The organism is Aquisphaera insulae, from assembly GCF_011064615.1.
GTDB classification, from domain to species: Bacteria; Planctomycetota; Planctomycetia; order Isosphaerales; family Isosphaeraceae; genus Aquisphaera; species Aquisphaera insulae.
Map to the genome: position 1 here is coordinate 114855 of NZ_JAALJH010000011.1, position 41796 is coordinate 156650.

A 41796-nucleotide genomic window follows, 5' to 3' on the forward strand; every position below is an offset into this window, starting at 1 on the left:
ACCCCCACATCCACATGGTCTCCCGCACGACGGACGACTACAAGCGCATGGCGCTGGCCGGGTGCGTGATGGTCAGCGAGCCGGCCTTCTGGGCGGGTTTCGACCGCTCCGGCGTGGAGGGGTTCCGGGACTACTTCCGGCAGCTCACCCAGTTCGAGCCGAAGCGGGCGGCGGACCACGGGATCGAGCATCGCTGCTGGCTGTGCATCAACGCCAAGGAGGCGGAGAACGTCTCGCTCTCGCGCGAGGTGATCGCCATGATCCCGGAGTTCCTGGACGCGCCCGGCGTGCTCGGCATCGGCGAGATCGGGCTCAACAAGAACACCCGCAACGAGGCGATCGTCTTCCGCGACCACCTGGACCTGGCCGCGCGTACGGGCGAGCTCGTGCTGGTCCATACGCCCCACCTGGTCGACAAGCACATGGGGACCCGGATGATCCTGGACATGATCCGCGACGACGGCCGGATCCCGCCGGAACGGGTCTGCATCGATCACGTGGAGGAGCACACGATCCGGCCGGCCCTGGAGGCCGGGCACTGGGTGGGGATGACCCTCTACCCGATCACCAAGTGTACGCCCGCCCGCGCCGCCGACATGGTGGAGCAATACGGGCCGGAGCGGATCCTGGTGAATTCCGCCGGCGACTGGGGCCACAGCGACCCGCTCGCCGTGCCGGAGTTCATCTTCGAGATGAAGCGGCGGGGGCACGCCCCGGCGCTCATCCGCCGGATCGTCTTCGAGAACCCCCTGGACTTCTTCGCCCAGTGCCGGCGATCTCGCGCCGGCTCGCTCAGGACGGCCAGGACCGATACCTGAGCGGAGAGGCATGGAGATGAGCAGGCCGGGCCGGCAGGGTGCCGCAATCAAGCCGCGGTTAGTCCGAGATCGGTGAGTTTTGCCTCGATTTCTTCGGCGCATCGACGGCCAGCGGCTTGGGCTCGCGCTTGCGGGAGACCTTGGTCGGTGACGCCGGAGCCGGGGCGGCGGCGACGGGCGCGGCGGCCGGCCTGGCCGGTTGCTCGGAACAGCCGCAAACCCAGGCCAGGACGAGCGGCAGGGCGAGGGGGCGCGGAGAGATTCGCATCGGATTGATACCTCGTCTGGGAAGCGTCCGGGCGCACCGTGCCGGCCGCCCGGGGTGTGGTGTCGGGTTCTCGCGGGGCCTCAGTACTGATCGGCGCTCGTGACCTCGCCGCCGGCACGCGTGCCGAGCCCGCGATAGGTGGGCAGGTTGATCGAATCCTTGATGAACCGCACCGAGCCGTCGGCGAACGCGAAGTTCGCCCCGCCCGGGTGGAGGCTCCGGAAGCCGTATTGGCCGAGGTTCTGGCACGCCTGGACGTTGATCCAGTCGGTCGGATAGACGGCGGAGGCGAAGCAGGCGCTGTAGACGGCCCCCGTGCGATCCGGCTGGGCATTGAGCCGGGGGATGACGAAGGCGCCCGAGGTCGGCATCCCGCTCTTGCCGCTGTAGTCGTCCGCGAAGACGATCGTGATGTTGCCGATCGCGAACGGCGAGGCCGGCTCGTCCTTGAAGCGGCTCATCTCGCCGAAGAGGAACGTGTTGCTCGTCCCGTCGGTGACCGCGGAGATGGCGACCGAAGCCTCGCAACCGAACATGCCGTCGCCGGGGTCGCAGTTGCAGCTCTTGTAATAGGGCGCCGTGGAATCCGGCGGTGCCGAATTCGCCCAGTTATAGCCGATGTTCTCATTCCGGCCCCGGCTCGTGCCGTAGGAGATGTGGACGTAGGGCACGTACCCCGCCGCCACGTCTTCCTGCGTGAAATCCAGGTCCGAGGGGCACGTATAGGCGTTCACCTGCACATTGCTCGATGTCGTGTTGGAGACCGAGACGAAGGGCCGGATCAGGTTATAGGAGTTGAACTGCGCCCCGCTTTCCATGAACGGCATGATCGAGACGAAGGTCGAATGGATCGTCGCGTCGGAGGGATATGCTGAACCGCAGGTCGGGAACTTGAAGTTCATGTTCCCCATGGGGAAGGCCCCGTTCGCCGTTTCATACGTCGAGGCCGCCAGCGCGATCTGCTTGAGGTTGTTGGTGCACTGGATCCGCCGTGCCGCCTCGCGGGCCGACTGCACCGCCGGCAGCAAGAGCGCGATCAGGACCGCGATGATCGCGATCACCACCAGCAGCTCGATCAACGTGAAGCCTCGTCCGTTCGTGGGGCGGGATCGGGAGCGTTTCATGGTGCGTTCCTTTTCGAGGACCTGGTCCCATCGAGGGCATGGGGTTGGTCCCGTGCGAGATCATCACCTCGGTCGACTGGGCCCGCCGCCGAGCCCGCTATCCCCGCGCCGGCCTTGATTCCAGGAAGAGGCGACTCCGGCGCCGCCTGATCCGTGTACGAACGTCGCGGGGACCGTGAAACCGAATTTCTTAGGAGTGTGGACAAGGAAGGAACCAGTCGGCTTTGCGGGAGACGAATTGACCTCGCACGATGGTGGGGAGGGATGATTTCGAGACCCGAATGAGCGATCGAGTGGTGACAGTCAGTGTGTCATCGAATCAGCTCATCCACTCCGATTTTATTAGGCTATCACCCGTCAATCAATAGGGGAGAGACCGCGGGGCGGGGACATCGGTAGCGCGCTGACGACTTGTCTTGAGGGCATCATTGCGCAGATACTCGTAGCCTGGGACGATGCGGCGACACTCATCACCCCGCGCCCGGCCTGCGGCGCTGGGGGAAATCCCTCGGGCTGGGGCTGGTTGCCTCGCCCGGGGAGAACTGGCCGGAGGGAGACCTGATCGTGAATCGGACCGTGGTTCGGAACGCCATCGCGGCGCTTGTGGTGATTGTGTTGGGGGCGATCGCCGCCGTCGTCGTCTCCGACTTCCTGTCCTCCGACGCCTCGCTCGACGCCCAGCTCGGGAGGTTGCACAGCGCCTTCGCGTTCCGCCGCCGGTCGGCCGCGACCGAGCTGGCCCGGTTCGCCCCGGAGGCCGCGCGGATCGTCCCGGAACTCCTGAAGGCCTGCGGCGACGGCGATCCGGAGGTGCGCGTGAACGCCCTGACCTCCCTGCAGGAGATGGGGAAGTTGCCGGTCGAGGCCCTGCCGGTCCTGACGAAGGTCCTGAAGGATGATCCGGACGTCGCCTGCCGCCGGAACGCGGCGGCATGCCTTGGCAAGCTCTCCGATCCTGGCGCGGAGTCGGCCCTGGTCACCGCGATCGACGATCCCGATCCCACCGTGCGGCTTGCGGCCGTCAATGCGATCGGGGCCTTGAGCGGAGAGGGCCCGTCGACGACGGCGATCGATCGTCTGTCCCGGGTCGTGAAGGAGGATGGCTCCGAGGAGCTTCGCCAGGCCGGCCTCCAGGTCCTGGGGATCGTCGTGGGTCAGAAAGAGGAGGTGGCCCGGACGGTCGCGGAGGTCCTCGCGAAGGATGAGAGCCCGCGCGTCCGCAACAGCGCCGCCGTGCTCTTGGTCAAGAGCAAGTTCGATTTTCAGGTTCCTTCCTTGCTCGCTGCACTGGACAAGGATCAGAGTGCACAGGTGCGGCTGACCGCCGCTGGCGGCCTCGTGGCGATCGGGATGAAAGACGCGCGGATCGTGCCGGCCCTGTGCAAGGCATTGCGCGGGGCCGATGACCTGACCCGGACGGGGCTCGCGACCCATATCAGCAATCTTCGATGGGATCAGTTGCCTGGGGCGAGGGATCAGGTCGAGAAGCAATACATGGATGCAGCCCGCGACCTCATCGCGCTCATGGATCTGGATGCCCCGTCCGCCAAGGCGGACCTGGTTATCCCGCTCGTGCGGGCTGCCGCCGTCTATCAGCAATCGTGCCAGCCCGCGTTGCTCGAGCCGGCGAAACAGGCGCTCCAATCCGTACTGAAGCTCATCGAGGATGAGAAGGAGAACGCCGGCCTGCGGCTCTCCGCGATCAACCAATGGGGCTCGGTCCAGATGCATAATACCCCTCCCCTGCCGGGGGCGAGGATGAAGGACGAGCAGGGCAATGACCTGGACCAGCTCCGGGCTCGCGGCGTCTGGCTCGCCTCGCTGGCCCGATCCCTCAACAGCGCAAATGACGACGTCGCGACGCGGGCCGCCGAGCTCATGCTGGACGCGATCCGGGATCGGAACGCCCCCTCCTGGTATCGCGATGCCTGGCGACAGACCGTCCCCCAGCTCATGAGAGCCGTCCGATCCGCGAAACCGAAGGTCCGCGGCCTTTCGCTGGCGATCCTCGCGGGGCTCGGCCCCGAGGCCGAGGAGGGGCTCGGGACCCTCAGAGAGATCGCAAAGGAGATCTCGGAGCCGGGGGAGCGTGAGGCGGCCGAGCGGGCGGTCAAGGCCATCGCCGCCGGCGATGGGCTCAAGTCCGCGGACCCCGCCATCCGCGCGGAGACGGCCACCGTCCTGGGCGGCCTGGGCTGGCACGCCAGCCGCGTCTTGCCGGGCCTCATTTCCCTCCTGAAGGATCCCGATCCCAAGGTCCGTGCCGCCGCGGCCACCAGCCTCGAGAAGCTCGGTGCCGTAGGTAAGGACTCGGTGGCCTCGATGGTTGAGGCCTTCGCCCTCGAGGCCGACCCCGCGGCCCGTGTGGCGCTGCTGAACGCGGTCGCTTCGATCAGCCCGGATTCGCCGACGGGGATCACGATCATCCTCGCGGCCTTGAGCGATGCGAGCCCGGACGTCCGCCGCGCGTCGGTTGCCCTGAAATCGTTCCCGGCAACCGATGCGATCGCCGCAGCACTCGTCCACGCTCTGGACGATGGCGAGACGGAGATCCGGCAGGGGGCGGCCCGGGCGTTGACGACGCTCCTCTATCGCAACGCGACGGTCATTCCGGCCCTGATGAAGGCCATCAAGGACAAGGACCGACGGGAGGCCATCTTCGCGGCCCTGGATGACCATTTCGAGAACACCAGCCCCTCGGCCGATCTCGGCGGCCCCGCCCGCAACCCGGCTGGGAGCCGCGCGCTGGTGCAGGCCGCCGTGCCGCCGATCCTGGAGGCACTCGATTCGAAGGAAGAGGGGGACTCTCGTCGCGCAATCCTCATCCTGGGCCGGCTCTTCGGGCTAGCCCGGGGGAACGACGCCGACGCTCGAGCCGTCCTGGCGGGCGCCATCCCGCGCTTCCTTGCGGCGGCAGAGAGCACGGACCAGGAGACTCGACAGGCCGTGCTCGATGAACTCGGGAGGATCGCCGTGGATCGGCCGGCGGTCATCGCCATGATTCTCAAGGAACTGGGACGTTCGGCGAGCGACAGCGGCGAGCGGACGGGGTTGTTCCGTGCCCTCTCTCAGCAGGCGAGATCAGCCCGGACCGATCCTGCGGTGCATGCGGCCCTCGTGCCCGCGGTTCCCCTCCTGATCAGGGCGCTGGATAGCCCCACACAGGAAGTCTGCGAAGCGGCGATCGCCGTGCTTCAGAGCCTGGGGAAGGATGCTGCCCCCGCGGAATCGAAACTCCGCGAGATGTCGTACCAGCATCCCCAGCCGAATACGCGGCAACTGGCTGGCGACGCCGCCAAGGAGATCGCGAATCCCGGCTCGTTGCAGCGTCCGAGCGGAGGGATGCGCGGCATGGGAGGCGGTGCGGTCGCTCAGTGAGTCGGCTCGACTTCGGCCAGGTGATCCACCGGCGCGAGGCGGTGACCCCGGAGTCTCTCCCATGCGATCTGCTGAATTCCCCCTGGTAAGGGGGGAAGTGAAACCCGTCTCTCCCTCTTACCAGGCTCATCTTTACCCACAAGTGATGCGGTCCATCCTGGTCCCCTCCCCCCTGTGTTGGGGAGGGGACCAGGATGGACCGCCCTGCTCGCCGTGCGACCTCGCTCGGCCTCGGTCGGCTTTCACTTACTTATGGGTAACGCAGAGGCTACACGGGGGGTAGGGGACCGGACGGCCCGCTCCGCCCGCCATGTCCGCCTCCTCAGACAGGGCTTCCTAGCACTCGTGGGTGCCGATGAGCCAAGGGGGAGCGGATCATCGGTCGCCCCTCCACATGTGGATAAAACAGAGCTCTTACCGGGGGGGAGTCGGAGGGGGGTAGAGCGTGCCCAGGGTGCGAGGCTTAGAGGACAGACTCTCTGCGCCTCTGGGGCCTGAACGGGCGAAGCTGAGGAGGACTCGAATGGCAGGTGCCCGCATGGACCTGTCAACTTGTCGAGCGAATGCCCAAGCCGATCGCCCGGAGCATTCGCCCCCGTGCCGGCCCCGCTGGCGATGCAGGAGATGTTCCTGCGATCGATTGGCCAGACCTGGGATCGGCGTGACAAACCCTCGTGGTCGAGTGGAAGGGACACGTTCAGGCAACGGAGAGTCCCGGTCGCCTGAACGTGGTGGATGAGGGAGGCAGTCGATTATCATCGACCGGCGTTCGTCGTGTTGAGGAAGGGCCTCGCACTGGCGGACGGGTGGTTCCTCAGGCTGTCTGCGTCGATCGATTACTGGACGACGCCTTCAGGCCCCTTGAAGGAGCTGGGATCTTTGACCTTTTTGCCCGCGGAGTTGGTCGTCGTTCGAGCCGACGCGGGGGTGCCACCCTTGGAGCTATCGATCGTGACAGGGCCGGGGGTGCTGGAGTCGGAACAGCCAATCTCGAGGGCAGTCACGAGGGCAAGACCGAGCAAGGGGAACGTCCGAAGTCGCATAGGATGATTCACCGAAAAAGAGATATCGAGGGGTAATCGAGTGGTTTGGAAAGGCCGATCCGGCCGACGAATTTGTCGGCCGGATCGGCCCGAAGGATGCACCTCGATGGATCAATAGGAGTCGGCGCTAACCACCTCGCCGCCGGAGCGTGTGCCGAGGGCCATCAGGGTCTGAGTATTGATGGAGCTCTTGACGAACTTCACCGACCCGTCGGCGAAGGCGAAATTGACGCCACCGGGATGGAGGCTGCGGAAGGCGAACTGGCCGAGCTTGCGGACGGCCGGGAGGCACGTCGGATCGAGCCAGTCGGAGGGGATGCAATTCTTGGTCCCGCAGCCGCAGAAGACGGCGTTGATGTACTGGCCCGTGCGGTCCGGCGGGGCGTTGATGTCGGGATAGGTGAAGGCACCGGTCTCAACGCGGATGTCGCCGGTGTAGTAGCCACCGATGTTGGTGGTGCCGAAGACCGCCGTGAAGTGATACCAGTTCGTCCCCTTCGAGGGATCATCGATCCACCGGGAGGCCTCGCCGAAGAGCGTGGTGTTGCTGGTGCCGTCGGTCACGCCCTGGACCTTGACCGAGTTCTCGGCGCCGAACATGCCGTTGCCCAGGGCGGCGTTGCACTTCTTGGGCTGCTCGGCATTGGGGTCCGGGAAGGAGGCCGCGGCCCAGTTCTCGTAGATGTTCTCCTGGGTGCCGCGACTCATGCCGTAGGAGCACTGCGCCCACGGCGTGGTGTAGACCGGGGCGGGGATGTCGGAGGGGCACAAGTAGCCGCTGACGAGCGTGAAATAGCCCGTCGTGTTGCGGCCGCTATTGGCGACAAAGTTGAAGTTGATGGCGTTGTACTGGGCGCCGCTTTCCAGGAAAGGCAGGATCAGGCCGAACGCAGAGTGGCCGAACCAGCCGGCGCAAGCCGTTCCGACATAGGAGGTGTCATCCATGTACCGGTTGCCCATCGGGAAGCAGCCCTGCGAACTCTCATAGTTGTGGCAGGCCAGCGCGATCTGCTTCAGGTTGTTGACGCACTGGGCGCGACGGGCCGCTTCACGGGCCGACTGGACGGCGGGAAGGAGGAGGGCGATGAGGACGGCGATGATCGCGATCACCACCAGCAACTCGATCAGCGTGAAACCGCGATGCGACGATGCAATACGAGGTTTGCTCATGTCTGAGACCTTTCCAGGACGCGATTGCCCCTGACGTGAATAAAGGAGGAAAAGAACGAAGTCCGAGGGAGAGCCCGGTGCACGCTCCAACTCATGGTCTTGACCGCCGGGGTCAATCCCTTCCCGAGAACCAGTCGGCCGATTCGAAGCTCGCGGTGCATTGCAGCACGACTCACATCTGTCCCATCTCGTATATCAAACCCGCCGCCACAGGACCGGGGAGCGATATACAAAGCCATGGATTACAAGACGAATCGAATCAACCGGTGGAGTCTCGAAAACAAAAGTTGATAGACCATCGGTCGGAGCGAGGGAGGGGACAGGACCTGAACCAGGAGGATGGCCCCGCGGTGATGGCGGGGGGAACGGGTCCCGTCGATTCAAGATAGCAAGGTGAATACGGCCAGAAGACCATGCTCTAAGCTGACTCCGTAGTCTAGCATGGATCGAAGCCGGCTAGCAAGAGGGTAGAGGGTTTTGTCGGCCGGCCGCGTGCTTTTGGGATTGATCTTCCGTCGAGGGGGGATTGCGCCGCCCCGCACCGGACACCTCAAAAATAAATGCGCCCTCCCCCCAGGTGTCAAGGTGTGTCACCAGAACCGGGACGATCCCGACCGGGAGGAGCGTGCAAGGCTTCGAGGAATGATGCGGACCTGCGGACGGCGTCGACGGCCGCGTGGCCGTGGCGGCTCAGCTCGACATGGACGCCCCGGCCGTAATCCGCCTCGTGGAGGGCCTCGAAGATCGCCGCGAAGTCCATGGTCCCCTCGCCGAACATCAGGTGCTCGTGGACCCCCCGGGCCATGTCCTCGATGTGGATGTTGAGAATTCGCGACACCCAGCGCCGGACGTGGACGGAGACGGGGCCTTCCTCGAGGCAATGGACGTGGCCCAGGTCCATCGTCAGGCCGAACAGGGGATGGCCGATCCGTTCGTCGAGCCGGGCGAATCGCCCCATCGTGTCGATGAACATCCCCGGCTCGGGTTCGAAGGCCAGGGGGATGCCGGTCGTTTCGGCGTGGTCAAGCACGGGCCGGAGGGCACCAGCCAGGCGGTCGAATGCGGCCTCCTCGCCGATCGAGTCGGGGAGCCGGCCGGACCAGATCGAGACGCATTCGGCGTCGAGCGCCCGGGCGATGTCGATCGACCTTCGGAGGAAGTCCGCCCGGATCTCTCGGCGGGCCGGGTCCGGGTCCATGAGCGTCGGGTCGTGCTTGAGGCGGGGGTTGAGCAGGTAGCGGGCCCCGGTCTCCACCACCCGGGCGAGCCCGCGGCGATCCAGCAGGGCGCGGGTCGCGGCCACCTCGCGGGCCAGCACGCCGGGATCCTGGTAGGGATCCAGCGCGGCGGCGTCGAGGGTGATGGCCACGCTCTCGAAGCCCTCGTCGGCCAGCAGGTCGATGGCATCGGCGAGGCGGTGGTGGGGCAGCCCGTTGGTGTTGTAGCCGAGTCGCATGGCGAGTCTACCGGTCGCTCAGGTGGAATAGATCGTCCGGCCGATCAGGTAGGCCGCAAGCCAGATCCCCGCGACCGCCGCCGCATGGGGCACGTCCCGGACGGCCGCGACGAGCGCGGCGTCGATCCAGACGAGGGAGAAGATGCCCGCCTTCACCGTCTCCTGGATCCGGGCCGGGATCGGTTCGCGGATCGCCCGCGCGGCCGATGTGTTGATGGCGAGTCCGACCAGCGTCAGGACGAGCAGGGCTTCCACCGGGATCAGCGGGAACCCAGCCTTCACGCCCGCGAAGCGGCCCGCCTGCGAAGCGGCGACCACCAGGCCCAGGAGGGCGATATCCTGGACCGCGAGGCCGCCGAGGAGGTTTCGGGTCCGGCCGGATTCCGTCTCCGATCGGCTCGTCCACGTGATCCCGGCGACGAACAGGCCGTACATGCTGACGGCGAGCCAGGCGGGCCATCCGATCGAGGGGGCGGAGGAGAGCCCCAGCAGGAGGTTGAGGGCCCGGCAGCTCCCCATGATCAGGGGGCCGAGCGGCGTCTTCTTGCCTCCCGCGTCGTAGGCGAGGATCGCCAGGGCCAGCCCGGCCGCCACGGCCGGAGCGGCCGTCGATCCGCTCGACCAGGCCAGCAGCGGGCCCAGCAGGAGCCCCGCGAAGCCGACCGTGAAGGCCGCCTTCAAGGGGACGCGGCCGGAAGGGATCGGCCGCGACGGCCGCTCGCGGCGATCGACCTCGAGATCGAAGGCGTCATTCAGCGCCATGCCGGCCGCGTACAGGACCATGGACGCGGCGACGAGCGGCCCCCAGCGCCGGGGCTCTCCGAGCGAGCCGCCTGCGAGCAGCCAGCCGGCCAGGCTGTCCGCCGCCGCCGTCAGCACGTTCGGCAGGCGGACGAGCTGGAGCCAGGCCCGGGGGGCGCGTCGATCCGCCATCAATGGCGATGAAGGTGGCATGTTCGCGGCCACGTCAGCCCCCGGCCGCCGGGGTGACGAGGGGCCTGAGGACCTCGAGGGCCCGCCTCGCGGCGGCGTCGGGGTCGTCCTGGAACGGGTAGAGCTCGACCGTCAGCCAGCCGTCATAGCCGGTTTTCTTGATCGCGGAGACCACCTCGGCGAAGTCGATCGCGCCGGTGCCGGGGACCAGGTGGTGATGCACCCGGGTGGCGGCGATGTCCTCGAAGTGATAGTGGCGGATCTGGCCGGCAAGCCGGGCGATGGCGGCGGGGATGTCCTCGCTCACGCAGTAGGCGTGGCCGACGTCGAAGTTCAGGCCCAGGGAGGGGGCATCCACCCGGTCCGCGACCTCCTCGTACTGGTCGGAGGTCTCCAGCAGGAGGCCCGGCTCGGGCTCGATCAGCAGGAGGACGCCGCTCTTCTCGGCGTGCTCGGCCAGGGGCTTGAGGATCTCGACGAACAGGTCGATGGCCGCCTGCCGCGACCGGCCCTCCTCGAGCGGGCCGCCCGGCTCCGTGGTGACGTGGGGCGCGCCGAGCTCGGCGCAGAGCGTGAGCGACCGCCGCGTGTGGTCGATCCGGATCTGGCGATAGTTCCGGTCGGCGTCGATGAACGACGGATACCAGTAGGGCTGGCGCGGGTCGGCCACGGCGTTCATCATGAAGCAATTCACGTTCGAGAACGCGAGCCCGGTCCGCTCCATCGCGTCGCGGATGCCCCGCTTCTGGACCTCGAGCAGGCCGGCCGGCCAGGCATGGGGGACGTCGGCCAGGAGCTCGAGGCCCTCGTAGCCGATGGCGGCGATCCGCTCCGCCGCCTCGTCGAAGGTGTGCCTCAGGTAGGCGTTGCTGCTGAAGGCGATTCGCATCACGATGCCTCGCTGTCGCGGTAATGCGCGAGGAGGGCGTCGAACTGCTTGAAGAAGTCGTTCTCCTCAACGCCTTCGGGGCTCTTGAAGAAGCAGGCCAGGTGGGGCATCGGCCCGCGGGCCCCGCGGCCCTTCTCGACGTCGGCGAGCCGGGCGAGGTCGATCGCCAGGGGGGCGGCCAGGAGGCTGTCGCACCCCTGCCAGGTGAACTGGAGCGTCATCTTGGTGCCGAGGAAGCCCTGGAAGTGGATGTGGTCCCAGGCGGTCTTCCAGTCCCCCATGTCGGGGATGTATTCGATGGTGACCAGCGAGCTCGGCTTGTAGCCGAGGATCTGGGCGACGACCCGGTCCTTGGTCTCCACCTTGGAGGACTTGCTGATCGGGTCGTCCAGCACGACGCCGTCGCGGTTGCCGAAGATGTTGTGGCCGACCCAGCTCTGCACCCGCAGGTTGCGGTGGGCGAACATCGGGGCCAGGACCGTCTTCATGAGGGTCTCGCCCGTCTTGCCGTCCTTGCCGGCCAGGAGGGAGCCGGTCGAGGCCGCGCGCTCATGCAGGGCCGGCAGCGAGGCCCCCAGGCTGGGCGTGAAGTTGATGTAGGTGTGGCCGGCCTCGATGGCGGCCAGGGCATACAGGGAGCTCGACGGCAGGGCCGCCGTGTTCGGGTCCTCGAGGCGGGGCCTCAGGGCCCTCCACTCCTGGTGGGTCGCGTCGATGGGGAAGGGGGGCTCGGTGCTGGCGACGTTGAGGACGATCAGGTGGTCGAGCGCCTCGGCCTTCTCGAAGGCGGCGAGGTCGGCGGCGATCAGGTCGACGGCCTCGCGCGCGGTGCGGCACTCGGGGGCATCGGGCCAGTCGGCCAGCCGGGAGACGGCCCGGCTGAGCCCGATCCGGGGCGCCGGGCGGACCCGGGCGGAGGCGGCGGCCAGGTCGTCGCGGCAGGCCTCCAGCCAGGACGGCTCGAAGACGCCCGAGTTGTCGCGGAATTCGGCGGCGGAGGCCGCGAAGGTCGTCCGGCGGATGTCGTGCCCGCCGACGAGGAAGTCCCCCGGCTCCGGCAGCGGCAGCCCCCGGAGTTCCGGGAGCTCGGTCACCAGCCCGGTGCGGCCGGCCAGCCCTCGGGCCATCGCCGCCAGGCCCAGGGTGATCGTCGTGGCCACACCGCCGTAGGCGCCCACGAGCCAGAGTCCAACCCGACGACGTGCCATGATTTGCTGCAACCTGTGGTGAGTGCGGAAGGAGGATCCGGGCGAGAGTGAGGCCGAGCGTCGCCGCGGATCGTCGCGCGGCCCGGATCGGAGGGCGGCCGCCGACGGACCGGCCCGGCTCGTCGGCATTCTCCGAGCATTATCGGCCGGGATGACCGGGGATTCAACCCAGCCTCGGCGGCGAACGACCGCGTGGCGTCGAGGGGGCGGACGCGAGTACGATCTCTGTCCGCGGACGTTGGCGGAGATTCGTCGGGATCGGACCGGAGGCGTGCCATGCTCGGGCGATGTCGGATGCGATCGGTGGGGGCGATGTGCGCGGCGCTGCTGGCCATGGCGACCGGGCGGGCCGTCGCCGGGCCCCAGAAGGCCGAGGTTCGCGTCGGGATCGCCGAGGGCGACATCCGCGGGGACGACAACCGGGCGATCCAGGCGGCCGTGGATCACGTCGCCGATCTCGGCGGCGGGACCGTCCGGATCGGGCCGGGCCGCTACACGATGCGCAATGCGCTGCGGCTGCGCGACGGCGTGCGGGTCGTCGGCACCCCCGGGGCGTCGGTCCTGGCGGCCTGCGACGGCGCCGAGTCGCCGCTGGCCTGCGACGGCGACTGCAACGAGCGTCAGGTGAGCCTGCGCGACCCCTCGGCATTCCGAGTCGGAGACGGGGTCTCGGTCCAGGACGAGGAGTTCGGCTCCGGGTTCACGGTCACGACCGCGACCCTGACGGCCCGGCTGGACGACGGGACGTTCGCGATCTCGACGCCGCTCTACCTCGACTACATGGTCGCGAAGAAGGCCACGGCCCGGCTCTCGTTCCCGATCGTCGGCGGCTGGGGAATCCAGGGGGCATCGGTCGAGGGGCTGACCATCGAGGGGAATCGCGAGCATCGCGGCAAGCTCGACGGCTGTCGCGGCGGGGGGATCTACCTCTTCGAATGCCGGGACGTCGCCATCCGCGACTGCATCGTCCGAGGCTACAACGGCGACGGCATCAGCTTCCAGGTTTCGAGGGGGATCACCGTCGAGGGCTGCACGGCGGAGCGGAACGCGAACCTGGGGATCCATCCCGGCAGCGGGTCGCAGGACCCGGTCGTGCGGAACAACCGGTCGATCGGCAATGGGAGCGACGGCCTGTTCGTCTGCTGGCGCGTCAAGCACGGCGTCTTCGAGGGGAACGATCTCCGCGGCAACGGCGGGGCCGGAATTTCGATCGGCCACAAGGACACCGACAACCTGTTCCGGGCGAACGCGATCGTGGGCAACGACGGCCCCGGCGTCCTCTTCCGCAACGAGGCGGAGGCGATGGGGGCGCACCGGAACGTGTTCGAGGGGAACCGCATCCTGGACAACGGCCGATCCTCGGCGCAGGGCCCGGCGGCGAGCGTCCGGATCCGGGGGGCTCACCGCGACCTGGTCTTCAAGGGGAACACGATCGGGGCGTCCGGCGAGGGACAAGCCAAGGGAGTCGGCATCCTCCGCGGCGAGGGAGCCACGGGCCTCCGCTCCGAGGGCAACCACTTCCAGAACGTCGCCCGGGAGATCGAGTCCGAGCGGTGAAGTCCTATGCGACGGGGCCGTCACGGCGGGGCGGCGTCGCCGCGAAGTCCGAGAGCCGACGCGGGGGGACCGCGGCGCGGAGGGCGTTGAGCACCGCGAGGACGTCGATGAGTTCCTGGGCGATCGCGCCGGCCACCGGCGTCAGCAGCCCCGCGGCGGCGGCCAGCATGCCGACGACGCTCAGGGCCATGCCCCCCGCGGCACTCAGCAGCGCGACGCTCCGCATCCGCCGGCCGATGTGCAGCAACTCGTCCACGCTCTCCAGCGAGCTCTCCATGATGACCGCGTCGGCGGCCTCGGCGGTCACGTCCGTCGCCTGCCCGAAGGCGATCCCCACCGTCGCCGCCGTCAAGGCCGGCGCGTCGTTGATGCCGTCGCCCAGGAAGACGGTGCGGGCCCGCAGGGTCTCCGCGCGGACGAGGGCGAGCTTCTGCTCCGGGCTCTGCCCGGCATGGACCTCGCGGATGCCCACCTTCTCGGCCAGGTATCGGACCTCGCTCTCCCGATCGCCGGAGACCAGCAGGACGCGCTCGAAGCCGTGCCGCGGGCCGAGGTGACCGACGAACGATCTGCCGTCGGCACGCGGCTCGTCCCGGAAGCGGAAGGTCGACGCGTACCGGCCATCGACCAGGGCCACGCACTCCAGGCCCCCCGCCGGGGGCGGGAGCGCGTCGACCGCCTCCGGCGAGAGGGCGGCCATCTTCGCCCGGCTGGTCACCAGGATCACCCGCCCGCCGACGCGTCCCCGCAGCCCCTCGCCCGGCCGTTCGCCGACCTCATCGGCCTCCTCGAGCGGGAGCCCGCGAGCGTCCGCCTCGCGGACCACCGCGGAGGCCAGCGGGTGCCGCGAATAGCGCTCCAGGCCGGCGACAGCGGCGAGGACCTCGTCGGCCGCGAACCCGGGGGCGGGGAGGATCTCCGCGAGCCTGGGCCGGCCGTAGGTGAGCGTCCCCGTCTTGTCGAAGATGGCCACGCGGCAGGTGTCGATCTGCTCCAGCGCGGCCGGGTCCTTGATCACGATCCCGCGCCGGGCCGCCAGCGAGATCGAGCCGATGATGGCGACCGGGATGGCGATCAGGAGCGGGCACGGGGTGGCGATCACGAGGACGCCGAGGAACCGCGAGGGATCGCCGCTGAGCCGCCAGGCGAGGATCGCGATCGCGATGGCCAGCGGCGTGTAGACGGCGCCGAGCCTGTCCCCGAGCCGTCGGAGCCGGGGCCGGTGCTGCTCCGACTCGCGCATGACCTGCATGATCCGAGCGTACCTCGAATCGACCGCGGACTTCTCCGCCCGGATCGTCAGCGCCCCTTCGCCGTTGACGGCGCCGGAGAGTGCCGGGGAGCCCACGGCCTTGGGCAGGAGGTAGGGCTCGCCCGTGAGGTAAGACTCGTCCATCGTGCTCCGCCCCTCGACCACCACGCCGTCCACGGGGCAGGTCTCGTGCGGGAAGACGACCAGGGCGTCGCCGACAGCGACCTCGGCGAGCGGGATGTCCTCGACGTGCCCGTCTCGCCGGCGATGCGCCATCGCCGGCATCCGGCCCGCCAGGGCGTCGAGCGCGAACGAGGCGCGGCGGACGGCAAACGCCTCCAGGGCCTGCCCGCCGGAGAGCATCAGCACCACGATCGTCCCCGCCAGGTATTCCCCGAGGATCACCGACGTGAGGATGGAGATGCCCGCGAGCAGGTCCGAGCTGAATCGGAGCCGGACCAGCCCCGCCGCCAGGTCGACGATCAGGGGAATGCCGCTCGCGAGAGCCACCAGCAGGGGGATCTCCGCCGCCGGCACGCCATGGATTGTACCCGGCAATGGGACGACGAACCGGAGGATCAGGTGGATCGCGATCGCCGTGGCGGCGATGGCCGCGATCGCGAGATCCCGGCCGGGGAGGGCCGCGGCGTACTTCGGCGTGCGTCGTTCCATCGTGTGAAACTCCGAGGGAACATCCCGAGACCACCGCTCCCGGCGCGGACGATCCTGGATGAGGTGGATCCTGTTTCCCGGCGTCGAGTCGCGGTATATCTACCAGCAGCGGGCGGGAGACATCCGCCCCTCCTCATGGGTGCGTCCTGCGGCTCCCGCCCGACATACCCGCCACGCCGAGCCTCCGAGGACCATGATGAACTCCGAAACTCTCCGCCGCCATCGGTTACTCCGGGCCATCGCCAGGGCGCTGCTGCCCGCGGCGGCCCTGCTCATCACGTCCCGCGGCGTGCTCGCCCAGGCGGAGGTTCCCCTGTCCTACTCGGCCGTCCTCCACCAGTTGACGGACCTGGATCGTCTCGCCCGGTTGCAGGAGGGCTGCAAGGCCGGCCTCTCCTCGAGCTGGGACCGCGGTTCCCGGGAACGCTGGGGTGCCAACGGCGACGCCAGCCAGTATCTCCGGATCGAGCCCGACGGCGAGGCCGTGATGATGGACGTCGACGGCCCCGGCGTCGTCTATCGCATCTGGTCGGCGAATCCGATCGGCAAGATCCGGATCTACCTCGACGGCGCGACCTCGCCCTCGTACGAGTGGGACTTCCCCGACCTCTTCGACGGCAAGACGCCCCCGTTCGTCAGGCCGCTCGTCTATCGCCGCGACCGGGCGCAGTCGGCCTCCGATTGCTACCTGCCGATCCCGTTCGCTAAGCACCTCAAGATCACGGCCGACAAGAAGCACTCGCAGTATTATCAGTTCAATTACCTGCTCTACCCCAAGGGTCGATCCGTCGCCAGCTTCCACCTGCCGCTCGCGGCCGACGAGCAGGCGGCCCTCGATCGGGCCGTCCGGGCGTGGTCCGCTCCCGGCCGCGATCCCAAGCCGAGGTTGAGCGGCCAGGCCTCGATCGCGAGGACGGTGACGATCGAGCCCGGCCGGTCGGTGGACCTCTGCGACCTGCACGCGGCCGGGTCGATCCGCGCGATCCGCGTGAAGCTGAATTCCCGCCAGCGGTACGCCTGGCGCAAGGTCGTCCTCCGGGGCGCGTGGGACGGCGCGAGCCGGCCGCAGGTCCTCACGCCGCTGGGGCCCTTCTTCGGCTTCGACTGGGAGGCCGCCGAGTACGGCTCCGTGGTCGCCGGCTGCCAGCAGGGCCGCGCCTACCAGTTCTTTCCCATGCCCTTCCGCCAGTCGGCCCGGCTCTCGCTCACGAGCTTCCTGGAGGAGCCGGCGGCCATCGATTACGAGATTGAATGGGCGCCCCAGGAAAGCCAGCCGGCGGACATGGCGTACTTCTTCGCCCGCTGGCGGCACGAGCCCGACTCGATGACGTTCGATTATCCGTTCCTGGAGACGGCCGGCCGCGGGCACTTCGTCGGCGTGGCGATGCCCATCGACCATCCGCTCGGCGGCTGGTGGGGCGAGGGGGACGAGAAGGTCTGGGTCGACGACGACGACTTCCCGCCCTGGATCGGCACCGGCTCCGAGGACTACTTCGGCGACGCCTGGGGCATCCGCTACCTCTCGGGGCCGAGCTTCGGCGCCTCGTCGTTCAAGGTCCATCGGACGTGCAATTATCGATGGCACTTCATGGATTTCGTCCCGTTCGCGACGCGGATGCGGATGACGATCGAGAACTACGGCCCCAACGGCGGCGAGCCGCGCGGCCAGTACGACTACAGCTCGACGGCCTTCTGGTATCAGGCCGAGCGGACGCCACCCAACGAAACGCTGAAGGGCGTGAAATACACCGGCGGCGACGATCCCGCGGCGAAACCCCGATCGATGGAGTACAACCCGAACGTCTTCCCGGACCTGAACGCCGACAACGTCCGCACCTACGGCCTGGGGGTGACCTTCGCCCGCCAGGCCGAGGATCTGCTCGACGGCGCGATGCGGGCCGGCCGGGCGACGATCGTCACCGACGCGAAACGACCCTATGAATTCGACCGCGAGCGGGCCGTCGACCTGGGTACGGTCGCGGCCGGTCAGAAGCTCGCCGAGCTGACGCTGACGGTCCCGTCCGACGGCGTCTATTTCCCGCAGCTCTACACGGCGCCAGAGGCCGGGCTTGCCGAGCTTTCGCTGGAAGTCGGCGGCCGGACGCTTCCCATCAAGGCGAGGCCGGAGACCCGGGTGCTCGAGCTCGGCGGCCTTGTCCTGAAGAAGGGCGAGGACGCGGCGGCCCTGGTGGCCGTGACGTCCGGCCATGCGGTGCTGGACTGCCTTCGCCTCCAGCCGGCGGAGAAGACCGCCGGGGCGATCGAGGCCGAGGACATGACGATCGCGCGAGCGGCCGGCGGCGCGGCCCCGCCCAGGCCCGGCGAGCCGCAAGTCGGCGTCAGCTCCGGCCGCGTGCTCGAATTCCATGCGAACCAAATCGGCGAGGGATTCGTGCTGACGCCGGTCAAGGAGGCCCCGCCGCCTTACGTGCTGGGCGTTCGCCCGATCCTGGGGCCCGGCGGGGCGATCGTCCGGGCGTTCGTCGCCGGCCGGCCGATCGGGCCGGAGTTCGATCTGTATGCCCCGGAGCACCGGCCCGGCCCTTCGGTCCTGCCGCTGGGCTCGATCCCGGCGGGCGAGAAGGACGTGGAGATCCGCGTCGTCGGTCGCAACGAACGATCGAGCGGCCACGACATCGAGCTCGATTACTTCCGCTGGGAGCCGAAGATCCTCGGCCCGGGCTCGGCCGATGGCGTCCTGGCCCAGGTGCTGGGGGCCCACGATGCCGATTACCTCATCCAGGATCTGGGCCCCGCCTTCTCGGATTCGCATCAGATCTGGGTGCGGCCGTGGAGCAAGGGCGGCTGGGCCGAGGTGGGCCTGGACGTCCCCCGCGCCGGCCGTTACCAGGTCGTCGTGAAATACACGAAATCGTGGGACTACGCCCGAATCCAGGCGTCCCTGGACGGGGCGCCGATCGGGCCGGAGGTGGACACCTTCTCCCGTGAGATCACCACCACTGAGCCGCTCACCCTCGCCGCGAAGGACCTGGCCGCCGGCCGGCACGTCCTCCGCTTCCAGGCCGTGGGCAACAACCCGAGCTCCCAGGGATACCTGATGGGGATCGATCACATCATCATCAGGCCGGAGTGAAGAGGGAGGTGGATGGCGGGGTCCTAGAGCCACTCGCCCGACCAGTTCAGGATATCCGGCAGTTTGGTCGTCGCGGCCTCGACGAGGAGTTTGAACTCCGGAGGCGGTTGCTTGAAGAGCTGCCGGATAATCCCGAGCCAAGGTCGGTTCGGGCTGAGATGGTCGCGGAGCCGGTCCTGCGTTTGCTTGCGGACGGGGCTTTCTTCCACGACCCTTGCCAGCAGATAGAGGACGTCCAGTGCCTTGTTGCGTCGCTCCTCCCGCAGGGGTTCCTGATCCAGCGAGAACAGCTCGTGAGTTGCCATGGCCCGCGGGTTTCGAGATGGATCTGGTGTGAGTCCTGCCGCACCAGTCATCATGTCCCAGGTAAAGTACTCCAGCGGCTCATCTTCGCACGGATCGATCAGAAGCCGTCCCCCAACTCCGTCGAGCGGGAATTGGCTCTGTTTGACGTTATTGCAGTTCTTGCAGCCGCGGAGGAAGTTATTCCAGGCGAACATGCGATTGGGATAAATCGACTTGGGGTGGAAGTGCTCGATGTCCTTTGCGGCGATGTTCTCACAATAGGCGCACTTGCCGTGAGTGACGGCGTTTAATGCCTGTTCAACGTCCCGACGAGCCGCCGTGGCGAGAAATGCCGCCCAGGCGGTGGTGATCCCTGGGTCGTGTGGAGGAAAGGCTGACGCGGCGGTCGATTTTCGGTCGAGGTAGGCGCGAGTCGAGGCGTTGAGGACCGCGATGTCGGCGGGGCGGCGGAGGCGGATCATTCCTTCGTTCCGAGCTTCTGGAGTGTCTTCTCGACATACTGTGCCATCTGCGCTTGCCGATCCCGTTCGTCCACGGTTTCACCGGGCGCGGTCAGCCGATTGGCGAGGTTGGATTCCAGTTTCGTCAAGCGTCTCTTCTCGACCTGAGACAACTGGGTCCAGGATCGCCGGGCGATGAGACCGGCATGCTCGCGGATTAAGGACTCTGTTTCCTCATCGCGGGTGGCATCCAGGCCAAAGAGCGGGCTCGTAAGGATCTGATCGACTCGCCAGCCCTTGACCGAGACCTCGGGACGATGAGCCTCGACGGCTCCGTCTTTCCCGGTCGGCCTCATCACGATCAGGCCGTCGTCCGTCGCCGCCTGGGCGACGAATGGGCTGTGGCTGGTGACGATGAATTGCATCTTCGGGAACGTGTGGCGGAGCCGAAAGCCGATCTCTCGCTGCCAGAACGGATGCAAGTGTGCATCAACCTCGTCGATCAGGATCACGCCCTCGGCGGTGATTCGAGGTTCGTCGCCTTCAAACTCAACGATCGCCCACATGTCCTCGGTGGCAGCTTCCAGATGTCGGAGGACATCAATCACCAGGGCAAGGAAGCTGCGGTATCCGTCGCTCAGATCCAGGACGGCGACTTCCGCCCCGCCGCCGCTCCGGAAGTAGACCCGCTCGCTATCAATCTTGCTGATGCGGAGTTGGCCCGGGAGAAGGCGATCGATGACCTGCCGTGCGGCCTTGAGGGCGACCTCCGCTCGCTCCCTGTCGGGATGATGCACGTCGATGGAACGGCTGTAGAGATTGGGCAGCCATTCCGTGCATTGAGTGAGGGCTGCTGCCTCACGGAACAAGGTGACGAAACGGGATTCGCGGCCGACGGAGAACATCAGCCGTGATTCCTCACTGGCACCCCCGAGCAGGCGCCGGAAAGGACCATAGCCGCAGGAAAACCAGCCTGATTTCCGAGTCGCGTACGGACCTCCCATCAGTCCTTTGCGCGCCTTTTCGTCGACCGGATGAACGAGTTGTGGTTGGTCGTATAGCTCGCCGGCAATCAAAACCTCGTGACGCCCGGTCACGAAGAACTCAGTCGCGTAGGGTCTCTTGCGAGGCTGGCCGGTCGCCGTATCATGGCCACCCTTCACGATCGAGGCCGAGAATCTCGCGAAATCGGAGTTCCTTCTGACCCAACCATCGGGGCTGATCAAGAGGCGCTGACCAGCAACAGGACCGACGAGGGAAATCCCCATCGCCTGGAGGAGCGTGCTCTTCCCCATCCCATTGCCGCCCAGGAGCACAACCCAACCGCTGAAGTCATCGCCATCATGAGGGAAGGGGATGCGCACGTGCTCGAAACACTTGACGTCCTGGATGGTGAACTCACGCAGGTACACGCTGGGTACTCCATCAGCCGGTCAGGTCGAGGTGGGGCGTCTTTCCTTCCTAGTCTACATGGCAGCAGCCTCGTCGGCAGCGCCGTGGCTCCAGGCTCTCACCATCATTGGGTCTCGCCACTACAATGGAATTCGCCTCGAAACGGTACCTCTTCCTCCGAGATACCCATGGCGGAAGGCTCTGGTCATGCGACGAATGATGACAACGTGGCAGGTTGCGATTCCCTGGTTGCTGATGATCCTCGGACCTCGTCCCACCCCATCGCTCGCCGCCGAGCCCCCCCGCCACACCTTCACCATCGGCGGGGATGACTTCCTCCTCGACGGCCGCCGGTTCCAGATCCGCTGCGGCGAGGTCCACGCCCCGCGCGTGCCGCGCGAATACTGGCGGCATCGGCTTCAGATGGTGAAGGCCATGGGGCTGAACACCGTCTGCGCCTACCTCTTCTGGAACCTGCACGAGCCCCGCCCCGGCGAGTTCCAGTGGAGCGGTCAGGCCGACGCGGCCGAGTTCTGCCGGATCGCCCAGGAGGTGGGGCTCTGGGTGCTGCTCCGGCCCGGCCCCTATGCTTGTGCCGAGTGGGAGATGGGCGGCCTGCCGTGGTGGCTGCTCAGGGAGGACGACATCGCGCTCCGCACCCGCGACCCGCGATTCCTCTCCGCCGCGTCGCGTTACCTCAAGGAGGTCGGCCGGGTCCTCGGGCCGCTCCAGGTCACGAAGGGCGGGCCGATCCTGATGGTCCAGGTGGAGAATGAGTACGGGTTCCTCGGCAAGGACGCCGAGTACATGGGCGCGATCCGAGGGGCGCTGATCGAGGCCGGCTTCGACGTTCCGCTCTTCGCCTGCAACCCGCCGGGGCAGCTTCGAGACGGCTACCGGGCCGACCTCTTCCCGGTGGTCAACTTCGGCTCCGATCCGGCGGGCGGCTTCCGGGCGCTCCGCCAGATCCTGCCGAAGGGCCCGCTGATGTGCGGCGAGTTCTACCCCGGTTGGTTCGACACCTGGGGCGCGCCTCATCATCGGGGCGACACGGCGCGGTATCTGGCCGACCTGGACTTCATGCTCAGGACGGGCGGATCGTTCAGCATCTACATGGCCCACGGCGGCACCACGTTCGGCCTCTGGTCGGGCGCGGACCGGCCGTTCAAGCCGGACACGTCGAGCTACGATTACGACGCCCCGATCACCGAGGCCGGCTGGCCGACCGACAAGTTCCGGGCCACCCGCGACCTGATGGCGAAGTACCTCCTCCCGGGCGAGTCCATCCCCGAGCCGCCGGCCCGCAACCCGGTGATCGCGATCCCGACCGTGAAGGTCACCGAGTATGCGCCGCTCCTCGCGAACCTCCCCGCTCCGGTCGAGGACGCGACGCCCCGCACCATGGAGCATTACGACCAGGGCTACGGGGCGATCCTCTATCGCGCCAGCTTGCCCACCGGGTCACCCGCCGCGATCGAGGCCGCCGCGGTGCACGACTTCGGTTACGTCTCGCTCGACGGCCGCCGCGTGGGAGTCCTCGACCGCCGCGGCAATCGGTTCCGGCTGGGGCTTCCTGAGCGAAAGGAGCCGGCCGTGCTGGACATCCTCGTGGAGCCGATGGGCCGGGTGAACTTCGGCGCCGAGGTCCACGATCGGAAGGGGATTCTCGGGCCGGTCCGGCTGCTGGCGTCGGGCGCCCCGGCGATCGAGCTGAACGGCTGGAAGGTCTACCGGCTGCCGCTCGACGGGGCCATGCTCGGATCGCTGCGATACGTGCCTGCCCCGGAATCCGCCCGCGGCGTCGGGCCGGCGTTCTGGCGTGCGAGCCTCGAGATCGCGACCCCCGGCGACACGTTCCTGGACCTGCGGCCCTGGGGCAAGGGAGTGGCCTGGGTGAACGGCCATTGCCTGGGCCGTTTCTGGAACATCGGCCCGACGCAGACGATGTACGTCCCCGGACCATGGTTGAAATCCGGGCGGAACGAGGTCGTGATCCTCGACTACCTCGGCCCGGAGCGGCCCACCGTCGCGAGTCTCTCGGAGCCGATCCTCGATCAGCTCCGCCCGGAACTCGACTTCGCCCGGGGCCGTCGCCCGGCCGTGAAGCTGGCGCTCGAGGGTCGTCGGCCCGTCCGGGAAGGTCAGTTCTCGTCCGGCACGGCGCCCCAGGATATCCGCTTCTCCGAGCCCAGGGAGGGCCGCTTTTTCTGCATCGAGTCGATCGATGCCCACGACGGGAAGTCCTTCGCCGCGATCGCCGAGCTGTCGTTGCTCGACCCGGCCGGGACCCCTATCCGCCAGGATGGCTGGCGGATCGCCTTCGCGGACAGCGAGGAGCAGTCGAGGGAGGATGGCTCCGCCGAGAACGCGATCGACGGCCAGGCGGCCAGCTTCTGGCATACCGAGTGGAGCGACAAGCAGCCCGTTCATCCCCATCGCCTCGCGATCGACCTGGGCCGCAGCATGCCGATCGCCGGTTTCCGCTACTTGCCCAGGCCCGGTGACGGGAACGTCGGCGGACGGATCAAGGGGTATCGGGTGTACGTGGACGACGGGCTGATCGCACCGTGAGCCGTCCGCGCTGTCGCGGGGGCGGAGGTTCAACGAGGGACGGCCGGAAGCAGATCAAGTTGATCGCGAGTGATCGTAGAGAGTTCCCCGCGTGAAAGCTGGAACTCGTCGGTGGGAACCTGCCCCTTGGCGCGTTGGCACCAGGCGAAAGCCGTGCGCAGGGAGCGACACGTCTCGGGGCGCGAGAGGACCTTGGCGATGTCGAGTCCCTCGAGGATCCGGCGGCCGTGCTCGACCTCGTCGAACTTCCTGTCCGGGCCGAGTGCTGCAACGAGGCCCTTCAACTGATTCTTCGGGTGAGGTATCGTCTCCACGTCGCCTTCGTGGTCATTGAGCTGCGTCCCGAGGACTTGATTAATGGCCGCGGCGTCCCCGAAATAGTAGGCCTCGATCATGTTGACGAGGAAGTGGACCGAGGCCCGGGCTTCGAGGTGGACGGGCCGCAACATCACGTCGAATGCCGTCCGATACCGCTCATAGACTGCGTCCGCGTCACCGGATCGTGCTTGCTCCAGATCATCGACCAGAAGGACGAAGTCGAAGCCGTCGTTCAAGTACCTTCGGGCCTTCAGCCCGATATCCTCGTCCCTGTTGGCGATCTTCTTTCCACTGCCCAGCATTCTCGCCTGCCTGCCCGTTGAGCGGATCGGGCTGAGCTGGCCGAGTTGGTGGACGACTTCGAAGTGGCAATGGCCGTCTCGCGTGAGCGGTCGAAACAGGGCGTGAAGGAATTCTCGCTCACCATCGCCGGTGACGAACAAGGCGAAACGGTGGAAGGTCCATCCGGGCGAACTCACCGCGCCGTCTCCTGGACCTCCGGCCGGATGATCTCCTTGTCGGTTTGGCTTGCTATCAGACCACTCAGAAAGAGTGATCCTGCCGCGTACTGTTCGAGGAGATCCTGAATTCCGTCGATCGCGCTGATCGGAGTGATTTCGGTGCGTCCGTTCCGTGTCTCGACGCTCAGAACCTGGTCCGCGGTGAAATGACTGATCAGGACCGGCGAATGCGTGGCCAGGATCATCTGCTTGTTCCAGTCCCGGGCCGCCTCGATCATGGCCTCCGCGAAGACGGCCTGGGCCCAGGGATGGAGCGAGGTTTCTGGCTCGTCGACGAGCAGCAACGAGTAACGGTCTCGGCCTTCTGAAAAGAGTGCGGTGAGCAGGATCAAGAGCTGGACGTGTCCATCCGAGACGCCGGATGCGAGGATCGGTTCTCGCCGCTCCTTCTCGATGAACTTCGCGTAAAGCGAATTCGGGCCCGTCGGTTCGATGACGAGATCTTCGAAGGAGCGAGGGAATGCCTTCCTCATATAGCCGATAATGGTGTCGTAGCGGTCGTCGAGCCGCCTCCGAGAATCGAGGTTGCGCAGAACCGACCAGAGGTTGTCGGCGAGATACGAGACCTTCGTCTCATAGCCGGCCTGCGAGCCATCCCTCTTCAGGCGATGGAGATGGAAAGACCGCGAGCGATAGCTGCGGACGTCGTGGAGGATCTGGTCAAGCTCCGCGGCCTCGTCGCTTGGGGTGTAGTCGAGATAACGGCCGAGGCTGAACTTCTCCGGCTCCCGGAGATCGATCGTGTTAGCTTGATCAACACCAAGAGGGTGGAACGCAGCTCTAGCTGTGCCTGGCAGGCGATGGATCAGTGCCCCATCCCGGCGAAGGAGGGATTCGAGCTTCTCCCCGGCGTACGGCTCGATTCGTCCCGACGAGAAGCTGAAGGTCAGCTCATAACGCACGCCTTCCGTTTCGAGCATCAGGACGATAGGTGAATTCGCGCCGGCGCCGTCGAACAGCAGCCCGATCCCATGATCCCGACTACTGGACGCAGCACTCACGCTTCGGATAGCACAATCGCGGACGAACCAAATCGTATCCAGGAGAGTGGATTTCCCGGCCCCATTGGGGCCGAAGAGGACGTTGATTGACCCGAGGGGCAGATCAACCTCGGCCAGAGACCGGTAATTCTGAGCCTTGAGCCGAGTTAGCCGTGTTGCCATGGTCTCCTCCCCGGGGCGGATGCAATCCCCGAACGATTCTCGCATAGCAGGAGACGGCTGTCATCGTTCGGGAGCACAGGTGCATCATGCTCTCATCTCGTCTCCCCGGAGCCCTTCTCCGCCGGTGTCTCGATGACCGCCCGGATCCGCCCGGACTTCACCGCCTTCACCAGGGCCTTGTGGTCCTGCTCGGTCTGGTCGGCGTAGGCGACGGCGAAGTCGGCGATCGCCTGGTCGAAGGTTTCGGCCTTGCCCAGGTAGCCGGCGATCTCCGCGGGCTCGCCAGAGCGGGCGTGGGCGCGGGCGACGGTCCAGCCGCAGAGGCCGGCGTACTGGAGCATCGTCCCCGGCGTGTAGGTCTCGACCGCCGGCTTGATCTTCATGTCCTTGAGCTGGCGGACGTGATAGTGAGTGCCCCCTTCCAGTTCGGTCCAGCCGAGGAAGAGGTCGCTCGCCGACTGCATCAGGCGGCAGCCGTTGACGACCCTCCGGCCGTGATTGGAATAGATGCTCTCGCCCGCGTAGGGTTCCAGCACGGAGGGCCTCGCTTCCTTGACCTGAAGGAGGAGCGGGTCGTCCTCGTTCGCCAGCAGGAGGACGACCGAGCACCAGGTCCCCACGCTCCCCACCCCGACCACCTTCATGGCGATGTCCCTGAGGGTGAATCGGTCCAGCAGCCGCTTGCGGTCGTCGGGCAGGCTCGCGCGATAGCCGGCGAAGGCCGTCAGCACCCGCGAGGTGAACTCCTCTTCTCCGTCGGCGGGGAGGTGGAAGATCTCGGGCGGGCAGTCCTTGATGGTCGCCTCGCGGCCGACGATCTCCGCGAGCCTGGGGTCGGCGTGCTCGCGGGCGCTCTGCTGCTGGGCCTTGTCGAGCCGCTTCCGGACCGCCTTCCGCACCCCTTCGTCCTGGATCCGCGGGATGAGGCTCTCCAGGTCGGCCCGCTGATACCAGACGTCGAGGACCCGCATCGACGCGAACGCCGCCATGCTCTCCCGGTAGGACCGGACGCACGCCTGCGCCGCCTCCCGCGACTGGGCTGCCGTGAAGCCGTTGTTCCTCCCCGCCAGGACGAAGCTGGCCGCCAGCCGTTTCACGTCCCATTCCCAGGGGGCCGGCAGGGTCTCGTCGAAGTCGTTGATGTCGAAGACCAGCCGGCGCTCGGGCGTGGCGAAGCCGCCGAAGTTCATCAGGTGGCAATCCCCGCAGGCCTGGACGCGCAGGCCCGTCGCGGGCGTGCCGGCGAGGTCGGCCGCCATGGTGATCGCGGCCCCCCGGAAGAAGGCGAACGGCGAGGCCATCATCCGCCCGTATCGGACCGGGATCAGCTCCGGGATCCGTCCCTTGCTGGATTCCTCCAGGAGCGCGATCGGATCGGGCCGGTCGGCCTTCGGCTTCCACTTCGCGTGCGAGCTCCGGGGACATTCCGACCGCAAGGCCCGGCCTCGAAGCGAGGCCGCCTCGCGGCGGCTCCCGGCCTTGCCCGACGGGGGCTTCTCCTCGAGCGCAGCCTCCGGCTGAGGTCGCGTGCCGCCGTTGCCGTTCACCTGGCCTTCCAGCATGGTCGCCCTCCCGCGATTCCGGTGATGAGATGCGAGCGTGACCGTCTCGATCCGCCCCGAAGCTTACCGCAAGAGCGAGCGGCTTGCGCGGGCCATCCCCGGGGCTGGCCGGCCGACTACAATGGGCGCGAGGCCCGGCGGCTCTCGGTCCTCGCCGACGTTACATCAGCGAAAGTCCGGCGTGAACGAAAAAACCCTGGCGAGACTCCTGGCGCCCCATCCCCGCGTCCGCGTCATCCGCCCCGGCGGTCCCGATCCGGCGGGCTCGTGCGTCGTCTACTGGATGCAGCGGGCCCAGCGCGGCGTCGACAACCCGGCGCTGAACATGGCGATCGCCGTTGGGAACGCGGCGGGCCTGCCCGTGATCGCGGTCTTCGGCCTGACCGCGGACTATCCCGGCGCCCAGCGGCGGCACTATCGGTTCCTCGTCGAGGGGCTCGCGGATGCGGGGGCCGACCTGGCGAGGCGGGGAGTCTCCCTGATCGTCCGCCTGGGATCCCCCGCCGACATCGTGCCGGCCTTCGCCGACGAGGTCCGGGCGGCCTTCGTCGTCGGCGACGAGAATCCGGTCCGCGTCGGCATGCTCTGGCGGCAGCGGATCGCGCGGGACCTCCGCGTCCCTTTCCACCTGGTGGATGCCGACGTTGTGGTACCGTCCTCCCTCTTCCCGAACGAGGAGTACGCCGCGCGAACGATCCGGCCGAAGATCCATCGAGTCCTGGACGAGTTCCTCAGGCCCCTTCCGGAGGTCTCGGCGCGGCATCCCTGGCCCGAAGCGGCGTTGCTTCGGGGCGAGGCGATCGACGCGGACGGACTCATGGCGCGGCTCAGGGTCGGCGGCGCCGCCGAGGTCCCTGGGTACGTCGGCGGCACGCGCGAGGCCCTCCGCCGGCTCCGGCGGTTCGCCCGCGAGCGGCTCGATCGCTATGCCCGCGACCGCAACGAGCCGACGCCCTACACCACATCCGAGCTCTCCGCGCACCTGCACTTCGGCCACATCAGCCCGGTCACGATCGCGCTTCTTGCCCGCGAATCCGACGCCCCGGAGGAGGACGTCGCGGCGATCCTGGAGGAGCTGATCGTCCGCCGCGAGCTCTCGGTCAACTTCGTCGCTCGGAATCCGAATTACGACCGCCTGGCCGCGTGCCCCGCGTGGGCCCTGAAGACCCTGGCCGACCACGCCGGCGATCCCCGGCCGGTCCGCTACTCGGCCCGTCAGCTCGAGGAGGCCGAGACGCACGACCCGCTCTGGAACGCCGCCCAGAAGGAGGTGCTCCTGACGGGACGCATGCACAATTACCTGAGGATGTACTGGGCGAAGAAGATCCTCGAATGGTCCCCCGATGCGGAGTCGGCCTTCGAGGTTGCGCTCGACCTGAACGACCGGTACGAGATGGACGGCCGCGACCCCAACGGGTATGCGGGCGTCGCCTGGGCGATCGGCGGCAAGCACGATCGCCCCTGGCCGGAGCGTCCCATCTTCGGCACGGTCCGCTTCATGAGCTACGAGAGCACCCGGAAGAAGTTCGACTCCGCCGCGTACATCGCCCGGGTGCGGGAGATCGAGCGGGGCGGGCCGCCTCAGGGCAGCGTGGAATAGATGACGATGTTGCCGGCGATCTCGATGGCCGACTTGTAATCGTAGCCCTTGCAGTCGAGTCCGGAATGGCGCTCGAGGGCGCAGCCGATGTCGTACTTGGAGTAGATGATGGCCCAGTGGCCGTCGATCTTGACCCCCTCGAGCTGGGGGAAGTCCTTGCCGCCGCCGGCGGCCTTCGTGTACTGGCAGGCGGAGAGGTCGAAGCCGACCTTGTAGAGCGTGTCATCCTTGGGGATGGGGACCATCGGGTTGTTGGGCAGCAGCTCGGCGACGAAGCGTCGGAAGGCGGCGTCGAAGGCGGGGCTGCCGCAGGCGGCGTCGCCGAAGATCGTCCCCCCTCCGGGCTGGAGGTGCCGCCGCAGCGCGTCCATGTCGTCCTTGTTGAACGAGAAGGCGGCCCGACCGTGGAGGTACGCGAGGGGGTAGTAGATGAGCGAGGGGTCGCCGGGGAGCATCTCCTTGTGGTTGATGACGACGTCGAAGGAGAGCGGGGCCTTGCGGAGGACATCCATGAGGTTGGGGATCGCCAGAGGGGCCACATTCCACTGGCCGCCATGCTCCAGCTTGGCGATCCGCAGCGCGCCGCGCTTTGCGGGATCCGCCTTGAAGTTGTGGACCTCGCGGACGACGAGCTTGTCGGCGGGCAGCTCGCGGCCGGTGGCGTAGTCGACGATGTTCTGGCCGACCTTCGTCGCCAGGATCACGGCGGTGTTGTCGGGCGAGCGTTCGGCCTGGTTCCAGTAGCAGGAGAGGTCCTTCGGGGAGTAGATGACGACGGTCCGGCAACCGTGCTCGATCCCCCAGAGCGGATAGGCGCCCGGCGTGATCAGGTGGCGGGCCCGCCAGACCGGGTGATCGTCGGAGAGGGGGCGAAGCTTGTACTCCTCCTCCGGGAAGACGCGCCGCATCAGGTCCTTGAAGCCCTCGTCGAACTTCTTGCTGCCGCAGCAGGCGTCGGCGAAGAGGAACCCTCCCTGCTCGACGAAGTCGCGGAGGTTCTTGCGGGCGATCTCGTCGAGCTCCGGGGCCTGGTGGCCGTTGAAGAAGAGGATCTGGGCCTGCATCAGGTCGGCGACCGTCGCGCTGGAGGGGTTGACGACCTGCCAGGTGAGCAGGCTCTTCCAGTCGCGGGAGACGACCGAGACGAGGTTGCGGATGTCGTCGGGGTCGTTGTTCCAGTCGCCCCGAGGCCCGTGCACCAGCTTGTTGATCAGCACCGGGGCGCGGCCCTTGGCCAGGAACAGGAGGGCGAAGCTCGTCGCCACGGTGGGGGCCTCGCCGACGCCTCGCCAGAATCCTCCCAGCCGGTCCTGGGCGCGGACGAGCTCCTCGGCGCCGAGGCGATACCAGTCGTGGTTGCCGAAGAACCGGATGCCCGCGAGCCGCCCGGCGCGCTCCAGGCCGTAGAGGAAGTACAGCTTCCACTGCTGCCCCATCGGGAAATTCTGGCCCACGCTGAAGTTCGAGGCCAGCCAGTCGATGCCGCGCTGGAGGTTCGAGTTGATCGATCCCTGGCCGCAGTTGCGGATCGCGTCCTGCTCGAGGAACTCCGCGCCCTGGAATCGCTTGGAGCCGGTGATGACCAGGCTGGAGATCCCCGCGCAGGTCATGCTCGACGTCGAGAGCAGGTCCCCGGCGTGGTAGCCCCAGCCTCCATCCCGCCGCTGGGCCTTCTCCCAGTAGGAACGGGCCTGCTCCCAGGTGATCGCGTTGACCGGGACGCCGGCCTCGGCGGCGGCGTTGAGCCCGAGTAACGCGTACTGGGTGTTCGAGTTGTCCCCCCCCTGGGGGACTGCGGTGTAGCTCCAGGAGCCGGCCGTCATCTGGTCCTTGCGCTTGATCTGGGCCGACTCCAGCCAGGTGACGTTCGCCGCCATCCGGAGCTGGTCCTTCTCCGGCTCCGCCGCCTGGAAGACCATGGTCTGGAGGGCGATGGCGTAAGTGCTGTTCAGGTCCTGCGGCCCGAATTTGCGGAGGTAGTCGAGCGCCTTGCGGATCGTCGGCGAGTCCGGCTTCTCCCCGGCGGTCAGGAGGGCCAGGGTGATCAGGCTGGTGGTCCCGGTCTTGGCCTGCTCGTTGGTGTCCTGCCAGGAGCCGTCATCCCGCTGCTCCTGCTTGAGGTAGCGGATGCCGTCGCGGATCGCCCGCTCGACCTCCTCCCGCGTGATCGCGCCGCGCGCGGTGGTCGCCGGGCCGATCAGCGAGGCCGTGCCGACGAGGGACGTCACGAGGAGGGGCAGGAATCGAGCATGGCGAATCATGGGGCGATCTCGAAGGGGCGGATTCAATCGGCCGACCGGGGTCACGGCAACGTCGCGTGGATGACGATGTTGGCCGCGATCCGGAGCGCGGACTCGTAAGTATAACCCTTGCAGTCGAGGCCGGAATGGCGCTCGAGGGCGCAGCCGATGTCGAACTTGGAATAGATGATGGCCCAGTGGCCGTCGATCTTGACCCCCTCGAGCTGGGGGAAGTCCTTGCCGCCGCCGGCGGCCTTCGTGTACTGGCAGTCCGAGAGGTCGAAGCCGACCTTGCGGCTGTAGACCGGATCGTCGCGGGGGATCGCCACCAGCGGCCCGTCCGGCAGCAGCTCGGCGACGAAGCGTCGGAAGGCGGCGTCGAAGGCCGGGCTGCCGCAGGCGGCATCGCCGAAGATCGTCCCCCCTCCGGGCTGGAGGTGCCGCCGCAGCGCGTCCATGTCGCCCTTGCTGAACGAGAAGGCGGCCCGGCCGTGGAGGTAGAGCAGCGGATAGTAGACGAGGCCTGGGTCGGACGGCGAAAGCTCCTTGTGGTTGATGACGACGTCGAACGAGAGCGGCGGCCTGCGGAGCGCGTCCATGAGGTTGGGGATCGCCAGCGGCGCCACGTTCCACTGGCCGCCGTGCTGGAGCTTGGCGATCCGCAGCGCGTTGCGGGGGGGCAGCTCGGCCCGGAAGTCCTTCACCTCGCGGACGACGAGCTTGTCGGGGGGCAGCTCGCGGCCGGTGGCGTAGTCGACGATGTTCTGGCCGACCTTCGTCGCCAGGATCACGGCGGCGTTGTCCGGTGAGCGTTCGGCCTGGTTCCAGTAGCAGGAGAGGTCCTTCGGGGAGTAGATGACGACGGTCCGGCAACCGTGCTCGATCCCCCAGAGCGGATAGGCGCCCGGCGTGATCAGGTGGCGGGCCCGCCAGACCGGGTGATCGTCGGAGAGGGGGCGAAGCTTGTATTCCTCCTCCGGGAAGACGCGCCGCATCAGGTCCTTGAAGCCCTCGTCGAACTCCTTGTTGCCGCAGCAGGCGTCGGCGAGGAGGAATCCCCCCTGCTCGACGAAATCGCGGAGCCTGTTGCGGGCCGTCTCGTCAAGATCCGGGACCCGATGGCCGTTGAGGAATGCCACGGGGGCCTGAAGCAGGTCGGCCGTCGAGGCCGTCGAGGGGTCGACGACCTGCCAGGTGAGGAGGCTCTTCCAGTCGCGGGAGACGGTCGAGACGAGATTGCGGACGTCGTCGGGATCGTTGTTCCAGTCGCCCCGCGGGCCATGTCGGAGCTTGTTGATCAGCACCGGGGCCCGGCCCTTGGCCAGGAAGAGGACGGCGAAGCTCGTCGCCACGTTCCGATCGGCCTCGACGAGCACCCCTTCCCAGTATCCGCCGAGCCGGTTCTGGTCGTGGACGAGCTCCTCGGCACCGAGGCGATACCAGTCATGGTTGCCGAAGAACCGGATGCCCGCGAGCCGCCCGGCGCGCTCCAGGCCGTAGAGGTAGTAGTACTTCCACTGCTGGCCGTTGCCGACGTTCTGCCCGACCTGGAAGTGGGACGCCAGCCAGTCGATGCCCTGCTGGAGGCCCCGGCTGCCGCTGCCCACCTTGCCGCAGTTGACGATCTCGTCCCCCCGCAGCGATTCCATGCCCTGCGATCGCTTCAAGCCCGTGATGACCAGGCTGGAGAGCCCCGCGCAGGTCATGCTCGCACTCCGGGCCTCGAGGTCCGGCTTGTAGGTCCAGGCCCCGTCGAGCTTCTGGCTCCGCTCCCAGTAGCCGCGCGCCAGGGCCCAGACTTCCGGCTTGACGGGGACGCCGGCCTCGACGGCCGCGTTCAGGCCGAGCAGGGCATACTGGGTGTTGGAGTTGTCGCCCGGCTGGGACCGCTTGGACCGCGAGTAGCTCCAGGATCCGGGCCAGGGGACCGGGTCGTCCGCCCGGATCTGGGCGGTCTCCAGCCAGCCCGCATTGTTCGCGATCCGGAGCAGATCCTTATCGGGCTCCGCCGCCGCGAAGACCATGGTCTGGAGGGCGATGGCATAGGTGCTGTTGAGGTCATCCGGGCCGAATCGCCTGAGGAACCCGAGCGCCGAGCGGATCGTCGGCGAGTCGGTCGTCTCCCCGGCGGTGAGCAGGGCGAGGGTCACCAGGCTAGTGGTGCCGGTCCTGGCATCGTCCACGGCGTCATGCCACGAGCCGTCGGCCCTCTGCTGCTGCTTGAGATAGCGGACGCCCTCGCGGATGGAACGCTCCACCTCGTCCCGCGTCACGCCGGCGAGCACGGGGACGGTCCAGAACGAGCCCCCGAGGACCGCGGCGGCCGCGACGGCGGAGAACATCCTGGCCAGGTGGATCGAGGGGAACTGCATGGCGGGCCTCCAGCCCGGGCCCCGTCGTGGTCGAGGTGAACCCTGCGATCGAGGACCCTACTATGACCGATGTCCGGGGCCCGCGACAAGGGGATCTCAGGGCCGGGCCGGCGGGGTCGCCCGGGACATGCCCGCGATCGCGGGGCCTTCCCCCAGCTCGGGGCGGATCGGGCTCCTCCTCGGTCCTCCGCTGATCTTCGAACAGCCGTAAGCCGTCCGCCCGTCCGCGGCCACGACCGGCGGTATCGGCTCGCAGCCCTCCGCGATCGTCGTCGGCCGGGCTCCGGGCCGGAGCCGCGGTCCCCCGGTCCGCGGATCGATCTCCAGCGGCACGCAGATCATCTCCATCGAATCCGCCCGGTCGTCGCGGCCTAGGTGGATGAGGGCGAGCTCGCCGTCGCGAGAGACCGACAGGATCGGATAGCGCTGCAGCCGCTTCCCGGCCCCGCGTCGCTCCGGCTGATCGTCGAGGAGCAGGCCGCACGCCTCGATGGCCGTCGCGTCGGGGTCCAGGCGGAACCACCAGAAGGACGTGGACTGCTCCTGATTCCCCCTCGAGTCGTACCGCAGGGAGATCAGCGTGGCCACGGCGAGCGTCCCGTAGCGCGGATCCGAGCAGAGGGAGGGATCGGCGAGGAAACAGGGGACGGTCGAAGGCGGCGGGCATCGCCACTCGAGCTCTCGGGGCGCCCCGCCCTCTTCCGCCATCGCACCGGCGGCCTCCTTACCCGGGGCGAAATCGCAGCGGTAGAGCCGCCCGTCGCCCGCCGCGAATATGGTCCTGCCCGGGCGGCCGGGCACCCAGCAGGGCCGGCTCGTGGGCAGCACGTCGGCCCGTATCCGCTCGATGATCTCCCCCCCCGGGAGCCGGAACCTCGCCATCCCGAAGCCCTCCTCCGCGTCGATGCGATAATACCGCCCGACCGCTTCGAGCGCCGCTCCGTCGGACCACGGGGATACCTCCACGAATTCCCATCGCTCCCCCGAGGGCAGGGCCAGCCCGTCGCACCGGCCGCTCTCGCGATCGATCAGATAGAGTCGCCCCTCGTCCTTCCCGGAGGCATCCTGGCGGACTTCGAAGATCGATCCCCAGCGAGCCGTCCACCGCGGCCTCGATCCCCCCCGCTCGGCCCCGCCCAGGGCGACGATCAGGGCGACCAGGGTCGTGAGCACTCCGACGAACACAACACCGCGACAAATGACGTGAAAATACTTTAACATGTTAGTTAAGTCCATGGGAATCCCCGCGGGGGCGCATCCGGCGCGATTCGGGGTGTCCGATGACCGCGAGGTGCCTCGCGATCATCGCTGCGGGTGGGAAACCTAGGCGGGAGGGCCCATCGGCGAGCGGCCGTGGATGAGGCGGGAAGGGTGTCCCCTTGAGGCCGCTCGGGCTCTGCTCTTCCACGCAATTCTAGGACTGAGGCTCCTTGCAGGGCAACCCGTCTTCCCGGGGTTGGACCCGTATGGGCGCCGGTTGCACGACGAACTTCGTTTTCCAACCAGAGTTTGCGGCGAATGTGGAATTCCGGAGAATTATGTCCGGATTCGCATTGATGCTTGGGTGGTGTCGCTGCGTCCCGGCGATGACGAGCGAGCCTGTCCGCGATCCGAGCCACCGCCGGAGGCGTCCCGGGCCGAGACGGCGAGGCGTGGAGCCCTTCGGGCCGGCGGCCCAGGATCGCACCTTTCCGACGACACAGACTTCTCTCGGTATGCCGGACGAGTGGCGCCAAGCCGCCGATCGGGCCCCGCTTCGCTTGAATCCCCCGGTCGCGAGGCTCTACAATGGTCGCACCTGATCATCCGTCGTCGGCCGGGGGCCGTCCGAGGGGGCTCTCGAGGCGCGACTCGCCTCGAGCGACGTCGCGATCGGGCACGTTCCGTCCACTCGCCCGGGGCGTCGCCGGGCTTTTCCTCGAGATGGCAGGTCGGATTCTCGCATGTCTACAGCCGGCGACCGGATCACGCAACTCCTCGACGAGTTCCGCCATTCCCGCGACGTCATGGTTGCCGAGCTGAACAAGGTCATCATCGGCCAGCGCGAGGTGGTCGAGCTGATCCTGGCGGCGATCTTCACGAGGGGCCACGTGCTCCTGGTGGGCGTGCCGGGGCTCGCCAAGACCCTGATGGTCAGCTCGATCGCGCGGATCCTCGACGTCGGATTCAAGCGGATCCAGTTCACCCCCGACCTGATGCCGTCGGACATCACCGGCACCAACGTCCTGGAGGAGCCGGAGGCCGGCAAGCGCGCCTTCCGGTTCGTCCCCGGGCCGATCTTCTCCAACATCATCCTCGCCGACGAGATCAACCGGACCCCCCCCAAGACCCAGGCGGCGCTCCTCCAGGCCATGCAGGAGCGCGAGGTCACCGTCGGCCAGGAGACGCTCCACCTCCCCGAGCCCTTCTTCGTCATCGCCACCCAGAACCCGATCGAGCAGGAGGGGACCTACCCGCTCCCCGAGGCCCAACTCGACCGCTTCATGTTCGACGTCCGAATCGGCTATCCCACGCTCGAGGAGGAGAAGCGGATCCTCCTGGCGACGACCAAGGGTGAGTCCCAGGAGCTGAAGAAGGTCCTCTCCGCCAAGGCGATCGTGAACCTCCAGAAGCTGGTGATCTCGGTGCCGGTCTCGGAGTACACCGTCGACTACGTGACGCGGCTGGTGCGGGCGACCCGGCCGGCCGACGAGAAGTCGCCCCAGTTCATCAAGGACCTGGTGGACTACGGCGCCGGCCCGCGGGCCGGCCAGAACCTGATCCTCGCCGGCAAGGCCATGGCCGCCATGGACGGCCGCTACAGCGTCTCGCTCGACGACGTCCGCAAGGTCGCCATCCCGGTCCTGAGGCATCGCATCAGCGTGAACTTCCAGGCCCAGGCCGAGGGCCAGACCACCGACAGCATCATCAAGCGCCTCGTCGCCGAGATCCGCGAGCCGGAGACGCCGAAGTACGAGAAGAAGGGCGGCTGAGGCCCTCGCCCCGAGTTGAGCACGCGGACGTTGCACCTCTCCCCCCGGCGGACACCCCAGGAGGCGCCGCTTGGCCGGAACCGCCGAGAAATACCTGAAGCCCGAGGTCATCCGCCAGGTGGCGCGGCTGGACCTCCGCGCCAAGTTCATCGTCGAGGGGTTCATCGCCGGGCTCCACGCCAGCCCCTTCCAGGGCTTCTCCGTGGAGTTCTCCGAGCACCGCAAGTACTCGCCCGGCGACAACATCTCGGACATCGACTGGAACGTCTTCGCCAAGACCGACCGCTTCTACGTCAAGAAGTTCCAGGCCGAGACCAACCTCACCGGCTACATCGTGATGGACCTCTCCGGGTCGATGGGCTACACCTATCGCCAGGAGCTGACCAAGTTCGAGTACTGCATCAGCCTGGCCGCCGCCCTCACCTACCTGATGATCCACCAGCAGGATCCCGTCGGCCTCGTCGCCTTCGACACCAAGGTCCGCCAGAGCCTGGCGCCGGGGAGCAAGCGGTCGCAGCTCGCCAATATGCTCTCGCTGCTGGCGAAGCTCAGGCCGACCGGCGAGACCGACATCGAGGCCAGCCTCAACCAGGTCGCCAGCATGATCCGCCATCGCAGCCTGATCATGATCTTCAGCGACCTCCTGGGCGAGCCGGAATCGATCCGCAGGGCCCTCCACCGCCTCCGGTTCGGCGGCAACGACGTGATCCTCTTCCACGTCCTGGACGAGGCCGAGGCCGTCTTCCCCTTCGACGGCATGCTCCGGCTCGAGGACAACGAGACCGGCGAGACCATCGAGGTGGACGCCGACGCCATCAAGGCCGACTATCTGGAGGAGGTCGAGAGCTTCCGCTCCGGCTTCAAGACCGACTGCATCCGCGCCCGCATGGACTACGTGTCGCTCCACACCGGAATGCCCTTCGACAAGGCGCTGATGTCGTACCTGCTGAGCCGACAGGCCCGAGGGTGACCGCACCATGGAATTCTCCCTCATCAACGCGGGACTCGCCGCCGGCGCGGCGCTCGCGGCCCTGCCGGTCATCCTCCACCTGTTCATGCGGCAGACGCCCAAGCACGTCATCTTCCCGGCGCTTCGCCTGGTCCGCGAGCGGCAGAAGCGGTCCAAGAAGCGGATGCGGATCAAGAACTGGCTCCTCCTGCTGGCCCGGATGGCCGTCCTGGCCCTCATGGCCCTGGCCCTGGCCCGGCCGACGCTGAACTCCCAGGTCTCGCTCGGCGACGAGTCCGTCCCCACCGCGCTGGGCCTGGTCTTCGACACCAGCCTCTCCATGGGCTACAAGGAGAACGACAAGACCCGGCTCGATGAGGCCAAGGAGCGGGCGCTCGCCATCCTCGACAAGGTCCCGGACTCCAGCCTCATCTTCCCGGTGAACTCGGCCGAGCCCGGCGTCCCGGTGGGCCTCTCGCCGGCCGCGGCCCGGAAGTGGATCGACAACCTGGCGATCCGCCCCGTGAATCGCACCCTGAACGCCGCCGTGGGCCGGACCTACCCGGTGGTGGCCGAGTGCGACCGGCCCCGTCGCGAGGTCTTCGTCTTCACCGACCTGACCCGCTCCGCGTGGAACCCGGGCGAGCACGCCGCCGGGCTCGACCAGGCCGCCAAGATCCTCAAGGAAGGGCACGGCGGCAAGATCTCCACCTTCATCATCCGGCTGGGGCCGAAGGAGCTCCAGGACGTGGCCATCGACGCCGCCGAGCCGGCCTCGCAGGTCGCCACCCAGGGCGAGGAGATGGAGGTCCGCGTCCGCGTCAGGAATTCCGGCAGCCAGCCCGCCTCACGCGTCGTCGAGTTCTACCTGGACGGCGTCAAGAAGGGGGCCAAGCCCATCGAGATCCCGCCGGGTCAGCAGCCCGAGGTCACCTTCCTCACGCCCCCTCGGCTCCAGGACGCGGAGCTCCATCGCGGCGAGGTCCGGCTCACCGGCGCCCCCGACCCGCTCGACTTCAACGACCGCCGATACTTCACCTTTCGCGTCCGCCCGGCCCTCAAGGTGCTGCTGATCGCCGAGGCCGCCATCGACGCCGACTTCGTCGCCGCCGCCCTGGATCCCGACCCGGTCCCGGGCTCGCCGCGGACCGTCCAGCTCAGCCGGGCACGACCGGGCGAGCTCGTCTCCCGCTTCCGCGACACGCTCAAGGATCAGGCCGCCGTCTTCCTGCTCAACGTCCCGGCCCTGGACGAGGAGGCCTGGGGGCTGCTCAACGCCTACGTCCATCAGGGTGGGGGGCTCGTCGTCGGGCTCGGCAACCGCTGCCAGGCCGCCAACTACAACGGCGCGACGGCCGCCCAGGTGCTCGCGGCGGGGCTCGACACCGTGCAGAGCCCGCGCAAGGAGGCGATGTTCGGCTCGATCGCCGACTTCACCCACCCTCTCTTCCAGGGCTACGCCAAGGACATGGAGCCGCTCCTGGCCATCACCCCGGTCTATCGCTACTGGTCCCTCAAGCCCGCCAAGGAGGCGCGTGTCCTCCTCAACCTCTCCGACAACGCCCCGGCGCTCCTGGAACGGACCTTCAAGGGGGCCAGGCCGGGCCGGTCGCTCCTCTGGAGCACCCCATTGTCTCGACGCGCCGACCGCAGGGATCCCGCGGCCTGGAACGAGTTCCCCCTGCCGGATTCCGGATGGCCCTTCCTGGTGCTCATGAACCGAACCGTCCCCTACCTGGCCGGGACCTCCAGCGAACAGTTCACCTATGAGGCCGGCGAGAACGTCCTCCTGACCCTGCCGCAGGGGACGCGCTACAACAACTTCACGCTCACCGGGCCGGATGCGAAGAGCCCCGAGTCGATCCCCCCGCCCACGTCCGGCGAGGTCCTCGAGATCATCGCCCCCCAGGCCATCGGGCAGTGGTCGGTCACCGCCAAGGACGCCGACAACAAGCCGTCGAAACTGGGCTTCAGCCTCAATCCGCCCCGCGCGGAGAGCCAGTTCAACCCGCTCGAGACCGCCGACCTCGACGCGATCTTCGGCAAGGACGGCTACGTCCTGGCCCAGGATGACAAGGCGCTCCGCGACGCCGTGGACACCGCCCGCGTCGGCCGCGAGCTGTTCCCCTGGCTGATGATGCTCATCCTGATCATCGTCACCCTCGAGACCGTCCTGGCCAACACGTTCTACAAGGAAGCACAGAGGCCGGATACCGCCGCCGCACCGGCCTGATCCTCCCAGAGCCGAGCCGGCCCGATCGTAGCGGAGAGTCGAGCGACATCATGTTCCATGGCTTCAGCGTCTCCTTCAACCCGGTCGAGCCGAAGCTGCTGTTCGTGACGGCCGCGGTGGCCGTCGTCATCCTGACGGTCTGGGCCTACGCCAGGAAGCTCCGCGGCTCAACCGGCGGGTGGCGGTGGGTGGCGCTGGGGCTCCGGCTGACGGCCATCCTCCTCTGCCTGCTCGCGGCGCTCCGGCCGTCGGTCGTGCTCCAGGAGAAGAAGCGGCAGGCCGCGGACCTGGTCTTCCTGATCGACAGCAGCAAGAGCATGGCCCTCGGCGACGAGATCCGCGGCCAGACCCGCTGGGCCGTCGGCAAGCAGGCGATGGAAGAAGGCATGGAAGCCGCCAGGGGGCTGGGGCCGAACCTGGACGTGGTCCCGCTCCGCTTCGATTCCTCCCTGGCCGATGCGCTCACCGAGGGCAAGCTCCCCGCGGAGCCCTCCGGCAGCGAGACCCAGCTCGGCACCGCCATGCTCGAGGCCGAGAAGCGGGCCAGCCAGGATGGCAAGCGGATCGCCCGGATGATCGTGATCTCGGATTTCGTCTCGAACAGCGGCACCAATCCGCTGGTCGTCGCCCGCACCCTTCGCGATCACCAGGTCCCGGTGGTCACGGTCGGCCTCGGGGCGGAGAACGCCGGCAAGCAGTCCCGCGACATTGCCGTCCGCGACATCGTCGCGGCGCCCACGGTCTTCGTGAAGAACCAGCTCGAAGTCCGCGGCACGCTCGTCTCCCGCGGCTATCCCGGCCAGCCCGTGAAGGTCGACCTGTATGTGGAGGGGCAGACCGCCCCCGTGGCGAGCACCCAGGTCAAGGTCCCCGACGGCGCCGAGTCCGCCCCGATCGCGGGCCTGAAGTACGTCCCGCAGACGCCCGGGGAGAAGCTCATCTCCCTCAAGGTCACGCCCCTCGACGGCGAGTTCATCACGTCGAACAACGACATCAGCACGTTCGTCACCGTCCTCAGCGGCGGCCTGAACGTGATGTTCCTCCAGGGGCCCAATTTCACCTGGGATTATCGCTACCTGCTCCGGTCGACGATGACATCTCAGGTGATCCAGGTCGAGGGCTTCGTGATCCGCAAGCCCGTGCAGGGGGACGCGAGCGAGGTCGACGATGCCGAGTTCGCGCCGGGCAAGTACAACGTGTACGTCCTCAGCGACCTCCCCGCGAATTTTCTCCCCCCACGCCAGCACCGGCTCCTGGCCGAGGCCGTGAAGAAGGGGGCCGGCCTGATGATGCTCGGCGGCCGGACGAGCTTCGGGGCAGGGGGGTGGGCCGAGACGGCGCTCACCGACGTGCTCCCCGTCGAGATCCATCCGGGAGACGGCCAGCTCGAGCCGGAGGGAGGGGTTAAGTTCGTCCCCAGCAATACCGGCCTGAACAGCTACCTGCTCCAGATCGGCGCCAGCAAGGAGGAAACGGCGAAGCTCTGGGAGATGATGCCGCCGGTCCTGGGTACCAACCGCTTCAGCGGTCCCAAGGGGGGTGCCGAGATCCTCGCCCAGACCGGCGGCGCGGTCGTCGAGCCACTTCTCGTCACGGCGCAGGTGGGATCGGGCCGGGTCGTCGCCTACGGGGGCGATACCTGGGTCTGGCCGAGGTCCTCCGAGGAAGGCCGGCTCGCCCACCGCAAGTTCTGGCGGAACGTGATCTTCTGGCTCTCCCACAAGGAGAACGAGGGGGACACCCAGGTGAAGCTGGCCCTCGACCGGCGGCGAATCGGCGTGGGCCAGAAGGTCGAGATGACCGTCACGGCCCGCGATGCCAAGGGGGCAAACCTCTCGGGCGTGACCTACGAGACGAAGGTCGAGCGCGAGGGATTGAGCCCGACGCCGGAGCCGGTGGACCTGTACACCCAGGGTGACGAGGCACGGGGCTCGTACGCCGCGGTCGGCCAGCCGGGCGCGTACAAGGTGACGGTGATCGGCCGCAAGGACGGCCACGAGATCGGCCGCGACTCCTCACGGTTCCTCGTCTACCAGGACGACCGTGAGCTCGAGAATCAGTCCGCCGACCTCGCCCTCGCCCGTCAGATCGCCGAGATCACCGGCGGCGAATCCATCCCGCGCGAGACCCTGGCGAAATACCTCAAGTCGATCGACCAGTCCCAGTTCACCGAGTATCTCAGCCCGACCGAGCACAAGGTCTGGGACAACTGGCCATTCCTGCTGATCTTCACCGCCATCCTCACCCTGGAGTGGTGGATCCGCAAACGCCACGGCTGGGTGTGAAATTCGGCCC

At 67.8% G+C, this 41796-nt stretch carries 26 protein-coding genes (1 of these 26 cut by a window edge); 10 read left to right on the forward strand and 16 right to left on the reverse strand.

Annotated elements, in window-relative coordinates; all coding sequences use genetic code 11:
- On the forward strand, positions 1–818 hold the 3' portion of the coding sequence (locus G6O54_RS09255) for a TatD family hydrolase (RefSeq protein WP_165223661.1). 16 nt of this gene lie to the left of the window's left edge; 818 of the gene's 834 nt are visible here — the last part of the coding sequence; the start codon falls outside the window, past its left edge; it ends in the stop codon at positions 816–818.
- 58 nt (positions 819–876) lie between these two features.
- Here the strand turns inward: G6O54_RS09255 and G6O54_RS09260 are convergent, their stop codons facing one another.
- Together G6O54_RS09260 and G6O54_RS09265 are read right to left on the reverse strand one after the other, a co-directional pair.
- Complete coding sequence (locus tag G6O54_RS09260) at positions 877–1086, reverse strand: hypothetical protein (protein WP_165223664.1); 210 nt, start codon at positions 1084–1086, stop codon at positions 877–879.
- Positions 1087–1166: 80 nt separating this feature from the next.
- Positions 1167–2210, reverse strand: a complete 1044-nt coding sequence (locus G6O54_RS09265; protein ID WP_165223745.1) for a DUF1559 domain-containing protein — start codon at positions 2208–2210, stop codon at positions 1167–1169.
- Positions 2211–2774: 564 nt separating this feature from the next.
- Between G6O54_RS09265 and G6O54_RS09270 the strand changes: the two genes are divergently transcribed.
- Complete coding sequence (locus tag G6O54_RS09270) at positions 2775–5588, forward strand: HEAT repeat domain-containing protein (protein ID WP_165223669.1); 2814 nt, start codon at positions 2775–2777, stop codon at positions 5586–5588.
- Between the two features lie 1154 nt (positions 5589–6742).
- On the opposite strand, the gene G6O54_RS09275 is transcribed toward G6O54_RS09270, so the two are convergent.
- From G6O54_RS09275 to G6O54_RS09295, 5 genes are all read right to left on the reverse strand, one after another.
- Positions 6743–7801, reverse strand: coding sequence for a DUF1559 domain-containing protein (locus G6O54_RS09275; RefSeq protein ID WP_165223672.1), 1059 nt, complete (start codon positions 7799–7801; stop codon positions 6743–6745).
- 580 nt (positions 7802–8381) lie between these two features.
- Positions 8382–9257: a sugar phosphate isomerase/epimerase family protein gene (locus G6O54_RS09280; RefSeq protein WP_165223675.1), complete on the reverse strand. Its 876-nt coding sequence runs from the start codon at positions 9255–9257 to the stop codon at positions 8382–8384.
- Positions 9258–9275: 18 nt separating this feature from the next.
- Positions 9276–10211 (reverse strand): UbiA family prenyltransferase, encoded by a 936-nt coding sequence (locus G6O54_RS09285; protein ID WP_250846788.1) that lies wholly within the window; start codon positions 10209–10211, stop codon positions 9276–9278.
- A 13-nt stretch (positions 10212–10224) separates the two neighbouring features.
- Entirely contained in the window at positions 10225–11079 is an 855-nt protein-coding gene (locus tag G6O54_RS09290; RefSeq protein ID WP_165223678.1) for a sugar phosphate isomerase/epimerase family protein, read from the reverse strand.
- Entirely contained in the window at positions 11079–12287 is a 1209-nt protein-coding gene (locus G6O54_RS09295) for an inositol-3-phosphate synthase (protein WP_165223681.1), read from the reverse strand. Before G6O54_RS09295 ends, G6O54_RS09290 begins: the two co-directional genes overlap by 1 nt.
- A 276-nt stretch (positions 12288–12563) precedes the next feature.
- Here G6O54_RS09295 and G6O54_RS09300 point away from each other — a divergent pair, with 276 nt between their 5' ends.
- On the forward strand, positions 12564–13844 hold the full coding sequence (locus G6O54_RS09300; protein ID WP_165223684.1) for a right-handed parallel beta-helix repeat-containing protein: 1281 nt from the start codon (positions 12564–12566) through the stop codon (positions 13842–13844).
- Positions 13845–13848: 4 nt separating this feature from the next.
- Here the strand turns inward: G6O54_RS09300 and G6O54_RS09305 are convergent, their stop codons facing one another.
- A complete protein-coding gene (locus G6O54_RS09305; RefSeq protein ID WP_165223687.1) occupies positions 13849–15768 on the reverse strand; it encodes a heavy metal translocating P-type ATPase in 1920 nt (639 codons plus the stop codon).
- 196 nt (positions 15769–15964) lie between these two features.
- Here G6O54_RS09305 and G6O54_RS09310 point away from each other — a divergent pair, with 196 nt between their 5' ends.
- Positions 15965–18862, forward strand: coding sequence for a DUF2961 domain-containing protein (locus G6O54_RS09310; protein WP_165223690.1), 2898 nt, complete (start codon positions 15965–15967; stop codon positions 18860–18862).
- A gap of 23 nt (positions 18863–18885) precedes the next feature.
- Here G6O54_RS09310 and G6O54_RS09315 read toward each other — a convergent pair whose 3' ends face one another.
- The gene (locus G6O54_RS09315) at positions 18886–19629 is read right to left on the reverse strand and encodes a retron system putative HNH endonuclease (RefSeq protein ID WP_165223693.1); all 744 of its coding nucleotides are present in this window, start codon (positions 19627–19629) and stop codon (positions 18886–18888) included.
- The gene (locus G6O54_RS09320; protein WP_165223696.1) at positions 19626–21020 is read right to left on the reverse strand and encodes an AAA family ATPase; all 1395 of its coding nucleotides are present in this window, start codon (positions 21018–21020) and stop codon (positions 19626–19628) included. Before G6O54_RS09320 ends, G6O54_RS09315 begins: the two co-directional genes overlap by 4 nt.
- Positions 21021–21207: 187 nt before the next feature.
- Between G6O54_RS09320 and G6O54_RS09325 the strand changes: the two genes are divergently transcribed.
- On the forward strand, positions 21208–23571 hold the full coding sequence (locus G6O54_RS09325; protein ID WP_165223699.1) for a beta-galactosidase: 2364 nt from the start codon (positions 21208–21210) through the stop codon (positions 23569–23571).
- 29 nt (positions 23572–23600) lie between these two features.
- Here the strand turns inward: G6O54_RS09325 and G6O54_RS09330 are convergent, their stop codons facing one another.
- From G6O54_RS09330 to G6O54_RS09340, 3 genes are all read right to left on the reverse strand, one after another.
- Positions 23601–24332, reverse strand: coding sequence for a DUF4276 family protein (locus G6O54_RS09330; RefSeq protein ID WP_205678718.1), 732 nt, complete (start codon positions 24330–24332; stop codon positions 23601–23603).
- 32 nt (positions 24333–24364) lie between these two features.
- Entirely contained in the window at positions 24365–25573 is a 1209-nt protein-coding gene (locus G6O54_RS09335) for an AAA family ATPase (protein WP_165223705.1), read from the reverse strand.
- Between the two features lie 92 nt (positions 25574–25665).
- Positions 25666–27135: a DUF2252 domain-containing protein gene (locus tag G6O54_RS09340; RefSeq protein ID WP_165223708.1), complete on the reverse strand. Its 1470-nt coding sequence runs from the start codon at positions 27133–27135 to the stop codon at positions 25666–25668.
- Positions 27136–27316: 181 nt separating this feature from the next.
- On the opposite strand from G6O54_RS09340, the gene G6O54_RS09345 reads away from it, so the two are divergent.
- Positions 27317–28735, forward strand: a complete 1419-nt coding sequence (locus G6O54_RS09345; RefSeq protein WP_205678719.1) for a deoxyribodipyrimidine photo-lyase — start codon at positions 27317–27319, stop codon at positions 28733–28735.
- Here the strand turns inward: G6O54_RS09345 and G6O54_RS09350 are convergent.
- The 3 genes from G6O54_RS09350 to G6O54_RS09360 form a co-directional block, all read right to left on the reverse strand.
- Positions 28717–30996 carry a DUF4159 domain-containing protein gene (locus G6O54_RS09350; protein WP_165223711.1) on the reverse strand — a complete coding sequence of 760 codons (2280 nt, stop codon included), beginning with the start codon at positions 30994–30996 and terminating at the stop codon, positions 28717–28719. The genes G6O54_RS09345 and G6O54_RS09350 overlap by 19 nt on opposite strands.
- 41 nt (positions 30997–31037) lie before the next feature.
- Complete coding sequence (locus tag G6O54_RS09355) at positions 31038–33347, reverse strand: DUF4159 domain-containing protein (RefSeq protein WP_250846789.1); 2310 nt, start codon at positions 33345–33347, stop codon at positions 31038–31040.
- A gap of 96 nt (positions 33348–33443) precedes the next feature.
- Complete coding sequence (locus G6O54_RS09360; RefSeq protein WP_165223714.1) at positions 33444–34520, reverse strand: hypothetical protein; 1077 nt, start codon at positions 34518–34520, stop codon at positions 33444–33446.
- Between the two features lie 770 nt (positions 34521–35290).
- Here G6O54_RS09360 and G6O54_RS09365 point away from each other — a divergent pair.
- The 4 genes from G6O54_RS09365 (at position 35291) to G6O54_RS09380 (ending at position 41786) form a co-directional block, all read left to right on the forward strand.
- On the forward strand, positions 35291–36319 hold the full coding sequence (locus G6O54_RS09365; RefSeq protein ID WP_250846790.1) for an AAA family ATPase: 1029 nt from the start codon (positions 35291–35293) through the stop codon (positions 36317–36319).
- Positions 36320–36389: 70 nt separating this feature from the next.
- On the forward strand, positions 36390–37289 hold the full coding sequence (locus G6O54_RS09370; RefSeq protein WP_165223717.1) for a DUF58 domain-containing protein: 900 nt from the start codon (positions 36390–36392) through the stop codon (positions 37287–37289).
- 7 nt (positions 37290–37296) lie between these two features.
- Positions 37297–39501, forward strand: coding sequence for a BatA domain-containing protein (locus tag G6O54_RS09375; protein WP_165223720.1), 2205 nt, complete (start codon positions 37297–37299; stop codon positions 39499–39501).
- Positions 39502–39551: 50 nt separating this feature from the next.
- A complete protein-coding gene (locus tag G6O54_RS09380; RefSeq protein WP_165223723.1) occupies positions 39552–41786 on the forward strand; it encodes a glutamine amidotransferase in 2235 nt (744 codons plus the stop codon).
- The last annotated feature ends 10 nt before the right edge of the window (positions 41787–41796 follow it).

Bases quoted from the DNA above. Each gene is read 5' to 3' on its own strand.
- G6O54_RS09260 (WP_165223664.1), bottom strand. From the start codon at position 1,086: ATGCGAATCTCTCCGCGCCCCCTCGCCCTGCCGCTCGTCCTGGCCTGG.
- G6O54_RS09265 (WP_165223745.1), bottom strand. From the start codon at position 2,210: ATGAAACGCTCCCGATCCCGCCCCACGAACGGACGAGGCTTCACGTTG.
- G6O54_RS09275 (WP_165223672.1), bottom strand. From the start codon at position 7,801: ATGAGCAAACCTCGTATTGCATCGTCGCATCGCGGTTTCACGCTGATC.
- G6O54_RS09280 (WP_165223675.1), bottom strand. From the start codon at position 9,257: ATGCGACTCGGCTACAACACCAACGGGCTGCCCCACCACCGCCTCGCC.
- G6O54_RS09285 (WP_250846788.1), bottom strand. From the start codon at position 10,211: ATGCCACCTTCATCGCCATTGATGGCGGATCGACGCGCCCCCCGGGCC.
- G6O54_RS09290 (WP_165223678.1), bottom strand. From the start codon at position 11,079: ATGCGAATCGCCTTCAGCAGCAACGCCTACCTGAGGCACACCTTCGAC.
- G6O54_RS09295 (WP_165223681.1), bottom strand. From the start codon at position 12,287: ATGGCACGTCGTCGGGTTGGACTCTGGCTCGTGGGCGCCTACGGCGGT.
- G6O54_RS09300 (WP_165223684.1), top strand. From the start codon at position 12,564: ATGCTCGGGCGATGTCGGATGCGATCGGTGGGGGCGATGTGCGCGGCG.
- G6O54_RS09305 (WP_165223687.1), bottom strand. From the start codon at position 15,768: ATGGAACGACGCACGCCGAAGTACGCCGCGGCCCTCCCCGGCCGGGAT.
- G6O54_RS09310 (WP_165223690.1), top strand. From the start codon at position 15,965: ATGAACTCCGAAACTCTCCGCCGCCATCGGTTACTCCGGGCCATCGCC.
- G6O54_RS09315 (WP_165223693.1), bottom strand. From the start codon at position 19,629: ATGATCCGCCTCCGCCGCCCCGCCGACATCGCGGTCCTCAACGCCTCG.
- G6O54_RS09325 (WP_165223699.1), top strand. From the start codon at position 21,208: ATGCGACGAATGATGACAACGTGGCAGGTTGCGATTCCCTGGTTGCTG.
- G6O54_RS09335 (WP_165223705.1), bottom strand. From the start codon at position 25,573: ATGGCAACACGGCTAACTCGGCTCAAGGCTCAGAATTACCGGTCTCTG.
- G6O54_RS09340 (WP_165223708.1), bottom strand. From the start codon at position 27,135: ATGCTGGAAGGCCAGGTGAACGGCAACGGCGGCACGCGACCTCAGCCG.
- G6O54_RS09350 (WP_165223711.1), bottom strand. From the start codon at position 30,996: ATGATTCGCCATGCTCGATTCCTGCCCCTCCTCGTGACGTCCCTCGTC.
- G6O54_RS09355 (WP_250846789.1), bottom strand. From the start codon at position 33,347: ATGCAGTTCCCCTCGATCCACCTGGCCAGGATGTTCTCCGCCGTCGCG.
- G6O54_RS09365 (WP_250846790.1), top strand. From the start codon at position 35,291: ATGTCTACAGCCGGCGACCGGATCACGCAACTCCTCGACGAGTTCCGC.
- G6O54_RS09375 (WP_165223720.1), top strand. From the start codon at position 37,297: ATGGAATTCTCCCTCATCAACGCGGGACTCGCCGCCGGCGCGGCGCTC.
- G6O54_RS09380 (WP_165223723.1), top strand. From the start codon at position 39,552: ATGTTCCATGGCTTCAGCGTCTCCTTCAACCCGGTCGAGCCGAAGCTG.